Origin of the sequence: Mucilaginibacter myungsuensis (assembly GCF_015222005.1) — a bacterium.
GTDB classification, from domain to species: Bacteria; Bacteroidota; Bacteroidia; order Sphingobacteriales; family Sphingobacteriaceae; genus Mucilaginibacter; species Mucilaginibacter myungsuensis.
The window spans coordinates 115,344-173,014 of record NZ_JADFFL010000008.1; the positions used below are offsets into that span (position 1 = coordinate 115,344).

A 57,671-nucleotide genomic window follows, 5' to 3' on the forward strand; every position below is an offset into this window, starting at 1 on the left:
CGACAACAGGCAAGAGATCCCCGACGGTAGCCGCGACTCGCTGAGCCGCCGTTTTACCAAACAGGTGTTGGACGCAGGGGATGATATTACCAACAGGCCGATCGTCCCGAACAGCAGGCTGAATAATTACAGTATTGCCGCCCTGCATCAGAGGATACAGCATTACCGCGTTTACAGCACATCCGAATTTAAAGTGAAAGATGGCACCATTAACTTGATGCTGGGCGGTCAGCAGAGTGTGCGCCGCGAGTATAATCACCCTACGGTGACGAGTCAGCCGGGTTTGTATGTGGTTTTGAATACGCTGAACTACGATCTGAAATATAATCTGGCCCCGATCCACGGCATCGAAAGCACCATCGGATCGAACGGGATGTATCAGCACAACAGCAGCCGCAACGGTACCGATTTCCCGATACCGGACCATCAATTGTTCGATGCAGGTGCTTACCTTTTCGCCAAGCGGACCATGGGTAAATTCGATGTGTCGGGCGGCGTAAGGTATGATAACCGCAACATCAGTTGGAACGACTTTTATGTAGGCACTAACCCGCAAACGGGTTTTGGCCAAAAGGTGAACGCGGGTACGGCCGGTGCCGATCTGCAATTCCCGGCGTTCAGTAATCGTTACACCGGCATATCCGGTAGTGTGGGCGCTACTTATAATATTAACGAACGGTTGTTGTTGAAGGCTAACATTTCCCGGGGTTACCGTGCCCCCAATATTACCGAGGTGGGTTCCAACGGACTGGATCCCGGTGCGCACATTGTTTATTTAGGCAACCGTAACTTTAACCCCGAGTTTAACCTGCAACAGGATGTCGGCGTGATGGCTTATCTGAAAGATGCCGACATTAGCCTGGAGGTTTTTAATAACCAGATCGATAATTTTATTTATCAGTCACGGCTGACCGATGCCAACGGCGATCCGGTAGTGATCGTTCCGGGTAACTTGACCTATCAATACCAGCAATCCGCCGCACGCTTATATGGTGGCGAACTGACCGTTAACCTGCACCCCACCAAAATGCCCTGGCTAAATTTTAATAACAGCGTGGCCCTGGTGATCGGCTTAAATAAAAACCAACAATTACTGGACCGCTACGGCGACCAAGCTAAGTATCTGCCATTTATCCCACCGTTGCACGCAAGGTCTGAAATAAAGCTGACCGCGCCTAAGCGGATGATCGGGTTGAACAAACCATTCTTTAAAGTAGAAGCCGATATGTACGATGCTCAAACCCGTTTTTACGCGCTGGACGATACCGAGACCTTTGCGGCAGGTTACACGCTGATCAATATGGCCGTTGGTGGGACGTTCAAAAACAAGGCAGGCAAGGGTTTATGCGACCTGCTGTTGCAGGCGCAGAACATGTTTGATGTGGCCTATCAATCTAACCTGAACAGGTTGAAGTATTTTGAGTACTACCGAGCATCGCCAACAGGCTACACCGGGATCTATAACATGGGCAGGAATATTGGCTTGAAGGCGATATTTTATTTTTGATCTGTTGTTTTTCTAAATCCCTCCTCGGGGAGGGGCGGGCAGATCGTGCGCAAATGCAGGGAGGGGTTAGTCGATATGCATCAACGTTAACCCCTCCCTGCCACTTCACTACCTATCGCGCCCCTCCCCAAGGAGGGATGCAGGAAGCCTACCGCTCTGCAACCTCTTTTAGCTTAGCCAAAGCGATCGGCCAGTCGTTCTCGAACATCTCTGCCCATTCTTCATCTATTCGCAGGTTGATGGTCAGCTCGGTAACTCCGTTATTTTCAGCAAAAACGTATTGCTCAATGCCCGGGGTTGCGTTTAAGTCCATAGCTACAACACCGCCCTTGTCTAATACGGCATTGTGTTGTAAGGTAATGGTATCATATAATTCGAATTCGGTCACCTTTGCCAGCATGCCCGAGCCGTCCGGGCCGCCAAAGCGGATCTCGGTGTCTTTTTTCCAGGTGCCTTCATAGTCAGATCCCGGCCAGGCGGCGCCTGTCCATTCTTTATAAGTTTCGCGGTCGAGCATGGTATCCCATACATTTTGTTTTGGCGCGTTGATGGTCGCGTGGAATTGCAGGTCTTTCATTTTGATCGGTTTTAATGGTGTCTGTCTGCTAAGCAGATAATACAAATATGCGTATTCGGTATTTGTGGAGTAGGGGTTGGTTAAGACAAATTTGGGGTCGGATCGCGACAGAGGGATATTGGTAGGATATCCATTTGTCTTCCGTTTGCGAGACAATTTGCATCTTCGCTATGCACACGCCGTTCTTTTCCTGATAAAAGAACCAAGATCAGAATAGTGCCAATGCTTCTACGCACAAGCCTTTACCCTGCAGGCGGTCAACGCCCGGGCGCGCACACGCCCAACGCATTTGACCACCTCACCCGAAGCCGTGCCACTGTCGGGAAAGGAAGAGCGTGGGAGCTATGGTGATATTAGCACCATCCTTCAATCTAAACCCGGTAGCAGCGGAAACCCCGGAGTATGTGAAGGACGAGTGTGGCGGCCGGCGAGGAGTTGCAGCGGATGACGGGACTGCGGCGACCATATAACCCGGACCTTTCGTTTTCAAAACCGCCTCAAAAGAAACATCTGAAATGGGGCATCTGAAATACTAAATAAATTATATTTGCCCTATATTGCATATAGGATGCCGATAAAAGGAAACCAGTTCAAGACGAATACTTTAAAGGGTGAGAATGAGCCGCGCGGCAGTAAACCGCGTAGCGGAGGGGAGCGCGCGCCGCGCACGGAGCGGTCGCGGATGGAGATGCCGTCGCTGACTTTTGAGAGCGGCAAGCTGATCAAGATACTGGGCTTGTTCTGCCTGGTGTCGTCGATATTTTTCCTGATCGCCTTTACATCATACCTGTTCACCTGGCAGGAAGACCAGAGCTACGTGGCCGAGGCCAACGGCGGTTGGAGCAATCTTTTTAAAACCACCAAGGAGTTGATGGACAGCGGTGTTAAAGACCCGGTGGTTGATAACTGGCTGGGCAAATTTGGCGCGTTGCTGGCTAACCAATTTATATACGAGTGGTTTGGCGTGGCATCGTTCATTTTTGTGGGGGTGTTCTTTATCATCGGCTATCGGTTGTTATTTAAGGTGAGGATATATTCTATCCTGAAGACCTTTGGTTACGCGTTTTTTGGACTGGTATTTATATCCCTGACCATTGGTTTTATCCACGCTTTTGTAAGTGACTACGCGCACTATCTGGAAGGGCAATTTGGCTTTTGGAGTAACCGGTTACTGGCGGCACAGATCGGTGAGTCGGGTGTAGGCTTTGGGTTGATATTCGTATTACTGACCTTTTTGGTGATCGCTTATAACATCGACTTTAAACTGCCCGAGCGTAAGCCTAAGGAAGTTGCTTTAGAGGATGACGAAGAAGATACCGACATCGTTCCGCGTAATGTAGAACTGGTGGACGAGGAGATATTTGAACCTGTAGAATGGAAAAAGAACGGTAAGCAACATGTGCCGATCCAAACCAATCAGGAACGTTTGCAGCAGCCTAATGTAAGTGTGCGCCCTGTAAATTTGGAGGTTGAAAAAGAGACCGTAGTGCCGCGTAGCACCAGTTTTGAGGTAGAGAACACCATGCGCCACGAGCCGGTGACCTTAACCCCCGACCCGGTGGTTGCAGATGACGAGCCGGTTGACGAGACCGAGATACCTTTAGAGGTAGAGACGGCCCGCCCAACGCCGGTGACCGCGATAGAAGAAAGCGACCCTAAAAAGGTTGCCAACGCGCTGGTTGAGCAGTTCGGTACTTTTGATCCTAAGCTGGACCTATCGAGCTATAAATACCCGCATGTTGATCTGTTAGAGAATTACGGATCTAACAAGATATCGGTAAACAGCGACGAGTTGGAGGCTAACAAAAACAAGATCGTTGAGACGCTGAACCACTACAACATTGAGATAGACAAGATCAAAGCCACCATTGGCCCAACGGTGACGCTGTACGAGATCATCCCCGCGCCAGGGGTGCGTATATCTAAGATCAAAAATCTGGAGGATGATATCGCACTGAGCTTAGCGGCCTTAGGTATCCGTATCATTGCGCCAATGCCGGGTAAGGGTACTATCGGTATCGAGGTGCCTAATCAACACCCGGAGATGGTGTCTATGCGGTCGGTGTTGGCTACAGAAAAATGGCAGAACAATACCATGGACCTGCCGATAGCCCTGGGTAAGACCATCAGCAACGAGGTATTTATTGCCGATCTGGCTAAGATGCCCCACTTACTTGTCGCGGGTGCTACAGGTCAGGGTAAATCGGTCGGTATCAATGCCATCCTGGTGTCTTTGCTTTACAAAAAGCACCCGGCCGAACTGAAGTTTGTGTTGGTGGATCCTAAAAAGGTGGAGCTGACCTTGTTCCGCAAGATAGAGCGCCACTTCTTAGCCAAACTGCCCGATGAAGCCGACGCGATCATCACCGATACCAAAAAGGTGGTGAATACGCTCAACTCGCTTTGTATAGAGATGGACCAGCGTTATGACCTGCTGAAAGATGCGGGCGTGCGTAACCTGAAAGAATACAATACCAAATTTGTTAACCGTAAACTTAACCCGACCGAGGGACACCGCTTTTTACCATTTATCGTGTTAGTTGTCGACGAGTTTGCCGATCTGATGATGACCGCCGGTAAAGAGGTGGAAACGCCAATAGCGCGTTTGGCCCAGCTGGCCCGTGCCATTGGTATCCACTTGGTGATCGCTACACAGCGCCCGTCGGTTAATATTATTACGGGTACCATTAAGGCTAACTTCCCGGCGCGTTTGGCGTTCAGGGTATTGTCTAAGATAGATTCGCGCACGATCCTTGACGCAGGTGGTGCAGATCAACTGATCGGTCGCGGTGATATGTTGCTGGCTACGGGCAGCGACCTTATCCGTATCCAGTGCGCATTTGTTGATACCCCTGAGGTAGAAAAAATAGCCGATTATATTGGCGAGCAACGCGGTTACCCATCGGCTTTACTATTGCCTGAATTTGTGGGCGAAGGAGAAGCCAGCAGCAGCGCTAAAGAGTACGACCCGGATAATCGCGACCCAATGTTTGAGGATGCCGCCCGTTTGATCGTTTTGCATCAGCAAGGATCTACCTCGCTTATTCAACGGAAACTGAAACTGGGTTATAACCGTGCAGGCCGCATTATAGATCAGTTGGAAGCGGCCGGTATTGTCGGGCCGTTCGAGGGTAGCAAAGCACGTGATGTTTTGTATCCTGATGAATATAGTTTGGAAAGACATTTAGAGGAATTGGCGAAGGGGGGAGCGTAGCCTCTTCCTAACCTCCCTTCACAACTAACGTCATTGCGAGGAACGAAGCAATCTCTACACTTTAAGGTCGGATAAGCAAAGCCGCCCTGCTAACGTAGAGATTGCTTCGTTCCTCGCAATGACGTGCTTAGTAGTTAAACCTATCCAAACAAAACCCATCCAACAAACATTAACCATTCAAATGAAAAAGATCAGCATATATATATTCCTCTTGTTCGTAGGCATTAACCAGACATCGGCCCAAAAACAAGATCCAAAGGCCATGGCAACCGGTAAGGATGATAAAGCCAAAGCTATCCTAAAACAGGTGAGTGCCAAATACCGCAGCTACGGCTCTATCATGACGGATTTTACTTTTACCATAGAAATACCGCAAAGCCCTAAGCATACCCAGGCCGGTACGTTGATCACAGCCACTAAAACAGGTAAATATAAAGTGACCTTGTACGACCCGGCTAACAAGACTGACATTGCGCAAGAGATCTACAACGACGGCAAGATCCAGTGGACCTATACTAAACGTGATAAGGAAGTACAGATAGACAACGTAAGCAAAAGCCCCGACGCAATGAACCCGGCCACGCTTTTCACCATGTACGAGAAAGGTTACAAATACCTTTACACCGGCGAGCAAAAGATGAATGGCAAAATTTATCAGGCGGTAGAACTGAGTCCGGAGGATGAAAAAAGTTCTTTCTTTAAGATCAAGTTGTTTATTGATAAAGCCAAACAACAGTTATACAACGCCGTGATCTTCGACCGTAACGGTAGCCATTATACTTATACGCTTACCAAGGTCGTCCCCAACGTAAAGATCGGCGACGCTACCTTTGTTTTTGATAAAGTGGCACATCCGGGTGTAGGGGTGAATGATCTGAGGTAGTTTTGGATGTATAAATGTGAGGATGATCTGCTATCTTTAGAATGTATGCAGCGTTTCGACACCCTCCACTGGCTCAACATCGTCCGCAAGATCCTGCTTTCTTTACCCGGCGTAGAAGAATACAGCCTGCACAACACGCCCGGCTTCCGTGTCAAGAAGAAATTGTTAGCTCGCGTACGCGAGGATGGCGTGTCGGTAGCCATCCATAGCGATAATCGCGACGTTTGGATGCAGGCTGAGCCCGAAGTGTTCTTCATCGAACCGCATTATTTCAAATACTCCTACGTATTGCTGAACTTGCAAACCACATCCGAAGAAACCCTTAGCAATGTTTTGACCCAAGCATGGAAGGAATGTGCGCCGAAGCGGATGCTGCAAGTGTATATTGAAGAACATCCGCGGTAAGATAGATCATAGCGGTCCATTCTAAAATTCGTGTAATTCGCATCGATCAAAGAAAATTCGTGTTTAACTAAATTTAACACGCTATCACGATCGGGAGTCCCCTGCATTTTGCCTCAAACTCTTACCTTTATCCCATGACCAAAGCCATTGTATTCGACCTCGGTGCTGTGCTGATCGACTGGAATCCGCACCATCTGTATAAACAACTCTTCGCCAGTGAGGATGAGATGAAATACTTCCTCAGCAATATTACCACCATGGATTGGAACGAGGAACAGGACATGGGCCGTTCGTTACAGGAAGGTACCGATATTTTGGTAGCCCAACATCCTGAACATGAAGCCAACATCCGCGCTTATTACGGCCGTTGGGAAGAAATGCTGGGCGGCGTTATCGAGGGAACTGAAAAAATCTTTCAGCAACTGAAAGCAAGCGGCAAATACGAAATGCTGGCCCTCAGCAATTGGTCGGCCGAGACGTTTGTGATCGCTCAGGAGCGTTACGAAGTATTGAACCAGTTTGATGGCGTGGTGGTATCTGGCATTGAAAAAACACGCAAACCCTTTCCTGAGTTTTATCAGATCATGTTGGACCGTTATCAGCTTAAACCCGAAGAATGTTTATTCATCGACGACAACTTGCGCAATGTGAAAGCGGCTGAGGCGATGGGAATACCGTCGATACTTTTTGTGGGAGCTGAGGAGTTGGGGGGGGAGTTGAGGGAGAGAGGGATATTGTAAATACTGGCTTCAGTTTGTAACTGAAGCCTATGGATAAATGAAAGTCTGTGACTTTCGACAGTCGAAGACTGTCAACATCGCGAGGCTTCAGTTACAAATTGAAGCCAGTATTAGGGACAAATTGGGGATATTAAAAATCCTTATTCAGCAATTTCTCCAACTCCGCAAAGCTGATGTTGGCTTTTACGCGGCCTTGTTTGGCGTAGGATATCTCGCCGGTCTCTTCGGATATGATGATGGCGGTGGCATCGTTTGCTTCGGTGACGCCAATGCCGGCACGGTGGCGCAAGCCAAATTGGGCAGGCAGATCGGTCTTGTCGGTTAAGGGTAAAATGCAACTGGCTGATTTGATCTTGTTGCCGGCTATGATCACAGCCCCGTCGTGCAGCGGACTATGTTTTTGAAAGATGCTCTCTAACAGGCGTTTGCTGATCTTGGCCTCCATCATTTCGCAACTGTTCTGGTAAAGTTGCTCATCGTAATATTTTACAAAAACGATCAATGCGCCGGTATTGGTGGCCTTCATGCTTTTGGCCGCGTCGATGATCGGTTTAATGCGGGCGTAGTTATTTTTCTCTACCTCTTTTTTGCCAAAGAAGTAACGCCACCACTCGCGGTTGCGTTGCAGCGATGCATTTTTACCCACCAGTAACAGGAAGCGGCGTATCTCTTGCTGAAAAACGATCAATATAGCTATCCCACCAACTTTAATGAAGTTGCCAAGCATAAAAGCGGTAAGGGTAAGATATTTCTCAACCGCGAAGTAAAGCACACAAAGTACCAATCCGCCGATAAAGATATTGGCAGCAATGGTCCCTTTGATCAAATTATAAAGCTGATAAATAAGAAAAGCCACCAGCAGTACATCTACCACCGACAGGAAATTGAACTTTGGGAAATTGAGGTCCATCATCAGCATGCTACGAAGTTAATTGAAATAGCTTAAAGCGAAAAGACCAAAGCAGAAAGCTTTTAGGAATACCGAAGCTTGGTCGGCGATGAACTTTTTGCCCGCGCAACACTTAGCTTTAGAATGGCTTTGTCATAGCCAGCTAATTTTAGAGTATACCCCTAAACATTTAAGGAAAAATATCCGTTCCTTTATAATAGAAAGGGCTACCATGAGAGGTTTTGGATTTTCTAAGTTCACTCCCCGCCAAATAGAAAAAGGCGGATTCGATGAATTATTGAAATTATTTTTAGAATTGCTTAACTACACCTCCGGCGATGCAGGCGAAGCTTTGGCCTGGATGAACGAATTGGATAAGCAATACAACATCACCAACGACGAGTACGGCATGGGTGATTTTATAGACGAACTGAAGCAAAAAGGCTATCTGAACGAGGATAACCAGAGCGGGGAGTTCGCGATCACGGCCAAGACCGAGCAAAGCATCCGCAGTTCGGCTTTGGAAGAGATCTTTGGTAAGTTGAAAAAGTCGGGGCGAGGTAACCACCGCTCGCCAAAATCGGGACAGGGCGACGAGCGTAACAGCGAACGCCGCGAGTTCCAGTTCGGTGACAGTTTGGACCAGATCGATATGACCCAATCGATCCACAACGCGCAGGTCAACCACGGCATCGGCGATTTTATGATGACCGAGCGCGATCTGGAAGTGGAGGAAATGGACTTTAAGACCCTTACCTCTACTGTGCTAATGATCGATATATCGCACTCTATGATCCTGTACGGCGAGGACCGTATCACCCCTGCCAAAAAAGTTGCTATGGCTTTGGCCGAACTGATCCGTACCAAATATCCTAAAGACACTTTGGACATCGTAGTTTTCGGTAACGATGCCTGGCCGATCACGTTAAAAGACCTGCCTTATCTGCAAGTAGGCCCGTACCACACCAATACTTATGCCGGTCTGGAACTGGCGACCGACATCCTACGCCGTCGCAAGACCAGCAACAAGCAGATCTTTATGATCACGGACGGTAAGCCGACCTGCTTAAAAGAAGGCACGAAATATTACAAGAACAGCATCGGCCTTGACCGTAAAGTGGTGAATAAAACACTCACCATGGCCGCGCAATGCAAACGCCTAAAAATACCGATCACCACTTTTATGATCGCCAAGGACCCTTACCTGCAACAGTTCGTCCGCAAGTTTACGGAGACCAATGGCGGTAAAGCTTTTTATAGCTCTTTGAATGGATTGGGTGAATATATTTTTGAGGATTATATCCGTAATAGAAGAAAAACTGTTAGATAGTCCGATAGTCGGGAAGACCGAAAGTCCGAAAGACGGAGAATAGTTTCGAAGTTAGAAGGACTGGAAAACATCATCAGTTAAACCTATAATAATAAAAGCTTCCGGACTTTCCGACTTACGCGGACTTCCGGACTAATCAAGAACAATGAGCAAATTACTATCTATAAAAACATTAGGCGAGTTAAAGGCTACCGGTTACAAAAGCCGTAGCGTTAAAGAAGAGTTACGTGATAACCTGACCATCCAATTACAAAAGAAAGAGGGTGGCTTTGAGGGCATCGTTGGTTACGAGGATACGGTTATCCCGGATCTGCAGACGGCTATTTTATCGCGCCACAACATCTTATTATTAGGTCTGCGCGGGCAGGCTAAAACCCGTATAGCCCGTTTGCTGGTGAACTTACTGGATGAGTATGTGCCCTACATTGAGGGTTCAGAATTATTTGATGACCCTTTGGCGCCGATATCCTGGTATGGTTCCAGCCAAATAGAGATACATGGCGATAAAACGCCTATCGGCTGGATACACCGCAGCGAGCGCTATACCGAAAAACTGGCCACGCCGGATGTTACCGTTGCCGACCTGATCGGTGATGTGGACCCGATCAAGGCAGCCACATTGAAACTGACCTACTCTGATGAACGCGTACTGCATTTCGGTCTGATCCCGCGCGCGCACCGTGGTATATTCGTGATCAACGAATTACCCGATCTACAGGCACGTATTCAAGTTTCGCTGTTCAATATCCTGCAAGAGAAGGATATCCAGATCCGTGGTTTTAAACTGCGCCTGCCACTGGATATCCAATTTGTGTTCACCGCCAACCCTGAAGATTATACCAACCGTGGTTCTATCGTTACCCCATTAAAGGACCGTATCGAAAGTCAGATATTGACGCACTACCCGCGCTCGGTAGAGATATCGCGCAAGATCACCCAACAGGAGGCATCGCTGACCGAATCGCAAAAAGCCAACATAGAAGCTGATGGATTAGTAAAAGACCTGGTAGAGCAGATCGCGTTCGAGGCACGTAACTCGGAGTACATCGATAAAAAATCCGGCGTGTCTGCCCGTTTGACCATATCATCATACGAGAACCTGATCAGTAATGCCGAACGCCGTATGCTGATCAACGGCGAGAAGAATACTTTTGTCCGCATTTCAGATTTCCTTGGTGTCATCCCGGCCATCACCGGTAAAATAGAGTTGGTTTACGAGGGTGAGTTAGAAGGTCCGGCTAAGGTTGCCAATATCTTATTAGGCAAGGCCATCAAGACCTTAATGCTGCAATACTTCCCTGATCCGGAGAAAGCTAAAAAATCTAAAAAGGCAAACCCTTACGGCGCGGTTACCGCCTGGTTCGGCGATGCTAACAATTTAGCTTTGGTTGATGGATTGCCGGCCCGTGAATATAAAGAAGCTTTGAACTCTGTAAATGGATTAAAGGATGTTGTAAAGAGCTTCCACCCTAAACTGAGCGAAAATCAACAGTTGTTATTAATGGAATTTATCCTACACGGCCTGGCCGAGTTCTCGCAACTGAACAAAGGTTTCCTGGATAACGGTTTCGCTTTCTCGGATATGTTTGACAGTTTATTTAACTTGCAACCCGATGACGATGACGACCTGGATCTGGATAATGACAGATATTAGTCGTAAAATATAAAACACCCCGTCATTGCGAGGAACGAAGCGATCATTACGATCAGAGGTCGGATTAGCAAACCCGCTCTGCTTACGTAGAGATCGCTTCGTTCCTCGCAATGACGTTTAAAACTAATGCATGCATAGCCTCTTCATCCAACTCTTAGTTGGTGCAGTCCTTTTACTGATCGATGCCTACCTTTTCCACGGGTTGAAGGCGGCATTTGTAAAACGAAAATTCGTCCACAGCAAGCTATTCCCGATCATTTACTGGACTTTCAGCATCGGCATACAGGTGGCCTTGCTCTGTTGTATTTACGTAAAACTGGGGGTCGGTATCAGGGCCATGTTCATGGTGTTGTATTTTATCACGCAAACAAGTAAACTTTGCTTCCTGCCGTTTCTGGTTATCGACGATATTCGCAGGCTGATCATCAGGGCAAGGACCAAGAAAGAGCCGCAACCTGTTGTAGAAACTACAACGTCCGAACCCGCCAAACCGCTCGAGCAAACCCCGATCAGCCGCTCATCTTTCCTGATGCAGGCGGGCATTATGGCTACCGCGGTGCCGATCGTGGGGATGGGAGCGGGGTTAATGAATAAATTGGGCTGTTTTGATTATCGCATCAAAAGGGTGAACTTGTACCTGCCCAACCTGCCCAAAAAATTTGATGGCTTGCGCTTGGGGCAGATATCTGATATACATACGGGTAGCCTGCGTCGTAAAGACCGGGTGCGCATCCGCGGCGGGGTAGAAATGCTGCAACGCGAGAAGGCCGACCTGATCTTCTTTACCGGCGACCTGGTAAATGACGTTGCCACCGATGTTAAGCATGTTTACGATATCTTTCAAGATATCAAAGCACCGTTAGGTGTATTTTCCATTTTGGGTAACCATGATTACGGCGACTACTCGCAATTGACCGGCGAACCGCGCCGCAAGAACCGCGAGGATATGAAGACCATCCACAAAAATTATGGCTGGGACCTGATGCTGAACGAGAACCGCCGCCTGAAAGTAGACGGCGAAGAGATCGGCATCCTTGGGATGGAGAACTGGGGGATGCTAAGCCGCTTCCCTAAATACGGCAACATGGAGCAGACCGTCAAAAACACCGATGATCTGCCTGTAAAATTGCTCCTTTCCCACGACCCATCACATTGGCGCGCCGAGGTGGTAGCTAAATATCCGCAAATAGATATGGTATTTGCCGGACATACTCATGGCATGCAGTTCGGTGTGCGTACCGATGATTTCCAATGGAGCCCCGTTGAATATCTGTATTCCGAATGGGCAGGTCTGTACCGCGAGAAACAACAGCAGATCTATGTGAATGTGGGTTATGGTTATGTAGGTTTCCCGGGCAGGGTTGGAATTTTGCCGGAGATCACGATATTTACATTACGGTCGGGCGAGGATCCAGCACTTAAAGCATAAACCACCAACCCGCCGACCATACATTTTACCATCTGTTGATGAAGAAACTTTTCAGGCCGGTTCTCGACTTTCTGCTTTTCAGCAACGTGTTTATGGCGTTGTGCGCGGTGGCGCAGGCATTGGTCACTTTCCATCTGATCGGGTCAAGACCTGTGTACGCTGTCCTTGGGTTGCTTTTCGTAGCCACGCTTGCCGAGTACAATTTTGCTATCCTATTGGTAAAACCCGGAGCGCAACCGCTAAAGTCCCCCTTCCGCAGGGTGAGGTGGTTCTATAGCCATCATAGGCTGATGATCACTTTTACCATTGTATCGGTGCTGCTGATGATCCCGCTGTTCTTCATGATATCCATGCAGTCGCGCCTACTGCTATTGTTCTTGGGAGCGTTATGTGTGGGTTACAGCATGCCGATATTCACCATTGGCGAGCACAAATTTGGCTTGCGCCATGTGCCTGGGTTGAAGCCATTCTTGATCACCATTGTCTGGACATTTAGCTGTGTGCTGTTCCCGGTGTTAGAATCACAGGATCTGCACCTCACCAGCATCAACATGCGCGATACCATGATCCTGATCGCCAAGCGGTCACTATTGATCGGCGCGCTGACTGTACCATTCGATATCCGGGATCTGTTCCATGATAAGAAGCACGGCTTAAAGACAGTCGCTGTAGCCTGGGGCGAAAAGGGGGCTTACTTGTTCTGTCAAGCTTTGTTAGCAGGCTACCTCATCTTACTCTTCATGTTCCGCGATAATGGCTTTACGATAGATTTTTGGGCGCTTGCCGTTACGGTCGTTCTAATGGGCTGGCTTATCTTCCGCTCTAAATGGGAAAAGAATGAGTACTACTATTTCTTTTACATGGATGGCGTGCTGATCCTACAATATGTGATGTTGGTCGCCTTCAATTTCATCTTTAAATAACGTTGGCATCCAACTACGATAACGCCGCCTGGTTTTACCGCCGCTTGTCGAGGTTGGTTTATGGCGACACGCTGATCAACGCTCAAACTCATTTTCTTGACCATATTCCACTTAACTCCCGCATACTTATCGCCGGCGGCGGCGATGGGGAATTGATCGAAGCGCTGAGCAAATTACACCCATCTGGCCTGCACATCACTTATGTGGAGTTATCTACTAAGATGATGGCGATAGCCAAGCGAAAGAACGCCGCCAATAACACGGTCATCTATCTGAACCAACCTATTGAAGATGCCGGTTTGACAGAGCCGTTCGATGTGGTGATTACCGCTTTCTTATTGGACAGCCTATCCCCGATAATTTTTGATAAAGTATTTGCTACCCTTGATGGACTGCTCAAACCCGAAAGCATTTGGCTCAATACCGACTTTCAACTAACGGGCAAATGGTGGCAAAACCCGCTGCTTAAAAGCATGTATTATTTTTTCAGGCTGATGGGCTGTGTGGATGTAACGGAGTTGCCGCCTATAGCTGAGCGGTTTACTTCGATGGGGTATGTTGCAGATGCAGAGCGGGCTTTTTTTGGGGAATTTGTGTTGGCGTCGGTGTATAAGAGAAAGACCTTATGAGAGTTTTATTAACCACAAAGGGCACGGAGGTTTTCACAAAGGACACAAAGCCTTTATGGTCAATAAAAGGTCTTTGTGTCCTTTGTGGCTTCTCTCTTTGTGCCCTTTGTGGTTAGATCTCCGACACTTAATTACGCCTCGGTTTCTTCCAAACCGAACAGTGCCATTTCATCAGCACTCGGTCCGTAAGGGCCGGGGATGGCCACATCAAGCAGACGTAAGAACACGCCTAACTGTGCACGGTGGTGGATCATCTGCCCCATAGACATGTGTATCACGCCGGCTTTGCTATCGGTAAAATAGATCATCTCGCCATTGCGCATGGTCCAAGGGATATCCAGGAACTCTTCGGTCGCTTTCTCTAACTCAACTAAAGACTTGGCTACGTTAGCGTCGAATAGTTCCAATGCGTCGGCTACATTTGCTACCGGGCGTTCGGTGAAGCCTTGGGCAAAGTCCAGTTCGTTGGTAGTGAGGGTCATGTGTATCCAGCCGCCAATATCGGCCAAGTGACTCACCAGGCGGGCAATGGTCATGCTTTTAGGGTGTGGCTGCCAGGCAAAGTCTTCGTCTTTAACGGTCGCCAACATTTTGCGGGTTTCGGCAGCTTCTTCGATCAGGTTCTTTTTTAAAAATGCTAAGAGTTTCATAATGTGTAATGTTTTGTTGTTTGACTTTATGATACAAAGGAACCACCCCCTAATGACAGCCCTATGTCAGCAGGGAAAACTGAATTGAAAATAATTTTGGCTGGCGGGTCTTATTAACAAAATTTAACACCGGGCTGGTCTTTAAAAAACATACTTTCGGCGTATGGAATTCTGTCAAGTACAGCATCCTTAACCTACTTATGCACCACAAACCTAAAAACACTTACGCCTATAACTTTCGCCGGCTCCTGATCTTGCTGATCAGTTTTTTCCTTTTGCAAGCATCGGCCTATGCCCAGGACAGCAAAGCGATCATTCGTCGTATCGATTCACTGGCAGCTTTAGGTCTGCCTAAGTCGGCCCTGACCGAGACCGAGAGGTTAGAGCGAGCGGCCGACGTTGAAAAAGATGTGACGTTACAGCTTGCGGCGGCCATTTACCGAATGCGTTTTATGAGCCTGACCGAAGAGTCCCCTCTCCCTGCTATAGTTGATCGACTGAAGCAAAAGCTCAGGGATGCCAGGTTTCCGGTCAAGCAGATATTACATTCGATGTTAGGCAATATTTACTGGAAATATTGCCAACAAAAGCGGCCATCGTTGTATAGCTATCCTGATCTTAACCCTGCCGGAACAGATATTACAAAGTGGGGACACCGAAATTTTTACGACGAGATGGGCAAAGAGTTCGCCTTGTCGTTGACCGATCAGACAATTGCACAAAGGACACCGGTAGATAAGTTTGCAGACCTGTTGGAAGGCGATAGCGCTACCCGCTATCTAAGGCCTACACTGTATGACCTGTTGGTTGCACGTGCACTGGATCTTTACCTGATGGATAACGGTTATTTCCCCCGGCCGTTAAAGCCATTTGATACTACTGACGACCGTTTTTGGGCCGATAGCAAAGGCTTTACCGCTTTTACCATCCCAACTACAGACACCAACTCCAATGTTTATAAAGGCTTTGTACTTTTGCAGCAAGCTACGGCCTTTCATATGGTTCAAAACCATCCCGAAGCTATTGCCGATCTTGATCTGAAAAGACTTGTTTTTCTTAAACAGCATACGCGGCATCCTAATAAGCCTCAACTATACCTAAAAGGCTTGGAAATTATAGCCGCTAAGACCGATCTGAGGTCAAGTGCTGATGCTTTGCAGCTGATGGGTAAATTTTATGCTGATAATGGCGATCTCACCAAAGCTGTGAGTTGTTACTATGCGGCGATAAAGCGTTTTCCCAATAGCCTTGCAGCTAAGAACGCTGCAGGCTATTTGAACATTATTAAGCGCTTATGGATGCAGATAGAGACCGAAAACCCCAACGTATCGGGTAAACCACTATTGGGGGCTATCAGTTATACTAATATTAAGGCGGTAACTTTAAGCTATTATAAATTAACACCAGAGCAGCTTAGTGTTTATAATAAACTTGCGCCCGATGAGTCATGGTCATTTTATAAACAACCGCAGTACCTTAAACAAAAGTACATTCAGGGTATCAAGAGTCTGCGGGAGCAAACTATTGAGTTGCCCGACCTTCAAGATTACAAGACACACCGCACCGAATTTAAGATCGACCCCTTGGAAAAGGGGCACTATATTATAGCAGCCAGATATATCAGTGCTCAGGACACTGGGTACCCGTCGCTGTTCGAATTGCACATTACCGATATTAATTACCTGGTGCGCGAGTTGCCCGATAGTAAAATAGGTATTGTTGTCGCCCACCGTCTTACCGGCAAACCCATGGCCGGTGCGACCGTCATTGCCGATAGCGTTAAGCGGTACACTGCCGATAAGAACGGTATGGTCACTTTAGATGTTGATCATCGAAACTACTCGATAAAGATATTGGCCGGTAGCGACAGTGTTATTTCGGCCAAAAAATATACTTATGGTGCCCGTTTATCAAATTTGCAAAAACGGGAAGTAAGGACAGTCTTTTTCACCGATCGTGATCTGTATCGCCCGGGCCAGACCGTATATTTTAGCGGCCTCTACTCGCAAACACAGGGCGGGAATACAAGTGTAATACCCGGCCAACGGCTATCGGTAAAGATAAAAAAGAACTACATTACAGTAATAGATTCTATCCCGGTGGTCACTAACGAGTTCGGTACTTTTTACGGTTCGTTCGTTATACCCACTAACATCAACGGTAATATCATTTTCAGCACAGATCAAAACAACGAAAGGGATATAAGGGTAGAGGAATATAAACGCCCCACTTTCGAGGTAGAGTTGGATCCTATTACCAAAACCTACAGGCCTGCTGACAGCATCCGGATCACCGGTACGGTACGGGCGTTTGCCGGGCATGGTATATCGCAAGCAAGAGTAGCCATAAATGTAGGTTGGCAATTAAAAGCCAAAACCTTTAGCCTGGATCAAAAACTCAAAAACATCCTCTTTGATCAAAGAGCATTTCAACTGAATGACACTGTGGTCACCGACGGGCGCGGCCGGTTTACCTACAAATTTATGGCTGAGCGGGGTAACGGTTTTGATCAGGGAGATGTAAGCTACATTTACAACGTTATAGCCAGTGCCACCGATGGTAACAACGAAACCCGGAAAGGAACGGCAAGTGTAGTGGCGGCCGATAATAATGTGACCTTGCTGCCCGAAAGGAGACAACGCAACGTTTATTTTAAGGGCGATACTACTATATTCAAGATCCTGCTTGCCGATCTGAGCGGCATGCCAGTTAAAGGTAAGTTAAATGCTACCATTTACGCGCTGCAAAAGCCGCCAGAAAGGCCTAAGGAAAAATTTTGGTATTATGATCACGCTGATACATTTTTGATCGATAGCCTGCCATATCAAAAAAACTTCCCCGGTTACACGTATCGCTCGCAAAACAGAACTTTAGTGCAGCGAATAGACCGTGCGGTGGGTACCGCCGCCGCTGTTGCCGATACATTGCATTCGGCCGAGCTTGACCTGAGCGTGCTTGATCGGTTAGGGTCAGGAAAATATCGGCTCGTAGTTAAGGGTGAAACATTGGCAGGAGATACCGCTACCTATACTACCGATGTGATATGGTACAACGGACCGACCGTGCCGACCGATCTTTACTGGATAGCTGCTATACCATCTAAAGACCCGGTCGCTAATTATCAACGGTATTACGTAGGCAACGTTAAAAAAAGCTATGTATTGATCGAAGTTTACGATGGCCCTGTACTGCGATCGGCCGAGTGGCGTCATCTACCTGCCGGTAAGCAGCAGGTGATAGATATCCCGACAAGTTACCAGGGCCGCGGGCTATCAGTACAGTTTATGATGATGTATGATAACAGGGTAGATTATGTTTACTTTCCGGCCCATAAACCCTTACCTGAAAAATTGGACATCAGGTTCACCACATTTCGCAATAAGTTACAGCCGGGCGAAAAAGAGCAATGGAAATTTCAGTTGCGCGCTAAGGATAACAAAATAGTACCGGCACAAATGGTAGCTACACTGTATGATAGCGCTCTTGACGGGCTTAGGCAGTCGTGGGACCGTAACTCCTGGTTGGTCAAGAATGCGGAGGCCGAAAGGTTGCCCCAATATTTTGCGTGGGAACGATCGGGCGATAACAATCATACAACGGGTAGCTATCTGAGTACTTTTACCCAGCCTTTTTATGGCTTTAGTCGCGATCACGAACGATTTAAAATGTTCAGCTACAATTATCACGATAATAGGCCTGCTGCAATTACCCCAAAAACCATTAAGGTAAATGGTAAAGAAGTGGCACTACCGGCATATGCTTTAAGGGAAGGTTATATAGAGGATAGTAACGATATCTTTAACGATCCGGCCTTGCAAGATTCGTATACCATGCACGAGACCGCGGTCTATAACAACTACGTTACCCGACGCGAACTTAGTACCCCGCCGGGAGAACGTTTCAAAACGGACGCTTTAACCTATTCGACAAATGAGGTAACGCTTAGATATATCAACCCGCGCATCAATTTTAACGAGACCGCTTTCTTTTATCCGGAGTTACGAACCAATAAGGACGGGCAGATCAGCATCAATTTTACCATGCCGCAAAGTTTGACCCAATGGCGATTCAAAGCTTTTGCGCATACCAGGGATCTGGCTACGGTATACGTCGAGCAAAATATCGTTACCCAAAAACAACTGAGCGTTAGCGCGGGCATGCCGAGGTTCTTCCGCTCGGGTGATACCATTACGGTGGCGGCAAGGGTGGCTAATTTAACATCGGCTAAATTGAAGGGCCGCGTGCAGATGCAATTCTTCAACGGTCTGAACGATCAGCCTATCGGTATTTTCGCTGATCCAAAAGCTTCGGAGCACCCGTTCGAATTGGAGAGCCAGAGCAACCGCTCGTTAAATTTTAAGCTGATCATTCCTGATGGCTTGGATGCGCTGACGTATCGCATATCGGCCGAGTCGGGCGATTTTACCGATGCCGAAGAAAATACCTTGCCGGTGTTATCCAAACAAGTGTTGGTCACTACATCCCTACCTATGATGGTGCGCCCGGGCGAACGTAAAAGCTTCACCATGGATGCCCTCGCCGCTAAACACAGCCCGACGCTGAAAAGCAGGACACTTACGCTGGAGTACACCACAAACACAGCGTGGAGCGCCATCCAAGCATTGCCAACCTTGACCGACGCTGCTGATGATAGCCCGGAGCAAATGTTCGGTCGCTACGTTGGTAATGGTATGGCTGCACACCTTATTAGTAAACAACCGGTTATCAAACAAATTTTCGATCGTTGGCGGTCGGCCGGTAGCAACGCGTCACTATCCAATTTGGAAAAGAACAAAGAACTTAAGACCGCCCTGCTTGAAGAAAGCCCTTGGCTGCGCGATGCCCAAACAGAGACCGGGCAGAAGAAGCGGCTGGCTTTATTGTTCGATGTTAACCAAATGAGTTACGACAGGCAGAGTACCCTCAACAAACTGGCCGCCAAGCAACTGGCCGATGGCGGTTTTGCCTGGTTCGGCGGGAATGTGGCCGATAGCTATATCACACGGTATATTTTGGCTGGTATAGGTCAACTTAACAAGGCCGGCGCTACCGATGAGGCCAATAAGCAAGCATTGAAGACCATTGCCGACAAAGCCATAAAATATTCGGATACACTGTTGGTTCGCGGTATTAAAGATAAGCGTAAGACCATAGATGGCGTTAGCCCTGACGAGCTTTACGCCTGGTATGTCCGGAGTTATTTTGCAGACGTACCGATGGGGCCGGAACAAAAGACCATTCTGGCCGAACGCCTAAAGTTGGCCGACCGCCAATGGCTCGGTAAAAGTAAATACGAACAAGGACTGATCGCCCTCACCATGCTCCGTAACGGCAAACCTGAAGTTACCCAAAAGATCGTTCGCTCGTTAATGGAGGCCGCTCAGACAAGTGCCGACATGGGGATGTATTGGGTCGACAACCGGGCGGGCTACTATTGGTATCAGGCACCTATCGAAACGCAGTGTTTGATGATCGAATTGTTCAGTGAGGTTGGCGGGTATGATAAAGCGATAGATGAAATGAAACTGTGGCTGATCCGCAACAAGCAGGTGAATAGCTGGCGCAGTACCAAGGCTACCGCCGCGGCTTGTTTTGCCTTGCTGATCAATCGCACTACGGCACTGAACACCCAAGCCGATAGCAAGATCAGCATAGGCGGGGCCGAGTTGACCGCATTGAAGCCTGATATAAAGGCGGAAGCCGGAACTGGTTATCTTAAAACTACCTGGACCGACGGCCAGATCAAACCGGCTATGGCTAAGGTCGACATCAGCAACCCGGGTAAGTCCGTTGGTTTGGGCGCGCTGTACTGGCAATACCTGGAGGATGCCGATAAAGTAAAAGCGTCGCAAAGCGGGTTGCAGTTAGAGCGCAAGTATTTCATCGTCACAAAAGATGGGCCGGTGGTCGTGGATGCTAAACACCAGCCTAAACCCGGCGATCTGCTAAAGGTAGTGTTGTATGTTAAAACCGATCGCGATATGGAGTATATCCATGTGAAAGATAACCGCCCGGCCGGGACCGACCCTGTGGATGTGCTGTCGGCTTATAAATATCAGGGCGGCCTTTATTATTATATGGTCACCCGCGATCTGTCGACCAATTTTTATATCAGCAGGTTAACAAAAGGCAACCACGTTTTTGAGTACGAGGTAAGGGCTGCGCAACCGGGCAATTACTCTGCCGGTTTAAGCACTATCCAAAGTATGTACGCGCCTGAATTTAATGCCACAGTGGGTGGTCAGAGGGTGAATGTGGTGGCAAAATAATTTAGGTAGCCACAGGTGGATGTGATACCTTTGGGTATATGCATCCACCTGAATTTGACCGCCAGGCTATTTTAGCCGACAATATCGTCCGCCTGATCCCGCTTAAAGAAGATGACTTTGACACCCTCTATGCCGTCGCGTCCGACCCATTGATCTGGGAGCAGCACCCCAATAAGGACCGCTACCAACGCGAGGTGTTCCAAACGTTTTTTCAAGGAGCAATAGAGTCCAAAGGAGCTTATTTGATCATCCATAAAGAGACCGATAAAGTGATCGGCAGTACCCGCTTTTACGATACCGAAGAGGAGAATGCCATCGCCATCGGCTACACCTTTTACGCCCGAGAATATTGGGGAGGTAAGTACAACCCATCGGCCAAGAAATTGATGATGGACCATGCACTGAAGTATTTCGGTGCTGTCATCTTCCATATCGGCAGCACCAACTTCCGCTCGCAAAAAGCGATCGAGCGCTTAGGAGCTAAAAAGATAGGCGAACAGTCGATAGCCTATTACGGTGAGATGGCTAAGCAGAATTTTATTTACAGGATAGGAAAGGAAGGGTGGATGTAAGGTACCCGCTGCCTTAGAATGTTTTTGCTAAATCGAATTATTTTAAAAAAAAATGATAATTTAATTCGGAGAGATGATATATTAGCCCGTTGATATTATGCCGAAGATCCCTATCTTAGCGATACGGTCGGTGCTGTAGGTGGCCGGCCGCGAAACCTTTTATAAACTCCATGTTCGATATCAAAGCAAGTAAATTCATTCTCGCGGGCCTTGTTGCGGCGGCCTGTTACTCTAATGCGTCGGCACAAACCGCTGCTAAGCCCGATGATAACCGTTTTACCAAAGTGGTGCTGGCCCAGCGTATAGAGGAGCCGATGCAGTTCCAGATCATGAAGGACGGCAAAGTATTGTACGCCGAGCGCAAAGGGAAACTGAAACTATATGACCCGGCTACAGGCAAGATCAGCATCGTGCACGATTTCCCCGTGAGTACCAAATACGTAAGCCAGACCGGCGAGGAGAGCGAGGCCGAGGACGGCTTTCAAGGCGTGATCCTGGACCCTGACTTTGATAAGAACCATTGGATGTATGTGTATTACTCGCCTATCGGTAAGGATTCGGTGAATCGGCTGGAGCGTTATACATGGTTGGGTAAAGGCCCCCTTAACACCGCTACCCGCAAAAAGATACTTGACGTACCTGTACAACGCTACGAGTGCTGCCACGTGGGCGGCGGTATGGTTTTCGATAAGGACCGTAACCTGTACCTGAGTACGGGAGATAATACCTTCTCCCGCGCGTCCGACGGTTTTTCGCCCCTAGATGAGCGCCCCGGCATGTATACCCAGGATTCGCAAAAAGGATCATCTAACACTAACGACCTGAGGGGCAAGATCCTGCGTATCCACCCAGAGCCTAACGGTACTTATACCATCCCGAAGGGTAACCTGTTCCCTAAAGGTACGCCCAAAACCCGCGCCGAGATCTACACCATGGGTAACCGCAACCCCTGGCGCTTAACTATCGACAGCAAAACGGGCTGGCTATACTGGGGCGAGGTTGGCCCCGATGGCAGTGTGGATGACTTTGAGAAGCGTGGCCCACAATCTTATGATGAATTTAATCAGGCCAAAAAGCCGGGCAATTATGGCTGGCCATATTTTATAGGTAACAATTTTCCTTATCACCATTACAATTTCGTTACCAAAGACCCTGGGCCGTTGTTTGATTCTGCTAAGCCTGTCAACACATCGCCTAACAGCAGCGGTCTGGAAGAATTGCCGCCAACTACTGCGCCCTTTATCTGGTACTCTAAACAAGCCAGTAAGGAGTTCCCGCTGATGGGCGGGGGCGGTAACAGCGCCGTGGGTGGACCGATATTCCACGCTTCGGACTTTAAGAACGCGCCGCGCGTATTCCCGTCGTACTTTGAGGGTAAATGGTTCATTACCGATTGGGTGCGCGGCTGGATAAACCTGGTGACCATGGACGATCAGGGCACCTACCAAAGCATGGAGCGCTTTCTGCCTAACCTGCAGTTGCATGGCCCTATCGATATGAAATTTGGCCCCAACGGCGACCTCTACGTATTAGAGTATGGCAATGGCTACTTCAAGGATAATCCCGAAGCCGAACTGATCCGCATAGAGTACAATGGTGGCAACCGCAAGCCACAGGTACAGGCCTCGGCCGATAAGATAGCAGGCGCATTGCCGCTAACCGTGGCCCTATCATCAAAAGGGACCAGCGATGCGGATGAAGGCGATAAACTAAGATATGTTTGGAAGATCACCAAGAACGGTGCGCCATTCAAAACCATTGCCCAGGCCGACCCAAGCGTCAGCTTTACAACAGCAGGCATCTATAAAGCGCTGCTGACCGTGACCGACGCTAAAGGTGCGAAGAATAGCAAGTCGGTAGAGATCAAGGCGGGCAACCAGCCGCCGGTGGTGAAGATCAATATCACCGCCGGTAACTCGCAATTCTTTTTCCCGGGAGCAGTGGTTGGCTACAGTGTGGATGTGGCCGACAAAGAGGACGGCAGTCTGGCCGGTGGCAAGATCCCGGCGACCAAGGTCTCTGTGAGTGCCAATTACCTGTCCGAAGGTTACAATATGACGGCCATTGCCTCTAAGCAAGGCAGCGTAGATGCGGGTGCGCAGTTATCAGGCGCGCAAGCGCTGATCGCTAAGAGCGATTGTAAAGCCTGCCATGCTGTTAACGAGAAGATCTTAGGTCCGTCGTTCACCCAAGTGGGCGAGAAGTATAAAGGCGACGCTAAAGCGCCTGAAGCATTGTTGAAGAAAATATTAGGCGGCGGCCAGGGCGTTTGGGGCGATGCCCAGATGCCTGCCCACCCGACCATGGCTGAGAGTGACGTAAAGTCGATCGTGAAATACATTTTAAGTTTGGGTTACCCGGCGCGCCATGCTAAGTCGTTGCCGGTGAGCGGCAGCTATAATACTACCGTGCCCGAGGGCGAAAATACCGATGGCAGCTTTATCATCCGCGCGGCTTATACCGATAAAGGCGCCAAGCTATCATCGGTACAAAGCGGTGAGCAAACGCTGGTGCTGGATGCGCCGCAATTGCTGGTGTCGAAACTATCCGATAAGAAAAACGTGGACCAGGATTGGGACATTACTTACGCTACCATTAAAGACGGCGGCTGGCTTAAATTTGCCAATGTGGACCTGACCGGCGTTAAGCAAATGGAGTTGGTGACCGCCCGAGGTAACGGTCAGCCTGCTGATGTGACCCTGCAGGTGCGTGCCGGGTCGCCGACAGGTAAAGTGCTAGGCAAATATACGGGTAAGTATCCGGGGCAGCCGATCAAGCTGGATGTGGCTGATGCAGCGGGTGTTAACGATCTTTATTTTGTGCTGAATGGCCGTGCCGTAAGGGTGAATAAAATAAAATTAGCTAATTAAAAATATTTACTAAATTTATTAGTAAATATCAAAACTATGTTTTATATTTGTATCATACAATTTTAGACGATGAGCAACGCAAACGCAGATAAACTTAAAGCATTACAGCTTACGCTTGATAAGCTGGAAAAATCATACGGCAAAGGTACGATCATGAAATTGGGTGATACCGAGATCGAGCCTATCGAGGTAATATCCACCGGATCTTTAGGGCTTGATATCGCTTTAGGAGTAGGGGGTTTGCCTAAAGGCCGTGTGATCGAGATCTATGGCCCGGAATCTTCGGGTAAAACTACTTTGGCTATCCATGCTATCGCCGAGTCGCAAAAGAATGGTGGCATCGCGGCTTTTATAGATGCGGAACACGCGTTCGATCGTTTTTACGCTAAAAAATTAGGCGTGGATGTAGAGAACCTGCTGATCTCTCAACCGGATAACGGTGAGCAAGCTTTAGAGATAGCTGACAACTTGATCCGCTCTGGCGCTATAGATATTTTGGTTATCGACTCGGTTGCGGCCTTGGTGCCTAAGGGCGAGATCGAAGGCGAGATGGGTGATTCTAAAATGGGTCTGCACGCACGTTTAATGTCTCAAGCTTTACGTAAGTTGACCGGTACCATCAGCAAAACAGGATGCTGCTGTATCTTTATTAACCAGTTGCGCGATAAGATCGGTGTGATGTTCGGTAACCCGGAAACTACTACCGGTGGTAACGCCTTGAAATTTTACGCTTCGGTACGTTTGGATGTACGCCGTATATCACAAATTAAAGATAGCGACGAAGTTTCTGGTAACCGCGTTAAGGTGAAGATCGTGAAGAACAAAGTTGCGCCGCCGTTCCGCTTGGCCGAGTTCGATATCATGTTCGGCGAGGGTATCTCTAAAGCCGGCGAGATCATCGACCTGGGTGTTGAGCATGGTGTGATCAAAAAATCAGGCTCTTGGTTCAGCTACGGCGAAACCCGCTTAGGCCAGGGCCGCGATGCGGTGAAACAACTGATCCAGGACAACCCCGAACTGATGGAAGAGCTGGAGGTCAAGATCAAATCCCTGATCAGCGGCGACAGCCTGGAAGAAGCATAGTTATAGTTTTTGTTATCAAATATATGGCAAGCCCCGAATCAGCAATGGTTCGGGGCTTTGTTGGCGAAAACCTTCTCTACCTATCATGAAATGTTCAATATCTTCAAGAAAAGAGCTCCCGAATTTATAAGCCACCGGTATAAAGATCTGGTGATCGATCTCCCTTCTCATTGGCAATATGAACTTGAAGAAGGCGATCTGGAAGCTTGCTTCGATCCAAATTCTCAAAGTACGTTACGGTTATATATCATCAAAGCTGTCGCTCCTTTACATTCAAGTTCAGAGCAAAATATAGCTGATCTAACGAGTGGCCTGCCTTATATTATAACATCAGACGATCTTGTCTTAACTAAGTTCATCTCGGAGGATATCAAAGAGGGCAATAGTGAGCTGACCATCTTAACTTGGCGGTTAATAGATGTTAAAAGCATAGAGAAAATTGCTGCCATTATTACCTATACAGTTTTATCGGATAGAATAAATTCAACTTCAGAGAAGGAAGCGGTCCAAATGATAGAAAGGTCTTTGCAGACAGCAAAGTTTATTGACTAAATTCCCCGCCCCGTCAAGTGTCCACGCTTGACTGAACCATTATTATGAGCGTCTTCGCTCACGTAGTAAGCTTGGACGCTTGACTTGGCAAAGAATATCGATCTCAACCTTTTTCCTAATTTCCGGTTTACCATCATATGTAGTATCTTCATTCAACCAGAATCTCAGATCAATATGCAGTTCCTAAACCTGACGATATTATTTATGCTTTGGGTGAGTCCGACGGTTGACGATACTCGTATCGTAAAGTGGAAAGAAGACAGACCATTGACCTGGGCAGATTTTAAAGGCGGGCCCGACTATAGAGCGGGGGCAGGTTCGGTTATTGTTTGGGATACACGTTACAATTACAGAGTCGAGCGCCGTGATACGTCCTATATTCTAACTTTTACTTTGGATAATGTGATGTACACTGACATCTCTTGGGTAATGAGGGATCAGATGGGGGACTATTTATTAGGCCATGAACAAACGCATTTTGATATCAACGAGCTCTTTACGCGCAAATTAGCAGCTGCATTTAAGGATGCAGTTTTCACCAGCAATTACAAGGCAGAAATGGATACCATATTTCGTCAAAACAGGGCCGATTGTGGTGCTATGGAATCAAAATATGATAAAGAAACTTCACATGCGGGGAATCACAATATGCAGTACCGGTGGCAACTGTTCGTTTTTTTAGAATTGCAAAAACTACCTAAAAACTATTGACCTTCCTTTACCGCATAAACCAATGCATATACCCGCAACTGCTGCAAACAAAACAGGTAGCGGTGCTATCGGTCCATTCCAGGTTAAGTATAGTTCGGGTTGGTGAGTGCAGCTGTTCCTTTCGGGTGTGGAAGGTTTCGTTCTTGCAAAACACGCAGATCAGTTGCTTATCGTCTATCTCGTAGCGTTTCGGTTCGTCGGCAGTGAATAGTCCCATCGGTTTAAAGTTTAATAGGTAGATTCAGATGAGATGGGTTTGTTACAGTCTGCAACAAAAAACGCCTTGCATCTCATCAATACAAAGCGTCCTTGGAAATTCTATGATCAACGGGTCAACCGGTCTGCCCTGCCAATAAAAAGAGTACCGCCATGCGGATAGCCACGCCATTCTCTACCTGATCCAGAATGATCGAGTGCTCTCCATCGGCCACATCAGAACTGATCTCGACACCGCGGTTGATCGGTCCCGGGTGCATAATGGTGATCTTTTTATCTAAAGAATCCAGGATCGGTTTGGTCAAACCATAAAGCATGGTATATTCTCGGATAGACGGGAAATACTTAATATCCTGACGCTCTAACTGTATGCGCAGCATATTGGCTACATCGCACCAGTTAAGGGCCTTGCGCAGGTCGTGCTCTACTATAACGCCCAGTTCTTTGATATATTTAGGGATCAGTGTGGTCGGTCCGCAAACCATTACCTCGGCCCCCAGCATTTTAAGGCAAAGAATGTTGGATAGGGCAACGCGCGAGTGCAGTATATCACCAACGATCACCACTTTCTTGCCGGCCACATCGCCGTATTGCTCACGGATAGAGAAAGCATCCAGTAAAGCTTGGGTAGGGTGCTCATGAGCGCCGTCGCCGGCGTTCACGATCTGGGCCTTTACGTGTTTAGACAAGAACACACCGGCACCGGCGTAAGGGTGGCGCATTACCACCATATCCACTTTCATGGCCAGGATATTGTTCACGGTATCGATCAGCGTTTCGCCCTTGCTTACCGATGATGACGATGCCGCAAAGTTTACCACATCGGCCGACAAACGTTTTTCGGCCAACTCGAATGAAAGTCGCGTTCGCGTAGAGTTCTCGAAGAAAATATTAGCAATGGTGACATCGCGCAGCGACGGCACTTTTTTGATCGGCCTATTCAATACAGACTTGAAGTTATCAGCGGTCTCAAATATTAACTGAAGATCGGCTACGTTCAGATCTTTAATACCAAGTAGATGTCGTGTACTTAAACCCATTATTTGATCTTGGATCTGTAATTAATTTTTATCACTTAACAAAACAACCTTATCCTCGCCATCGGTTTCCTTCCAGGAAACCACCACTTTTTGCGACGCGATAGAATCCACCTCTATACCGGTATAATCGGCAGTGATCGGGATATGGCGCGAGTAGCGGCGATCAACAAGGGTCAAAAACTCTACCTTCTCCGGGCGGCCAAAGGCCATCAGGGCATCCATGGCCGAGCGTACGGTACGGCCGGTCCACAGCACGTCATCCATCAAGATCACTTTTTTGCCCTCGATAATGAAATCGATCTTGGTCTGGTTGGGTGTCAACTGTTCGCGGCGGCGGAAATCGTCACGGTAAAACGTGATATCCAGGTCGCCCTGCAAAATGGTCTGTCCGGGAATGATATTGCGGAGTTCTTCGGCAATGCGGCGGGCCAAATAAATGCCCCGCGGCTGAATGCCAATAATGGCCGACTGTGAAAAGTCGTTATGATTCTCAATTAACTGGCGGCACAGGCGTTGGATCGTGATCTGAAATTTCTGTCCGTCGAGCAGTGTAGGATCAAGCATCGTTGGGTTGGATTTGGGCAAAGTTAAAAATTTGTCCGGTTTTTAGCTATTTATTCTGCAAACACAGCTTGTAAATTTGCTAAACCCGCTTTTTTTCACTATATTAGCTTTCCCTGATCGCTACACTTTCCTAATACAAAATTTCATGGATCAACCTAAACACCATGTCTATGCCGTACGCGCTTTTTTTAAGGTCGCGCTCATTATCGAGCTTATCGCGGTAGTTTTTTTGATGCCTATCAGATCCGCAATGGCACAAACCGATACCGGCAAGGTCAAGTCGTTATTATCCGCTATCGATAAACACAATACTAAGTTCGGGGCCGAAAAACTTTACATCACTTTTGATAAACCTTACTACGCAGTAGGCGATACCATTTGGTTTAAAACATATCTGCTAAATGCTGCCACTAAAGCGGCATCGCTAAACAGCAATAAGATCTATGTGGAACTGCTGAACGACAGCAGCCAGGTACGCGAGCGACTGGTGATCCCCGTAACCGCAGGCTTAGGTAACGGCGACTTTAAGCTGGAGACCAACATGGCCGAAGGTGCCTACACCATCCGTGCTTACACTAACTGGATGCAGAATTTTGGCGAAGAGCAGTTCTTTCACCACCGTTTTTACATCGGGAAACCTACCGAGCGCTCATGGGTTATCAGCGAGCAACACCAGATCATCCATACTGAGCAGAACCGTCAGGTAAAAATGGCTATGCAAATACGCAACCCCGGCGGCCGACCGGTAGTTGGCGAAGCGGTGACCCTGCGGTTACTGGACGGCCGCAAAGGCATCAGTAAGGCTGATGTGGTGACCGGGGTGGATGGGTCGTTAACAGCCGACCTGCAATTACCGGTCGGGGCAAATAGCCGTAACCTAAGTTTGCTGCTGATCAGTAAGCAACAGGCCAAACAGATCAAGTTCCCATTCTATACCCGCACGGGTAACGATATCGACCTGCAATTTATGCCCGAGGGCGGGAATTTGGTTACCGGTCTGTATAATAAGGTCGCCTTTAAGGCTGTCGGTGAGGATGGCTTAGGTGTTGACGCTGAGGGGACTATCCTGAACAATAAAGGCGAGGAGGTAAGCACATTTAAAAGCTTGCATAAAGGCATGGGCAACTTTGCATTGGTGCCGGCCATTGGCGAGACCTATACCGCTAAGCTGAATTTGCCCAACGGACAAAGCATGCTCTACAATTTGCCAGTCGCCAAAACATCAGGTATTGCAATGCGGGTGGATGGCACAACAAATAAGGATACCGTACGCCTTTACATTAGCGGTACCGCTGATAAAGCAAACGCCGAATACGTGCTGATAGCCCAGGGTAAAGGCAATACCTATTTCGGCACATCTTTCAAGCTCACTAACGGGGCATTCAACACACGCATCCCTGCTAATAAGTTCCCTACCGGGATATTGAACCTGATGGTGACCGACATTGACCGGCAGCCGCTGCTTAGCCGTAACGTGTTTATCGACCGGGGCGATGGCATCAGCCTGGCAGTAACGCCCGACAAAGCTGCTTACGTGGTTAATGACAGCATTGCGCTGAATATTGGGGCCACCAGCAAGATTGCCGGCGTAGTGCAGGGCAATTTCACGGTATCCATAACTGATGATGCTTTGATCGATCCTGCTAAGCGTACGCAACACTTGGGTAGCTACATGCTGCTATCGTCGGAGTTGAAAGGTAATATCGAAGATCCCGCCTGGTATTTTAGTGCAGGCCAGCCAATGGCGGCCAAAGCTTTAGATAACTTACTGTTGACCCAGGGCTGGATCGGTTTTGATGCCAACAAGGTATTCGCCAAAAAACAAACAGAGCCGATCTTTTGGGCTGAGAGCGATAATACGGTAGAAGGCGAGTTGCGCAACTTTTTCAATAAGCCGGCCACTAACCGTAAGGTTACGCTAATGAATTACCGTAAAGATATTTTTGTTTTAGATACCGTTAGCGATAATGCGGGGCGTTTTAAATTTACGGGATTGCCAACGAGTGACACTGTGGCTTATTTTGTAAAGATCCATAACGCAAGAGGCAAAGAGGCTGCCGTTGGCATCAACGTTAAGGAGTTTACACCTGCGCCATTGCCTGCTCCGGATAGCGTACGTATGATGCCTTGGTTCGCCAATACCGATACTACGTTAATGCGCTACCTGAAAGCAAGCGAGAAACGACTGGCTGCCAAAATTGGTCCTGTAAATGCTAAGGGTGATCTGTTAAAGCAAGTAAACATTAAAAGCTTGCGAAAAGCCCGTTTACAGGGCGAGCGTGGAGAGGATGTATATTTTGCAGATCTGGATATAGACGATAAGATATTGACCAAACAAGGCAATATCTCCTTGTTTGAATATTTGAAGCGTAATATACCCGAGTTTCATAAGCGATTACCAAAAGGCGGCGGCGCAAGGGACTTTTGGTATATGAAAGCTGCTATCCTCGGCAACATAATTATCGATAGTGTACCGGTAACGAGATATTATACTGCAGTACCTTTTATTACCGATTTTTTTCAGCAAATGTTAGAGAATATTCCCGCCGCATCTGTCAAAAACATGGTTGTTTATCATAAACCTACACTTAACGGTAAGGATTGGTATTCTTTGATGTACATCAAAACAAGACTGGGCAACGGGCCTGTCCTAAAAGAAACCCCCGGTATTTACATTTATCGCCCACTGCCACTATATATGCCGCGCGAGTTTTACAAGCCAAAGTACCTGGCCGGTGCGGAGCCATCAACAGAAATTCGCTCCACGCTGCATTGGGAACCTAACTTGGTCACTAATGAGCAGGGCCAGGCAAAGCTATCTTTTTATGCAGCCGATAAGCCCGGAATTTACACCGTCACGATAGAAGGCACCGATATGCAGGGGCATTTCGGTGCAACTACCCGAAAGATAGTGGTCGGTCCGGGTAATAAAGGCAAATAAAAGATCAACCTAACACATCATCAATATGAAACAGACCATCGGCATCCATCTGAAAAGATCATTGGCATCGTTACTGTTCATTGCATCGGCGGTAGCGATGAAAGCGCAGTCCACTACCGACACCGTAGCGCTGAAGAACATGCTATCGAAGGTGGAGAAATATAGCAACACCTATAATTCTGAGAAGGTTTACCTGCATTTTGATAAGCCTTACTACGCTGTTGGTGACACAGCGTGGTTTAAATCGTATGTGTTGAACGGTGATGCAAAGGGGCAGTCGGCCAAAAGTGCTAAGTTATATGTGGAATTGATCGGTGCCGATAATTTGGTGGTCACCCGGTTGGTTCTGCCCATTTTTGATGGTTTGGGGCAAGGGTATTTGGCTTTGGATGATAAGACCGTTGGCGAGGGGAATTACACCATCCGTGCCTACACCAACTGGCTGCAAAATTTTGGTGGCGACTATTTTTTCTATAAGCAACTATCCATAGGCAACCTCGGCGGAAACTCCTGGCTGCTTTCCGAACAACACAAGCGTGGCACCGGTGTCGACAGCGGCAAGATCGAACTGGCCATGCGCTTGAATACTGCTAAGGGTTTGCCCTTAGTGCAGCAAAAGGTAAGCATCAAAATGTTGGACGGCACTAAAACTATCCTAAAAAGTGAGACCAGTACCGATGTGCAGGGGACGATTATTAACAAACTTAGCTTGCCGCCAAAAGCCAATAGAAGTGCTTTGAGTATTTTGATAGAGGATCCGAACAATAAGTCGCAAAAGATCAGTTTCCCGTTCTATCCTTCGGGGGCAGGTGGCGATATCGACCTGCAATTTTTGCCCGAGGGCGGCAGCCTGGTCGCGGGCTTATACAGCAAAGTTGGTTTTAAAGCCATTGGCGAAGACGGTCTGAGCCGCGATGTTAAAGGTGCGGTCTATGATAGTAAAGGTGAAGAAGTAGCCAGCCTGCAAACCGTAGCGAAGGGTTTGGGTAGCTTGATGATGGTGCCGAAAGCCGGTGAAACCTACACGGCCAAGATCATGGTCGATGGTAAAGAGAAGACCTACAAACTCCCGGTAGCTAAGCCGCAAGGGATAGCTTTACGGGTTGACGGCGTTAACCATGCCGATGAGGTTTACGTGTACCTGTCGTCGGCTGTGCCCGATGATAAAAAGTACACTTTGGTGGCCCGCTCGCGCGATAAGGTTTATATGGGTTCGGGCTTTACGTTGAATGCCGAGGGGTACTTTAACACGCGTATCAAAAAAAGGCTGTTCCCGACGGGGATCATCAGTTTGATGGTCGTTGACCCGAACAATAAGCCCATTGCGCAACGCAACGTTTTCATCGACCATCATGATGCTTTGCAGGTAAGTGTATCGCCGTCTAAAGCAGTGTATGCCACTGCCGATAGCGTCGGCCTTAGTTTTAAGGTTACAGATGCGGTTGCGTCGCCGGTGCAAGGAAGTTTTTCTGTCTCGGTCACAGACGATGCGCAGGTAAAGGATAGCGTTCAGCACGATAACATCCAAAGCCATTTGTTGCTGGCATCGGAGTTAAAAGGAAGCATCGAGGATCCGGCCTGGTATTTTACTAAAGGTGATGAAAAGCGGAAAGTGCGCACATTGGACAATTTGCTAATTACGCAGGGCTGGCAGGGTTTTGATCTTGAGAATGCGGTAAAACCTATAACTGATGCCAAATTTAAGGCCGAGCCGCAGATCAGTATAAATGGTAAGCTGACCAATTTTTTCGGCAAGCCGGCGGTCAATAAAAAGGTAATAGCGATGACCGCTAATATGGGTTTATCTTTGTTGGATACCATAAGTGATACTGACGGCCGTTTTAAATTTGATGACCTGCCTTTGTCTGATTCGGCCACGTATGTGATCAAAGTACACGAGCCAAACGGTAAGTCGGCGGCCGTGGGTATAGAAGTTGATGAGTTTGAGCCGACAAGATTGCCGCTGCCCAAATTACCAACTATCACCCCATGGAACTTAAATTCTGATAATACACTACTTGGATATTTCAGTAATGCTCGAAAGCTCAATGCGATCAGTACGCTACCTATTGCACAGGGTACCTTGTTAAAAGACGTTACAATTAAAGAAAAGAAAGTAGCGATATCGGGGGTTAATGGTGAGGTGTTTTTCCCTGACTGGGATATCGACGTAAAAGAACTGATCAAAGAGCCAAGGATAAGTTTGTTGCGGTTTTTAGAAAAAAATTATGCCCTGGCAACCAAGCCCGTTGATGGTCAAACATGGTTTTTTGTACGCAGTGCTCGTTTATATAATATTGTTATAGATGGGATCGAAGTATCCAGATTTTTATCAAATATGGGACCAGAGAGTTTGTACAAAAACTTTAGGGCTTATCTTGAACATTATTATACCGATGACATTAAGCATGTTTACAGCTACAATTATATGGTATGGGTAAAAACAGATGGAATTTTAAGGCTTGAGCAACGATCCGTATTGGTGCTCGATACCAGGTCGGGGGCCGGGCCGATGCTCAAGGACCATTATGGACTATATGTCTACCGCCCGCTACCAATGCAGTTACCAAAGCAGTTTTACAGTCCTAAATATAATTTGAAGCCCACCACGCCCGACCTGCGCTCCACCATTTATTGGGAGCCTAATTTGGTTACCGATGAGCAAGGCGATGCCAAGGTATCTTTTTATGCAGCGGACAGACCAGGTTCTTACACCGTTAATATTGAAGGAACGGATATGCAGGGCCATTTTGGGGTGAGCAAACACAAAGTGATCGTAGCGGGTCCCTCACCTAATAAAATTAAACCATAAGTGCCTGCAAACGTCTTAATAGTCTCTACCTGAACAAATATGATCATCTGCCTTAAAAACGCCTGTTTTATTCTCCTTGCATTGATCTTGCCATCGGTATTGTCGGCCCAAACCTTGCCCGACACAGGAGTGGTGCGTAAGCTTTTATTACCGGCCAACAAATATCTGGATACCTATAGTCCCGAAAAGGTGTATCTCCATTTGGATAAACCCTATTACGCCGTAGGCGACACGGCATGGGTAAAGGCATATGTGACCAAGGCCAATGGCACACCCGCAAAAAGCATTAAGCTTTATGTGGAAGTACTGAACAGCGAAGCACAACTTGTGCAGCGCTATGTGTTGCCTGTTTTTGACGGCTTGGCACAAGGTTTTGTACCGCTGACCGAAAAACAGGTACCTCAGGGTAAATATACCATCCGCGCATACACCAACTGGCAGCAAAATTTTGGTGCCACAAGCTTTTTTTACAAACAACTGAGCGTTGGTAAATTGGGTAGCAATACATGGCTGGTAGCAGAGCAGCACAAGCGCGAGGGTACCGATAGCAACCGTATAACGTTGGCTATGCGTTTTAATGACGCCAAGGGTGCGCCCATAGTTCTGCAGCCGTTGAGCGTAAAGGTGATGGAAGGTAAGAAAGCCATCCTAAGCAGCAATATGACCACCGGGGTAGACGGTATGCTTAGCGGGAAACTCACGCTGCCCGCTAAGGCTAACAAACGTGATCTGAGCGTATTGGTAGAGGACACCAGAGATAAGTCCAAAAGCCTGAGCTTCCCTTTCTATCCCTCAGGCACAGGTGGCGATATCGACCTGCAATTTATGCCCGAAGGCGGATCGTTGATAGCGGGCGTTTATAATAAGGTAGGTTTTAAAGCGATAGGAGAGGATGGCTTAAGTCGTGAGGTGCAGGGTACTATTGTGGATGACACAGATGAGGTGTCGGGTACTTTACAAAGCACGCATAAAGGAATGGGGAGCTTTGTGCTGGTCCCCCAGCCGGGACGCAGCTATATGGCGAAAGTGATGGTGGACGGTAAGGAGAAGCTGTATAAATTGCCACCGGCTAAGGCTAATGGTTTGACCTTGCGTGTAGAAGGCGTTAATCATCCCGGCGAGTTATATGTTTATATATCATCGGTGGGGATAGAGAATAAAAACTTTGTGTTGCTGGCCCGCTCGGCAGGAGCGGTGTATTTTGGCTCGGCCTTCGCGCTGAACGAGGAAGGGTATTTTAACACCAGGATAGCCGACAGTAAATTCCCTACCGGAATAGTCAGTTTAGCGGTGATGAGTTTGGATGGTAAGCCCGTTGCCCAGCGCAATATATTTGTTAACCATTACGACGGATTGAAGATAGATGCGATGCCGCAGACAGCGTACGCCACCGGGGATAGCGTGACATTAAACATGCTGGTTAAAAGCAACGTAGGGAAAGGTGCGCAAGGCAGTTTCTCGGTATCGGTGACAGATGATGCGCAGATAAAAGAAGTGGGGACAGATAGCGATATACAAAGCCATTTGCTGCTTGCATCCGAAGTGGCTGGACATATTGATGATGCTGCCTGGTACTTTACACCCGGCGATGAAAAGCTGAAAGCAAAAGCGTTGGATGACCTGCTATTGACCCAAGGCTGGCAGGGTTTTGATCTGGCCGAAATAAGCAAGCCCCTTGCTATGCCGCTTTACAAAGCCGAAGTGGATAATACGGTAAGTGGTAAACTGACCAATCTCGTCAAAAAGCCGGTAAGGAATGCCAAGGTGATCTTAATGATGAAGAGTAAGACCGAGAACGCCGTGTTAGATACCGTTAGCGATGATGAGGGGCGTTTTCGGTTTTCGGATCTGCCGCTGGCCGATTCTGCAGTGTACCTCATCAAGCTGCATAATAAGAATAACAAGACCCTGGCGGCCGGCATAACCGTCGACGATTTCACTCCCACCAGCGCAGGGTTGGTTAATAGAACAAGGATGGCGCCTTGGAATGTGAATGCGGATAGCACCCTGCTTAATTACATGATCAAGGCTAACCAAAAGGTTGATCAAACATTTGTTCCGCCTTCCGGAACTTTATTGAAACAGGTAAACATTAAAGAAAAGCGTATTGTAAAATATGTAGGCGGCGAATTTGCGACCGAGTTATCTGTAATAGACGAAAAAGAGTTGATAGCAGCCAAAAAGATAAGCTTGATGGAGCTACTGGTTAAAAAATATCCCGGTTTCAGGCAGTCGAGTTTTTACCAGGCATCTGTATTTGCCCGGCCGGCAAGATACGCGCAAGAACAATTTGTGGTTGGATCGATGTTGATCAACGATATTATTGCTGATGGGCAAAGTGTATCGGACCCAACGTCAATGGTGTACGATGTATCGGACAGAGCTAACGGCATCAATAGTGGTTCGGACGCAAAGCCGGGCGAAATGGATTTAAGCCAAAAGATCTCTAAAACCACCATGTACGATAACATCAACACCTTTTTAATGAACATTGGTGCAGAGGATGTTAAGAATGTAGCCTTATACCGGGGTACGCAAATGTATTTTGTGATAGAGACCCGAGGCAAGCATGGGGCATATACCCGCACCTCCCTTGGTACTTACGCCCATCGGCCATTACCCGTACAGATGCCTAAACAATTCTATAGCCCTAAATATGATGTCAAGAACCCGCTACCAGATCTGCGGTCGACCATACATTGGGATCCTAATGTGATATCTGATGCCGATGGCAATACACAGATCAAATTCCGCGCGGCAGGCAAGCCTGGCACTTATACCGTCAGTATTGAAGGTACCGACATGGAAGGCCATTACGGCGTGAGTAAGCAAAAGATAACGATAGTTGCAGGCAGTAGTGGGAAGTAGGGACGGACAGTCTGTATCCAACGGTATCGAAGGGGGTAATAATCTTTCAGCAGCCGCTGAGTGCTAATGTTGAAAACTCCACCATATGTTAAAAAAAGCTCAGCGGCATCAGCGATATTAGAAGAAAATCAACGATCGCTTTTTCGTAATATTGACTTAATGAACACCGACCATCTGGAAGAATTGATAGCCGCCGGCGATACCGCCGCATTGACTGCTCTGTTGCAGGGTAACCGCGCCCTTGCGTCGGCGCCGACCAGCCATGGTGTTTCTCCGTTAATGCTGTCGTGCTATTATAAAAAGCCGGAAGCGTCGGCCGTGCTGTTAAAGTTCGTTGACGAGGTGAACCTTTTTGAGGCCGCCGCGGTAGGCAAATTTGATGTGGTTGCTTATATTGTAGGTACTCATCCCGATTCGGTAAATGACTTTGCCCCCGATGGTTTTACACCGCTTGGGCTGGCCTGCTATTTTGGTCAGGCAGAGGTAGCACGTTACCTGGTGCTGAAAGGGGCTGAAGTGAACCTGCCATCTAACAATGGTTTCAATGTGTTCCCGTTGCATTCGGCGACGGCAGGTAATTTTACCGATATTGCCCGGATGCTGGTAGCAAATGGTGCCGAAGTGAATGTGGTGCAAAAGTCGGGCGTTACGCCGCTGCATTCGGCCGCGCAAAATGGCAATGCCGATATGCTGATCCTATTGTTAGAGAAAGGCGCTGATGTCGGCATCCGTATGGAAGGCGGCAAATTACCAGCCGATCTGGCGCGGGATAAGGGTTTTAACGAGATAGCAGAGATACTCTCTTAAATCCGAAAGTCCGGAAGACGGAAAGTCTGAAAGCAGGAGGGTTGCACGTAGAAATTCAGAAAGATATTTCGTTGATATAATGTTAAGATAGTACATTCGTATAAACCAAAAATACGCCGATGGTCTTCCGGTCCCGATAGCTATCGGGATGTGGTCTTTCGGGCTTTCCGACTAAAAATATGAAAACAGAACGCACCATCATGATGACCGGTAAGGAGTACCAGCATATTAAAGAACAGCTGGAAACCAATGCCGAATACGAATACCACACCGGGACCGAGTTTGAACCCGAGACCTTAACCCTCACCGATATCTATCTGGATACCGACCCTGATTTTACCCGCAACCCCGAGCAATTTGCCCGTATAGATGGCGATCTGAGCGTGCAGGTGAAAGTGGTTTATGAGGAGTAGGGAATAGAGTCAAGAGTATAGAGTCAGGAATCAAGACATTGGTGGTCGCCGAAACTGATCTCAACAAAAAAGCCGGACGTTGCCGGCTTCGCATATCTAAAAATAAGAAATGTTTTGGAACAAGGTTAAAACCTTGGCTTGCGGTTACCGCCGCCGTTGTTGGTAGGGCGCGGGCCTTTGTCTTCGGCCACGTTAACACGGATGATGTTATCATAGTAACGTTGTCCGTTCATGTACTTAATGGCTTCTTTGGCTTCTTCCTCGTTAACCATTTCAACAAAACCAAAGCCTTTGCTTTGCTTTGTTTGGTGGTCTTTAATAATTCGAAGCGACTTTACCGGTCCGAAATCACTAAAAACCTCCGTTAATTCGCCCTCGCCTACTTGCAGGGGCAGTCCTGAAATAAATACCTTCATTAAATCCTCTTGGTTGTTTTTTTGATGCCACAAAGGTACAAAAAATAAGGCCGTAATTTGTAGTAGAACGGTCAGAATTGTTATAGTGGGTCATGGCTAATATTTCATGGTTCATGGCGAAGAAAGTACGGCAAAGATCAAGGCTATTAACTATGAGCTATTAACCATAAACCACTCTCTATCCCCCGAAAACCGTCTTCCAAAGTTCGGCAACTTCTTTACGGACCGAGCGCGGGCATTTATCCTCGAACTGAAGAGAGGGTTGCGCGTCATCCGTATTTTTCACTACCGGGTGCCCCGGATGGGTCACAGTGAAATAGTTGGCAATGTCTACCTGTTTGTCGCGGCTTCGCTGATGTACTAATCGGCCAAAGCGGTTAAGTTTCTTATAAAATGCGGTCATAAATGTTGCATTTAGTTAAGTGTGGGTAACCCCTAGGTTACTCAAATAAAATAACGCATAGTTAAATTAATTGTTAAGTACGATAAGTGACTTTTTCCCAACAAGATACAAACAGAAAATTCGGGCATATCAACACATTGTCAACAATGCATGTTGATAAAACAATTTGATAGTTAGCACTTTAAAAATATGGCTTGAGATGGCCTTTTGAACGGGAATATGCGTTGGGAGGGTTGCAAAGCTAATGTATTTAACTAAGGCGCAAGGGTTAATTTGAAATAATTAACATCTATCACGCTACCCTCCCCTAAGCCGGAGTGGGTAACGCAGGTATCTGTTACAACATCAAAAAACGGCGTAAATTGAGCAATTAGCGTCAGATCTTAATGATCTTGCTGCCGGGTTTACGGTGGTCATCATCATTATGCGGTTTGGGTATCGCTTTTACAATGCCGATAAGCGTATGAGCAATGGCCCCCATTGCACCGATGCCGAATTTTACAAAAGGTTTCATTACGCTCAGGTCTATCTCGCTTTTTTTGTTGAGGTTAGATCTGCCTTGATTAAGTTGTTTGATATGTTGGTTAGCCATGGTGTTACAATATTGATGTAAGATAACAAGCGCTTCGATGCGCTATTTGTTTCGATGAATTTAACGTAGGGCGTGCAATAGTAGTATCTTCGTTCATTAAACACATCCTATGGAATATCCTATCTTCAATAATTTCAGTGAAATCGTTACTAAAGAAATGACACCCGGTTATTTCTCTAAGCTGATCCATACCGATACCAACACCGTCAATTTTTTAGAGGTAAAGGCAGGCAGCGTGTCGGCACTGCATCGTCACCCGCATACACAGATGGCTTTTGTGGTAGAAGGCATATTTGAAATGACCGTAGAAGGCGAGATCCGCCAATTAGATAGCGGCCAATTTGTAATGATCCCATCCAATGCCCTGCATGGCGGCACAGCTATTACCGATTGTAAGCTGATAGATGTATTCAGTCCGGTGAGAGAGGATTACTTGTAGGGCTTCGCCGTCATTTTGCTACGCATCATTAGGCCATTACGCTTCGCTGTCATTGGTTATTGGTAATTAGTTAAAAACAAGCGCTTCGATGCGCAATTTTGACTAATCACTAATCACTAATCACTGACGACTGATCAAACCACCTCCACCAGCGCGTAGATCTTCTCCTTCAACTCATCAGGTTTAAAGGGTTTGGATACATAGTCGTTCATGCCGGCTTCGTACACTTGCTCCTTGATGTCGAACAAGGCTGACGCGGTGAGCGCGATGATGGGGATATTAGATTTTTTTGGATCGGCCATTTTGCGGATCTCCATGGCGGCGTCAAAGCCGTTCATGATAGGCATCTGCAGGTCCATCAGTACAATATGGAAGTTGCCGTATTGTACAAGCTCCACGGCGTTCTCGCCGTTATCTGCAAAGGTTGGCACGATATTCCACTTACTGAACAGTTTTTTCATTAGCATCACGTTCACCGGGTTGTCCTCTGCGATCAGCACTTGTAAACCTACTGATGGGGTAGACGAGGCTACGTAAATAGACCCTTTTTCCTCGGGCGCTTGCGGACTGCTTTCCACCACAGGTTCAACCACTTTTTCGGTAGATACAGGGAATTCCATATTGAACGAGAACTCCGATCCTGTGCCTACCTTACTGGTTACATGCATTTGGATGTTCTGCAATTCCAGCAGGCGTTTTACAATGGCCAAACCAAGGCCGGTACCACCGTACTGGCGGGTAGTGGTAAGCGACTCCTGAGTGAAAGGTTCAAATATCGCTTCAAGGTGCTCGTCCTCAATACCTATACCTGTATCCTTCACCATAAAATTAACACTCAAAGTATTATGGCGGTCGCCCAGTTGTGATACCCTTACGGTTACATTACCTGTAGAGGTGAACTTGATAGCGTTGCTTACCAGATTATAAATGATCTGGGTAATACGGGTCGGGTCGCCAAAGATCACTTTTGTGCGCAGGCGTTTGTCTACATCGAGGTAAAACTTCAATCCTTTTTCTTCGGCTTTAATGATCTGACCGCCGCAAATGCTGTTCATCAATTCGACCAGGTTAAAGCGGATCTTTTCGAACTCCACCCGGCCCGACTCGATCTTGTTAAAGTCCAGCACGTCGTTAACGATAGACAGCAGGTTGTTGGCCGAGAACTTCAGGATCTCCAGGTTATCCAGCTGGTCGGCCCTTGGGTCGTTCATCTGTAACAAGTTGCTCATGCCGATAACCGCGTTAAGCGGTGTGCGTATCTCATGCGACATGGTCGACAAGAACTCGGACTTAGCTTGAGATGATTTTTCGGCCTTCTCCATCGATGCCTGATAGGCGGCATTCAGTGCGCTTTGTTCGGCGGTGGTTTGGTTCAGCTCGCGGATGTTTTTAACAAAGGCGTTGTAAAAGTGACTGTGGATGTAGATGATCATGATGAAGTTAGCCATGATCGTAATGATCTTGGTCGACTCCTCTACATCTTCGGGCTTCATTGCCACAATATAGCTGTTGCCGTATGCGTAAACCATAAATCCCAGTACGGGTACCACATTGGCCAGCGAGTAAAGCAGGCCCCACTTTTGCCCCAGCATGTAATAGCTGAACAACACCGAAAGGATGATCACCTGTATGGTAATGATCTCGACCTTTTGAATGATCAGGAAAACATCTATAAGATTAATGATCAGGGCAACCGTAAGTAGGATGTGCGATATCGGTTTCCAATCTGGTTTCCAGGTGAGGTATTTAAACATCGCCACCACCATGACCAGCAAAAATATGGACATGGAGGTGAAGATCTGTTGGTGCTGGATAAAAACGTTGCCGGCGATGGCACAAAGGGCCACAAACGCCAAAAACAGGCCGTAATACAACAACTTGATGCGGGCCTGATCCAGCATAGATTGCTCCTGAGACAGGATGTTCCAGACGGACAGGTTGAAGAAGTCGTACTTTTGTTTCATTGAGGGGCCTTGGCGAGTGGTAAATATAAATAATATTTAACCGCTTTAATACACAAAGCCCCTGCAATTAGTTTGCCAATCGGTTCAAATTTTCTGTTAAGCTTTTGATCTTGGCTTCGGCGTCGTCCTTTTTCTTTTGCTCGTTGGCTACAACTTCAGGCTTAGCGTTCTGCACAAAGCGCTCGTTACCCAGTTTACCCATAACCGACTTTAAGAACCCTTGCTGATACCCGATCTCTTTGGTCAGTCGTTCTATCTCGGCTGCAACGTCAATGGTCTCGCCCAGAGGGATATAGAACTCATCGGTGCCAACTAAAAAGCTCGACGCGCCTTCAACCGTATCAGACACTAAGGTCAGCTCGCCAATATTGCCCAGCTTACAAATAATAGGCTGATACTTATTGAAATCGATGCCCGAATTTGCCTTGATCATCAGGTCCAAGCTTTCTTTCGGCGACAGTTGTTTACTGTTACGTGTATTGCGGATATCGGCAATGATCTGCTTAACCACCTCAAGTTCCGAGGTCAATTGGGTATTCATTTGCCCCGACTGCGGCATTTGCGCTACTATACATTTGTCGCTCTCCGCGCGTTGGCCGAATAATTCATCGTTCCACAATTCCTCTGTCAGGAATGGCATGAACGGGTGCAAGATCTTCAATACGTCCTCAAAAAACTTAATGGTTTGCGTGTAGGTAGTACGGTCTATCGGTTGCAGGTAGACCGGCTTGATCATCTCCAGGTACCATGCACAGAAATCGTCCCAAACCAATTTGTAAGTACCCATCAAGGCATCCGACAAACGGTAGTTGGCAAAATCATCCTCGATACCTTTCAAAGCCTCACTAAAGCGGTTGCCGAACCACTCGATAGCGATACCGTTAGGGTTGCTCAGGCTGTCATCAACCTCCCAACCTTTGATCAGCTTAAAGGCGTTCCATATCTTGTTGGCAAAGCCGGCACCCTGCTCGCAATATTTCTCGTCGAACATCAGGTCGTTACCGGCAGGTGAACTTAATAGCATACCTACACGTACACCGTCGGCACCGTATTTCTCGATCAGGCCCAGCGGATCGGGCGAGTTACCTAATGATTTGGACATTTTACGGCCCAATTTATCTCGCACGATACCGGTCAGGTAAACATTCTTAAAAGGCACCTGTCCGCGGAACTCGTGACCGGCCATGATCATACGCGCTACCCAAAAGAACAGGATCTCCGGCGCGGTCACCAGGTCGTTAGTAGGGTAGTAGTAATTGATGTCGGCATTGTTAGGGTCTTTAAAACCATCAAATACCGATATCGGCCACAACCATGATGAGAACCAAGTATCCAGAACGTCCTCGTCTTGACGTAGGTCTTGAGTGGTGAGTGCCGGGTTCTGAGTTTTCTCGATCGCCAAAGGCAAAGCTTCCCCTGCTGTCTTTGCAATTACGAACTGACCATTGGGTAAATACCAGGCCGGGATCTGTTGCCCCCACCAAAGTTGGCGGCTGATACACCAATCCTTCACGTTCTCCATCCAATGGCGGTAGGTATTGATGAACTTATCAGGGATCAGTTTAATATCGCCTTCCAGAACGTAGTCCAGCGCCGGTTTGGCCATCTCTTCCATCTTGCAGAACCACTGCATAGAAAGCTTTGGCTCGATGGCAGCATCAGTACGCTCGCTAAAACCTATCTGTGATTTGTAATCTTCTACTTTTTCTAACGACCCAGCGGTCTCTAACAAAGTTGCTATCTTTTTACGGGCGATGAAACGGTCCTCGCCGATCAGGATCTGAGCGTTCTCGTTCAGGGTACCGTCGTCATTCAGGATGTCGATAACCGGCAGGTTATGTTTTTGACCAAGTTCATAGTCATTCAGATCGTGTGCCGGGGTCACCTTTAAACAACCTGTACCAAAATCCATGGTCACATACTCATCCAGGATCACCGGAATCTCACGACCGATCAAGGGGATTGTTACCGACTTGCCATGCAAATGGGTATAACGCTCATCATTAGGATTGATACAGATCGCTGCATCAGCCATGATGGTCTCAGGACGGGTAGTAGCGATAGTCAGGTGGCTATCGCCACCAACTACCTTATATTGTATGTAGTAAAGTTTCTGATTTACTTCCTTACGGATAACCTCCTCGTCACTAACAGCTGTCTTACCGGCAGGATCCCAGTTAACCATGCGTACGCCACGATAGATCAGGCCTTTGTTATACAAATGTATAAAGGTCTCGATAACGGCATCGCTCAAGTCATCGTCCATGGTAAAGCGGGTACGGTCCCAATCGCAGGATGCACCCAATTTTTTTAATTGCTCCAGGATGATGCCGCCGTATTTTTCTTTCCATTCCCAGGCATAGCTCAGGAACTCCGGACGGGTAAGGTCTTTTTTGCTGATACCGCGTTCTTTCAACATCGCAACTACCTTAGCTTCGGTAGCGATAGAGGCGTGGTCGGTACCCGGCACCCAGCAGGCATTTTTACCCTGCATACGGGCGCGACGTATCAATACATCCTGAATAGTGTTATTCAGCATGTGGCCCATGTGCAATACCCCGGTGACGTTTGGCGGAGGGATCACAATGGTGTATGGCTCCCGTTCATCGGGCACCGACCTGAAAAATCCATTGTCTAACCAATACTTATACCACTTGTCCTCTGCTTCTTTAGGCTGATACGTTTTAGAAATACTCATAAGTGTACAAATTTACGGAATTTGCACGTAAGGTTAAAGTAGGAAAAAGCGCAAATGCAGGGAGGGGTTAGTCACAATGCAAAGCTGACCAACCCCTCCCCGCCATTTTAACACAACGCCACAACACCCTTTCCCAAAGAGGGAATTTTAAGGTATCACCTACAAAAATATCGGCTTATCCAACTTCATCGATATCCTATAAGCCGCATTCATCAAACCTACGTGGCTGTAAGCCTGAGGGAAGTTGCCCCATTGGCTACCATCTTTCTCGTCCACGTCTTCGCTAAAGAGTAACAGGTGGTTAGAGAATTGCAGTAAGTTCTCAAATTCGCGTACGGCATCATCTATACGTCCGACGGCCGCCAGGGCTTCTACATACCAAAAAGCACAGATGAGGAAGGTGGTTTTGGGCTTGCCAAAATCATCGGTGTATAGGTATCGATAGAACAGACCGTTCTCTGCTTTTAGCTCTCTTTCTACCGCGATCAGGTGGTCCTTGGCCCGGTCAGATGCCGGGTCGAGGTAGTGCATCATGATCAGCTGCAGGGTACTGGCGTCCAGATTTTGGCTGCCGGCTGAATTGGTGTACACCTTTCTGATAGGATCATAACAGCTCTCGATATGCGCTGCTGCCCGTTCTTTAAGTGATATGGCGCGGGAAACTAAGCCATCATCGCCGATGGTCCTTGCCATTTTCTCTGCCGCCGATGCGCCCGCCCATTGAAACAGGTTGCTGTAACAGTGTATATTGGCAAAGTTGCGGAACTCCCATATACCGGCATCCTTTTCGTCGATGGTCATTTCTATCTTATTCAGCAGATAGTTGATCCATTTATCCGAATCTTTGCGTTCGGCAAAAGTGAAACGGTGGTCGATGTATAACGGCAATACCGATATCATCACCTGTCCGTAAATGTCGTTCTGGATATGCTCTGATGCCTGGTTACCTATGCGGACAGGCTTGTTGCCCATATATCCGTCAAGGTCATCATGGATAAATTCTTCCAGATCTTTTTTACCGGTGATGCTATAAAGCGGCTGATAACGCAACTCGTCAGAGAAAGAAATATTGGTGACATAATTAAAATACTTTTCCATCTCTTCAAAATGGCCGATATGGCTAAGCGAGGTGATCACATAAAAAGTATCGCGCAACCAGCAGTAACGATAATCCCAATTGCGCCCACTACCCGGTGATTCGGGCAAACTGGTGGTACTTGCGGCTATAATAGCCCCGGTATCTTCGTACTGGTGTATCTTTAAAGCCAGAGCCGAACGGATCACCACATTTTGGTGAAATTGCGCAATGGTAGAGTGCTTGATCCAAGTGCGCCAGTACTGGGTGGTCTCGCGCAGAAAGCGCACAACGGTGCTCGCCAGCGGTGCTTCTAACGGTTCGCCGTAGGTCATCACCAGGTATTTGGTCTCGTTCAGTACAAAAGATTGCTCTTCAAAAACGTAGCTGATGGGGATATTGGTGGTCAGTCGCATACGTTCCTCGCCGCCCAAAAATTGAATATGGTTGCTGCCGCGATTAACGGTCAGTTGTTCGCGGCCGTAATCGCTCACCGGCTTGCATTTCACCCTAATGCGCGGCGATCCCTCTAACGGCTCTATCTGGCGGATCAGCATCAAGGGCTTATAGTAGCGGTCGTGCTCACGAAAACGAGGGGCAAAGTCGGTTACCCGGTATTTGGTATCGCCGCTGGTTATCTCGGTCACCAGTACGTTGGTGTTTTCCAGATAACGTTGATCCGATAAGTATTCTCCGTCAGGCAGGATAGAGAATTCGCCGCCTTTTTGCTTGTCAAGCAGTTGACCAAAAATAAAAGTGCTATCGAATCGCGGCCAGCAAAGCCAGTCGATATTGGTGTTTTTATTTACGTGGGCAATGTAGGCACAGTTGCCTATGATGCCTGTTTGGTAGGTATGTCTTGTGGTAGATGTCATGTAAAAAAAGTTTTAAGGTAGCTTAACTACTTACTATTAAAGACTAATTAAGCCTAATGGTTTTCTTTGGATGGTCAATTACACTTTGTAGGAATGAACGCATCATATATGGCGTTTGCAAATTGTATTTGGCGGCCGATATTTCCATCCCGATCTTAATGGTGTAAGCCCCCGGCACTTTAGCTAAGGCCGTGAACATGTCCTCGTCGGTACGGTCGTCGCCGGCGCAAAGGATAAAATCGTACTTTTTATGACGGACAAGGTTGCTAACCGCGATGCCTTTATTGATACCCTTCTCGCGCACCTCGATCACCTTATTACCGTTCAAAACCTCAAGCCCCATCAGTGGGGTCAGTTTGATGAGTTCCTCATACAATTCTTTGGCCCGGGATGTTCCCTCGAAACTATCGGTATTACGGTAATGCCATGCCAGCGAAAATTTCTTTTGCTCCATGAAAGATCCGGGGGCTTTAAGCGTATAAGTGTTCATCACCCGCTCTATTTTGGCCCGCCAGCTATCCAGATCCAGTTTGGCAGTGCTTATCCAATCACCATCGGGTAGTTTAATGGTAGCGCCGTGTTCGGCTATCAAACCCAATGGCAGGTGCCCCAGCCAAAGGTCCAGCGTTTTGCTATCGCGGCCGCTGACCAGATAGACCTCATTCTCGGGGTCGGTAGCGATATCTTCCAGTATCGACAGCAACTCAATATCGGGCCTTGCCATTACCGGTTCTTTGGCAAAGGGAGCAAGGGTGCCATCATAGTCCAGCAGGAGCAGGCGTTTAGATGTCGCAGCGTAATTCTCCAAAATGCGCGAGCGGGTAAAAGCATCCATAAAAGTAACTTCAGTACCCGATTGGTTCTTTTTAACTGCCGTTAAACTCTTGGTAAGGTCGGTGGCCCAACTGTTAACGTCATACCCGGCTACGCAAGCCTGCATCGCTTCCATGCGACGGGCTTGTGCCTCTACCGGCATTTCCAGTCCGGTCTTAATGGCTTCGGCTATCTCGGTAATATCGTTAGGGTTGATGAGCAGCGCGTCGGTCAGTTCGCGGGCAGCACCGGCCAGCTCGCTTAGGATCAGTACGCCCTTTTTATCGGTACGGGTGGCCACAAATTCTTTAGCTACCAGGTTCATACCGTCGCGCAATGGGGTGATCAGCGCCAGATCGCAGCTGCCGTAAAGGGCAACCATCTCATCAAAAGGGATCTTATTGTAATGGTACAGCACCGGCTGCCAGGCAATATCACCCAGCGAGCTGTTCATATTGCCAATATATTCATCGATCGCTTTTTTCTGCTCAGCGTATTTGGTGATCTCGTCCCTCGATGGCACGATCACCAACACAAATACCACCTTGCCAATATAATCCGGATTATCCAGCAAGAATTTATGATAGCCCTTTAAGCGATTATCCACCCCCTTGGTATAGTCTAACCTGTCGACCGAGAAGATCAGTTTTTTATCGCCTTTCAGTTCCAAATAGTTGTTCTTATGGCGTCGCACCTCGGGGCTTTCGGCCGCTTTATGGAAAAGATCCACATCAATACTGATCGGGAAGGCATCGGCCTTAACCCGCCTGCCGTTATACAGAAAGGACTGCCCCTCATGCTCTACCTTCAGTACTTGCTCTACGCAATCTAAAAAGTGCGAGGCGTAGTCCATGGTATGGAAACCCACCAGATCTGCACCGGCCATGCCCGAAAGCAGGGCCTGTTGCCATTGCTTAGGGATGGTGCGGAACAACTCGTACGATGGGAAAGGGATATGGAGGAATAACCCGATGCTCAGATCAGGGAATTTTTCGCGCAGCATACCGGCCAGTGGCAGTACGTGGTAGTCGTGTATCCAAACCATGTCATCTTTACGGATCTGTGGGATCACAGCATCAGCAAATGAGCGGTTGACGCGCATGTAGGTCTCAAAATCCTCGTCGTTATACTCGGCGAAGGATGGGAAGTAATGGAACAGTGGCCAAAGCAGCGAGTTAGAAAAACCATTGTAATATAGGTTGTAATCGTCTTTATTAATGAAGACCGGCAGATAGTCGTACTCGCTTTGTGCGTTGGCCTCGGCGTGTGCTTTTTGCCAAACTTCGGGGCTGCAATCAGGGAACCCGGCCCAGATCTGCTCGCTGAAGGCTTCTTTGCCCCCGCTTTTTAGATACGAACTGATGGCGGATACCAATCCGCCCGACGACTTTTTAATGTCGTAACCATTGTTTTCGGTTTCCTCGATGCTTACGGGTAACCTGTTTGATATAATGAAAAGCCTGTTGCTCATGCTTGTTGAAATTGAAAATGAGCGCACGCCAATAAGCGATAGCGCTAAAGGAAAAAATTAGGGGGATGGCCCGGAAAAATAAAAGGCCGCCACGACCGATGGTTGCCCGGCTTAAACAGCGTCGACAACATTCGGGAATGTTAAATTTTAACAGAAAAAAATGCCTGTAGTTTTACTAAAAGGGTGTTAATCTGAATAAATAGGCATAATAATGAGGTAACGCGCCTACTAATACCGTGCGGTGATGCTGCCTTACCAAGGATGATATGCGGCAAATGGCATCGCCAAAATTTAAAGTGATGTAAAACGGGGCAACATCATTGCACCTAAAACCCGGCAACGCGAACTTACTGCGGTACTTTGCTTTTTTAGGGCTGCGGGCTTCGCCGCTCGAAGTGCTAAATGTTGGCTGTTTGGTTTTTGCCACCGCGTTCGCCGCGGGTGGGTGGCTATCTAAAGGGAAGTAGTTGAAGATCTGTGCATTTCCCGTAGCTTCGGTTCGTGATGACCGTAAACCCGTCATCAAACAGATGAGGGTGAAACACAGGGATATGTACAGACTTTTTTTTAGCATAGGCGCTTGCGGTATTGGCAAGATACAAAATGTTTTTGCCGATATGAGCCTTATAGCAACAGAATAACCGTTTTGTTGACGGTTATTTTACATTTTGGCATCGTTTGCGTAAAAAATAGTAGCTTTTGGTATCACATTTTGTCGGCTACAATGATAACTTGCAGTGTAAACCAATTAGCTGACCACCATTTTATCATGATCAATTTCCTCGCCTTTAAACGGCCTGTAATTCGCTTTGTCCTGTCGTTGACATTAATTTCTACAGCGGTATCCGCTCAGGATGTAAAACCCATAGCCCCCGCCGTTTTACCCGGCCAGGGACTTAAACAATACGACTTTTTTTATGCCGGCGAGGCTCCCACCCGCAATATGTACATTGTGCGTGGTGGAAAGATCGCGTGGAAATACATAGACAGCACGGGTCGTGGCGAGATCAGCGATGCCATTTTGATGGCCAATGGTAATATCCTCTTCGCGCATCAATACGGCATTACGCTGATCAATAGCGACAAAAAAGTGCTGTGGCAATATAACGCTCCTGAAGGTGCCGAAACCCATACCGCGCAACTGATCGGTACGGATAGGGTCGTGTTCGTTCAGAACGGTAACCCGGCCAAAGTGCTGGTGATCAACATTAAGACCGACTCGGTAGAGAAGCAATTTAACATCCCTTTCAAAAGCGGTACCCACGGACAGATACGCCACGCGCGGTTGACGGCGCAAGGCACACTGATGATCGCCCACATGGATCTGGGTAAGGTGAACGAGTATGATACCGATGGCAATATCCTGCTATCTTTAGATGTGCCGAGCGTATGGTCGGCCGTGCCGTTAAAAAGTGGCAATATATTGGTGGCCAGCAACCAAAACTTTGTTAAAGAGATCACCCGCAATGGGTACGCCGTTTGGGAAGTGCAGTTAAAAGATATCCCGGGCTACAAATTGACCGATCCGCAAATAGCGCAAAAACTACCGAACGGTAATTTTCTCATCAATAACTGGTTTAACTCGTGGGAGAAGAAACTGGACAAGACCAACCCGCCCGTGCAGGCTATAGAGCTAACCCCCGGCCGTAAAGTAGTTTGGGCCTTACGCTCATGGGAGTTAGGCCCGTCGACCACTATCCAATTGCTGAACGACCCGAACAACATCACCGAAAAAGCCTTTTTTGGCGAGTTTAAGTAAGTTTTTAAAACCATGCCCTTACCCTGCGGTTAGTTGGGCATGGAACGCTTTAAAAACAAAGTTGCTTTAATTACCGGTAGCAGCCAGGGCATAGGTGCGGCATGCGCCATTAGATTGGCCGAAGAAGGTGCCGACCTGATCATCCACGGCCGCGAAATGGACGAGGACGTTAAACAGTTGATGGAGCAGATCCGCCACTGGGGCCGCAAAGTGGAGTTTATCCCCGCTGATCTTAACCTATCCGGCAGTGCCGAAAAACTGGTGAGCGATGCTGTGGCCGTTTTTGGTAAACTCGACATCCTGATCAATAATGCCGGTATGGAGATCCGTGCCGATTTTATTGATGTGACCGAAGCCGACTACGACATGGTGATGAACGTGAACCTGAAAAGCGTTTTCTTTGGCATACAGGCTTACGTAAAATACTGCCGATCTATAGGCAGCCCGGGTGTGATCGTGAACATGAGTTCGGTACACGAAGAGATCGTGTTCCCGCATTTCGCGGCCTATTGCGTAAGCAAAGGCGGATTAAAGATGCTGACCCGCAACCTGGCATCAGAGTTAGCTCCTTTCCATATCCGGGTGAACAATGTGGCCCCGGGTGCTATCGCCACGCCTATCAATGAAAAGCTGTTGAGCGATAAAGAACAACTGCAAAAAGTACTACAGAACATCCCCCTCAAAAAAATGGGTAAACCCGAAGACGTTGCCGCTCTGGTAGCCTTCCTGGCCAGTGATGAAGCCGGTTACATCACCGGATCTACCCATTACGTGGATGGCGGGTTGACGTATCATTATGAGGAGCAATAGGGGAAGGAATGCGAAGCGCGGAAATTCATCCCGATAACTATCGGGAGCGGATGGACCTTTACTTTTGCTTCCCGTTCAACTTAATTATCCTTGACCTGATGTAAGTCCCTGCCAGACTGAGGTCTTTAGCAGCCCATCCGCCTTTAACGCTTGCGCCGGGCATTAATATAGCGGTGGTCTCTTTTTTGTCGACGATGCTCCAGTCCGTCCAACTTAATTGGTTCTTCTCCATCCAGTTGAGCCATTTGTTGGTTTTGTCGATGTCGAATACGCCGTTGCCGTTAGATTCGCCTACACCCCATTCCGTCACAAATAGCGGGAGTTTGGCGGCGATGGCTGCATCGCCACGTTTCCTTAATTCATCCTGATGATAAGGGTCCGATGCGTAAAAATGGAAAGAGTAAGCAATGTTATCAAAACCTTTGATACGGTCGGCCGCTACCACATCCACATGCTGATCCCAACTTGGCGATCCTACTACAATGATGTTGTTCTTGTCGTGCTTGCGGATCTCGGGTATAACAGTTACGGCGTATTGCTTTACGATCTGCCAGCTGATCTCTTCAGGTTCGTTCCATATCTCATAGATCACATTTGGTATGCCGACATATTTCTTAGCCATCCGCCCAAAGAACGCGCGCGACTTTTCTACATTCTTGTTGGCATGATGGTCGTGCCAGTCAATGATCACATAGATGCCTTGCTTAATAGCAGCATCCACCATTGCTATCGCTAACTGTTGCTGACTTGGGTCTTGAATATATCCGCCGTTCTCTTCCACCGCCATAGATACGCGGATCAAACTGATGTTAAAGTCTTTCACCAGCCAGTTCACCACTTCGGGCGTGTAAAATTTCTTACCTTCCCAAATGCTCCAGAACAAACTTACGCCCCGCAATTGCGGCGGCCGGCCATTTTTATCTACGATGCGCCCGTCTGACACCTTTAATTGACCGTGTTTGCTGACCGGTGTTGCCGATTGCGCGGATACAGTTAGCGTGGTCACGACTATTAATAGCAAAGCGATAGTTAAATTTTTGAACATGAGCCGGAGATAAGATGGATATCAATATAAATGTAAGCATTAGGCAGCTCGTTAACATGGGGCATTCTTTTTTTATATCAGTATATTGCCTAACCATTATCAGCCTATGACATCTAACTTCCAACGCATCGTATTAGCCATGATCTGTCTGTTGGTCACTATCGGTAGCAGTACAAACGCTCAAGACCTTTACGCCACCCAACGCCAGGGCTGGCTCAAAAAAGCCGAAGCACTAAAGCCTGCCCTTACCGAGACCGTCAAGCATCCTAAAGGCATCGTCAAGTTAGAAAAAGACCCGGCAGCTTTTCAAGGTTGGAAGGCCGTTCCCGCTGGCGGTATCGAGCAGTTGTATAACGCATCGTTCGATAAGCGTAACAGTGGCATCGTGGTAGATTTTGGTGAACACCTGACCGGCTATTGTACTTTCAGCCTCAAGACCCGCCGCGCGGATATGGATGCGCCGTTACGGTTGAAACTGACCTTCGGCGAGATACCATCTGAGTTGGCCACGCCTTTCGATCCTTATCCGGGTAGCCTAAGCCGTGCCTGGTTGCAGGACGAGACGGTTACGGTTTCGGTGTTGCCTGCTACGATCATCATCCCTCGGCGGGTAGCTTTCCGGTATGTGAAGATAGAATGGCTTGGCGCGTCACGTGGTTTCGAGTTCGGGTTTTCGGATATACAATTTAAGGCTGTCACGTCGGTAACGGTTACGCCGCCTGCTTTAGCTGCATCAACGCCTGATATCATTAAGGACATTGACCGCGTTGGCCTTACCACACTTAAAGAGTGCATGCAGACCGTTTACGAGGATGGCCCCAAACGCGACCGCCGCCTGTGGATCGGCGACCTGTACCTAGAGGCGTTGGCCAATACATACTCGTTCAAGAACGACTCGCTTACCAAACGCTGCCTGTATCTGCTGGCCGCCCTATCCAACCCCGACGGTATCCTGAACTCTAACGTATTTGAAGCCCCCGAACCCCACGCGCAAAAAAGCCGATTGCTGGATTACTGTTATCTTTATAACGTCGCCCTAAAAGAATACGTTATCGCCACGGGCGATAAGCAGACCGGCCTTGACCTTTGGCCTGTTGCCAAAAAGCAATTGGACATTGCCCGCCAGTACGCAGGAGCCGATGGCATGATGGACTATGTGAAAGCCGGCAAAGAATGGTGGGTCTTCTTCGACTGGAAGGACGGGCTTGATAAGCAAGCACCCCTGCAAGGAAGCACCATTTATGCCCTTAACCAAACTTATCAACTGGCTAAACTTTTAGGTAAGGAAAATGAAATTGCAGATGTCCCTGCGCTGTCCAAAAAGCTTAAAGACGCTGCCCGTAAAAACCTGTATGATAAAACCAGCGGGTTGTTCGTCAGCGGCACCAACAAGCAAGCATCCTACGGCGGACAGGCCTGGATGGTGCTAAGCGGCGTAGCCACTAAAGCCGAAGCACAAAAAGCCCTAAGAACGATCGTCACCCACAAAGATGCTGTTAAACCGGGCGGCCCTTACATGTACCACTACTTTGTAGCCGCCCTGATAGAAACCGGCATGCATGCCGAAGCCAAAACCGCCTTGACCGATTATTGGGGTGGCATGGTCAACAAAGGGGCCGACACCTTTTGGGAAGTTTACGACCCTGCAGATGAACTGCGGTCACCGTATAATTTTTATCCTATGAATAGCTATTGCCATGCGTGGAGCTGTACGCCGGTATATTTCATCAGGAAATATCCGGAGATATTTCAGCGGTAACTACTCTTCCAATGTTGGCGAGTGCCTGTAAATGCCGTGGATACTCGTTAATACATTGCAAATATCTCCGTAGTAGCATGCTTACTAACTATTCCTGATCTTTTCGGTTTAAGCTTTTGGACGTGGATCGATCGATCCCGGCTCAACAGCACAAAAGCATCCAGCGTATTCCCGTCTCACGTGCCTTTTTAAACCGCTGTCTCAACGCAATTATCATTTATTATTAAAACGCTGATATTCATCACTTTTTTAACCGAGCCTTATCACCCGTTGCCTGTTGGCCCGGCCATACCTTTGGCCTAACAATGATCCAACAAAACATCATGAAAAACTCCGTCAAAATGGCGATGCTGCTTTTAGCCGCTGTCATTTGCTTAGCCGCTACCCAAACTTTAATGGCGCAAACAACGTACAAACTGGCTCCCGGCCAGGATGTATCTATCAAATTAACGGGGACGTCAAATATTCACGACTGGGCTATGTTATCCACCACTATGGAAAGCACAGGCGATTTCGGCACCAAAGGCAACGCGCTTACATCGCTGAAAAACTTCACCTTTCAGGTTGCTGTAAAAAGTTTGAAAAGCGAACACGCTTCTTTAGACAAACGCATGTACGCTGACGTAAAAGAAGCTAAATACCCCACTATCAATTACAAACTTACTTCGGCTACTATCCGGCCTGCCGCCGGGGGTAAGTTCCTCATCGCATCTAAAGGTGATCTGACGATCGCCGGATCTACCCAGCCCATCAGTATGGATGTACTGGCAACAGTGAACGACAGCGGCAGCATTACTTGCACGGGAACTAAAAAGATACAACTGACCGACTACGGCATTAAACCGCCAAGCTATGTAATGGGCACCATGAAGGTGCGCAACGATCTGACCATTCAATTCAATTTAACCTATAAAAAATAAGCACCATGAAAATTAAACATTTACTGATCGCTTTGGCGATAATACCCATTGGTGCAAAGGCGCAGGAGATACAATACTTTCGCCACTACGATCAGCGGGGCATCAACGTTTTCCATACCGGCAAGCAGGATACCGTTCCGTTCACCGGGTTGAAGGTGAAGGTCGGCGGCAACTTTGCTATGGCTTTTCAAATGCTGCGCCAGCAAAATACTGCCTTACCCGCCACCCGCACGGGTTTTACCGGCAATGTTAACAGCCTGATCCCGTTGATAGACGGCTTTAACCTGCCTATGGCTAACCTGAATATCGACGCGCAACTGTCCGACGGTATCCGGTTGAACCTGACATCATACCTGTCTGCCCGCCATCACGAGGATACTTGGGTAAAGGGGGGCTATATCCAGTTTGATAAGCTGACCTTTTTGCACAGCGACTTTGTGGATGAGCTGATGAAAAGCTTTACCATCAAGATCGGTCAGAACGATATAGACTACGGCGATCAGCACTTTAGGCGCTCGGACGGTGGCAATATCATCTACAACCCCTTTGTAGAGAACTATATTATGGACGCTTTCACTACCGAGATCGGTGCCGAGATATACTACCATCATAAGTCGGGCTTTTACGCTATGGGCGGTATTACCAACGGCGAGCTGAACCCAACGGTTGTAGCGCCATCAAAAATAGACTCGGCAACAGGCGTAGTGAACAAATACCCGCCTGCATTCCACGGCAAATTAGGTTTTGATAAGCAACTGAACAGCAATACCCGTTTTAGGGTGTCCGGCTCATTTTACACCGTTAACAGCGCTAACAGCAGCACGCTTTACGGCGGCGACCGTACCGGGTCGCGTTACTACTATATCATGTCCAATCAAAACATCGCCAACGGGACAACCACCAGCAGCGCGGTAGATTATAACGCTTTTTCGGGGCGGCTTAATCCCGGCTTTAGTCAGGAAGTGCATGCCCTGATGGGTAACTTATTTCTGAAACACAAAGGGATCGAGTTTTTCGGGACTGTGGAAAGGGCTCAGGGCCGAACAATTACCGAAAAGACCGACCGCAAGGCCATGCAATACGCTGCCGACCTGCTTTACAGGTTCCCGGCAAATAAAGAGAATTTTTGGGTAGGTGGACGGTATAATACTGTCACCGCCGCTATTGTAGGTGTCCCAAATGATGTCCGGGTAGATAGGGTGGTAGCATCGGCTGGCTGGTTTTTGACCAAAAATATTATGATGAAAGCCGAGTACGTGAACCAGGTTTACAATAATTACCCCACCAACAATATCCTGAATGGTGGCAAATTTAACGGACTGATGCTGGAGGCAGCCATCGGCTTTTAATGATGACGCTTAGCCACATCATACTGATGCTATGGATAGCATTATCCGCACCTGCACAAACCAGATGGGTTGTGCAGGAAAACAGTAGCCTGAGCGTGCACGGTCGCACTAACGTTAACAAGTTCACCTGCGATATCCCGACCACCGTTAAGGATACCATCACGCTAACCAAAACCGCCGATGGCGTTAAACTGGATGGCAGTATTAGCCCGGCAACTTTAAGCTTTGATTGCCACAAAGCCATGATGACCCGAGACCTGCAAAAAACGCTGAAAGCAAAGCAATATCCCAACCTGCATATCCGCTTTTTGAACCTAAGCACAATGCCCGAACTTTCCACAAGCCCGGCCGCAATTACCGGCGACGTAGAGCTGGAAATTGCCGGCACCAAAAAGATATACAGCATCAATTACCAAATAGCAACCGACGACAACAAAATGATCCACCTATCCGGATCGCAAGAGATCTGCTTCTCTGACCTTAAACTCATCCCACCACAAAAAATGGGCGGTATGATCAAAACGAAGGATCAGTTAGTGATCAATTTTCATTTGAAGATGCGGGCAATATGACGTTCTGGTGCTCGCTGCCGCAAGCGTTTTGGCTTGCGGTCGGCCATGCAGGTCCGATATCGATGGTTGTCAGTTGCAACCTTATCATAAGTGCAGGAGGCTTACGATAGAGCCTCAAAATTTTAACTCACCCGCTCACCTGCACCCAACCTTCGCATCCGTA

Annotated in this window: 45 protein-coding genes (2 of these 45 cut by a window edge); 29 read left to right on the top strand and 16 right to left on the bottom strand. The window is 47.8% G+C overall.

Annotation, left to right across the window (positions count from 1 at the left end; translation table 11 throughout):
• Window positions 1-1,507, top strand: partial view of a TonB-dependent receptor gene (locus tag IRJ16_RS18430; protein ID WP_194113115.1) — the 3' portion only. 950 nt of this gene lie to the left of the window's left edge; only the last 1,507 of its 2,457 coding nucleotides appear in the window; the start codon falls outside the window, past its left edge; its stop codon occupies window positions 1,505-1,507.
• A gap of 148 nt (window positions 1,508-1,655) precedes the next feature.
• On the opposite strand, the gene IRJ16_RS18435 is transcribed toward IRJ16_RS18430, so the two are convergent.
• On the bottom strand, window positions 1,656-2,084 hold the full coding sequence (locus IRJ16_RS18435) for an SRPBCC family protein (protein ID WP_194113116.1): 429 nt from the start codon (window positions 2,082-2,084) through the stop codon (window positions 1,656-1,658).
• A 222-nt stretch (window positions 2,085-2,306) separates the two neighbouring features.
• On the opposite strand from IRJ16_RS18435, the gene IRJ16_RS23055 reads away from it, so the two are divergent.
• The 5 genes from IRJ16_RS23055 (at window position 2,307) to IRJ16_RS18455 (ending at window position 7,326) form a co-directional block, all read left to right on the top strand.
• Window positions 2,307-2,435: a hypothetical protein gene (locus tag IRJ16_RS23055; protein ID WP_262893679.1), complete on the top strand. Its 129-nt coding sequence runs from the start codon at window positions 2,307-2,309 to the stop codon at window positions 2,433-2,435.
• A gap of 217 nt (window positions 2,436-2,652) precedes the next feature.
• Complete coding sequence (locus tag IRJ16_RS18440; RefSeq protein ID WP_194113117.1) at window positions 2,653-5,298, top strand: FtsK/SpoIIIE family DNA translocase; 2,646 nt, start codon at window positions 2,653-2,655, stop codon at window positions 5,296-5,298.
• Between the two features lie 181 nt (window positions 5,299-5,479).
• A complete protein-coding gene (locus IRJ16_RS18445) occupies window positions 5,480-6,181 on the top strand; it encodes a LolA family protein (protein WP_194113118.1) in 702 nt (233 codons plus the stop codon).
• 45 nt (window positions 6,182-6,226) lie between these two features.
• Entirely contained in the window at window positions 6,227-6,586 is a 360-nt protein-coding gene (locus IRJ16_RS18450; RefSeq protein ID WP_194113119.1) for an MmcQ/YjbR family DNA-binding protein, read from the top strand.
• Window positions 6,587-6,720: 134 nt separating this feature from the next.
• Window positions 6,721-7,326: an HAD family hydrolase gene (locus IRJ16_RS18455; RefSeq protein WP_194113120.1), complete on the top strand. Its 606-nt coding sequence runs from the start codon at window positions 6,721-6,723 to the stop codon at window positions 7,324-7,326.
• Window positions 7,327-7,456: 130 nt separating this feature from the next.
• Here IRJ16_RS18455 and cdaA read toward each other — a convergent pair whose 3' ends face one another.
• Window positions 7,457-8,245, bottom strand: coding sequence for a diadenylate cyclase CdaA (cdaA, locus tag IRJ16_RS18460; protein WP_194113121.1), 789 nt, complete (start codon window positions 8,243-8,245; stop codon window positions 7,457-7,459).
• A gap of 202 nt (window positions 8,246-8,447) precedes the next feature.
• On the opposite strand from cdaA, the gene IRJ16_RS18465 reads away from it, so the two are divergent.
• From IRJ16_RS18465 to IRJ16_RS18485, 5 genes are all read left to right on the top strand, one after another.
• On the top strand, window positions 8,448-9,545 hold the full coding sequence (locus tag IRJ16_RS18465) for a vWA domain-containing protein (protein ID WP_194113122.1): 1,098 nt from the start codon (window positions 8,448-8,450) through the stop codon (window positions 9,543-9,545).
• Window positions 9,546-9,690: 145 nt separating this feature from the next.
• A complete protein-coding gene (locus tag IRJ16_RS18470) occupies window positions 9,691-11,199 on the top strand; it encodes a sigma 54-interacting transcriptional regulator (RefSeq protein ID WP_194113123.1) in 1,509 nt (502 codons plus the stop codon).
• A gap of 130 nt (window positions 11,200-11,329) precedes the next feature.
• Window positions 11,330-12,628: a metallophosphoesterase gene (locus tag IRJ16_RS18475; RefSeq protein ID WP_194113124.1), complete on the top strand. Its 1,299-nt coding sequence runs from the start codon at window positions 11,330-11,332 to the stop codon at window positions 12,626-12,628.
• A gap of 38 nt (window positions 12,629-12,666) precedes the next feature.
• Window positions 12,667-13,551 (top strand): UbiA prenyltransferase family protein, encoded by an 885-nt coding sequence (locus IRJ16_RS18480; protein WP_194113125.1) that lies wholly within the window; start codon window positions 12,667-12,669, stop codon window positions 13,549-13,551.
• 2 nt (window positions 13,552-13,553) lie between these two features.
• Window positions 13,554-14,180: a class I SAM-dependent methyltransferase gene (locus IRJ16_RS18485; protein ID WP_194113126.1), complete on the top strand. Its 627-nt coding sequence runs from the start codon at window positions 13,554-13,556 to the stop codon at window positions 14,178-14,180.
• Between the two features lie 131 nt (window positions 14,181-14,311).
• Here IRJ16_RS18485 and IRJ16_RS18490 read toward each other — a convergent pair whose 3' ends face one another.
• Window positions 14,312-14,830 (bottom strand): DinB family protein, encoded by a 519-nt coding sequence (locus tag IRJ16_RS18490; protein WP_194113127.1) that lies wholly within the window; start codon window positions 14,828-14,830, stop codon window positions 14,312-14,314.
• A 200-nt stretch (window positions 14,831-15,030) separates the two neighbouring features.
• Here IRJ16_RS18490 and IRJ16_RS18495 point away from each other — a divergent pair, with 200 nt between their 5' ends.
• From IRJ16_RS18495 to IRJ16_RS18520, 6 genes are all read left to right on the top strand, one after another.
• A complete protein-coding gene (locus IRJ16_RS18495) occupies window positions 15,031-21,099 on the top strand; it encodes an alpha-2-macroglobulin family protein (protein WP_194113128.1) in 6,069 nt (2,022 codons plus the stop codon).
• 38 nt (window positions 21,100-21,137) lie between these two features.
• Window positions 21,138-21,671, top strand: coding sequence for a GNAT family N-acetyltransferase (locus IRJ16_RS18500; protein WP_194113129.1), 534 nt, complete (start codon window positions 21,138-21,140; stop codon window positions 21,669-21,671).
• 170 nt (window positions 21,672-21,841) lie between these two features.
• Window positions 21,842-24,541, top strand: coding sequence for a PQQ-dependent sugar dehydrogenase (locus tag IRJ16_RS18505; protein ID WP_194113130.1), 2,700 nt, complete (start codon window positions 21,842-21,844; stop codon window positions 24,539-24,541).
• A 69-nt stretch (window positions 24,542-24,610) separates the two neighbouring features.
• Complete coding sequence (recA, locus tag IRJ16_RS18510; protein WP_194113131.1) at window positions 24,611-25,624, top strand: recombinase RecA; 1,014 nt, start codon at window positions 24,611-24,613, stop codon at window positions 25,622-25,624.
• 9 nt (window positions 25,625-25,633) lie between these two features.
• On the top strand, window positions 25,634-26,176 hold the full coding sequence (locus tag IRJ16_RS18515; RefSeq protein ID WP_194113132.1) for a hypothetical protein: 543 nt from the start codon (window positions 25,634-25,636) through the stop codon (window positions 26,174-26,176).
• 174 nt (window positions 26,177-26,350) lie between these two features.
• Window positions 26,351-26,887: a DUF922 domain-containing protein gene (locus IRJ16_RS18520; protein WP_194113133.1), complete on the top strand. Its 537-nt coding sequence runs from the start codon at window positions 26,351-26,353 to the stop codon at window positions 26,885-26,887.
• Between the two features lie 7 nt (window positions 26,888-26,894).
• Here IRJ16_RS18520 and IRJ16_RS18525 read toward each other — a convergent pair whose 3' ends face one another.
• The 3 genes from IRJ16_RS18525 to pyrR all read right to left on the bottom strand — a co-directional run bounded on the left by IRJ16_RS18525 (window position 26,895) and on the right by pyrR (window position 28,707).
• Window positions 26,895-27,104, bottom strand: coding sequence for a DNA-binding protein (locus IRJ16_RS18525; RefSeq protein WP_194113134.1), 210 nt, complete (start codon window positions 27,102-27,104; stop codon window positions 26,895-26,897).
• 115 nt (window positions 27,105-27,219) lie between these two features.
• A complete protein-coding gene (locus IRJ16_RS18530; RefSeq protein WP_194113135.1) occupies window positions 27,220-28,143 on the bottom strand; it encodes an aspartate carbamoyltransferase catalytic subunit in 924 nt (307 codons plus the stop codon).
• Between the two features lie 21 nt (window positions 28,144-28,164).
• The gene (gene pyrR, locus IRJ16_RS18535; RefSeq protein ID WP_194113136.1) at window positions 28,165-28,707 is read right to left on the bottom strand and encodes a bifunctional pyr operon transcriptional regulator/uracil phosphoribosyltransferase PyrR; all 543 of its coding nucleotides are present in this window, start codon (window positions 28,705-28,707) and stop codon (window positions 28,165-28,167) included.
• Between the two features lie 145 nt (window positions 28,708-28,852).
• Between pyrR and IRJ16_RS18540 the strand changes: the two genes are divergently transcribed.
• The 5 genes from IRJ16_RS18540 (at window position 28,853) to IRJ16_RS18560 (ending at window position 38,548) form a co-directional block, all read left to right on the top strand.
• Window positions 28,853-31,648, top strand: coding sequence for a hypothetical protein (locus IRJ16_RS18540; protein WP_194113137.1), 2,796 nt, complete (start codon window positions 28,853-28,855; stop codon window positions 31,646-31,648).
• A 25-nt stretch (window positions 31,649-31,673) separates the two neighbouring features.
• Window positions 31,674-34,460 (top strand): hypothetical protein, encoded by a 2,787-nt coding sequence (locus IRJ16_RS18545; protein WP_194113138.1) that lies wholly within the window; start codon window positions 31,674-31,676, stop codon window positions 34,458-34,460.
• A 39-nt stretch (window positions 34,461-34,499) separates the two neighbouring features.
• Entirely contained in the window at window positions 34,500-37,328 is a 2,829-nt protein-coding gene (locus IRJ16_RS18550; RefSeq protein ID WP_194113139.1) for a hypothetical protein, read from the top strand.
• Window positions 37,329-37,487: 159 nt separating this feature from the next.
• Entirely contained in the window at window positions 37,488-38,135 is a 648-nt protein-coding gene (locus tag IRJ16_RS18555; RefSeq protein ID WP_194113140.1) for an ankyrin repeat domain-containing protein, read from the top strand.
• Window positions 38,136-38,314: 179 nt separating this feature from the next.
• Window positions 38,315-38,548, top strand: coding sequence for a hypothetical protein (locus IRJ16_RS18560; RefSeq protein WP_194113141.1), 234 nt, complete (start codon window positions 38,315-38,317; stop codon window positions 38,546-38,548).
• Between the two features lie 125 nt (window positions 38,549-38,673).
• Here the strand turns inward: IRJ16_RS18560 and IRJ16_RS18565 are convergent, their stop codons facing one another.
• The 3 genes from IRJ16_RS18565 to IRJ16_RS18575 all read right to left on the bottom strand — a co-directional run bounded on the left by IRJ16_RS18565 (window position 38,674) and on the right by IRJ16_RS18575 (window position 39,959).
• Window positions 38,674-38,964 carry an RNA recognition motif domain-containing protein gene (locus tag IRJ16_RS18565; protein WP_194113142.1) on the bottom strand — a complete coding sequence of 97 codons (291 nt, stop codon included), beginning with the start codon at window positions 38,962-38,964 and terminating at the stop codon, window positions 38,674-38,676.
• Window positions 38,965-39,142: 178 nt separating this feature from the next.
• Window positions 39,143-39,367, bottom strand: a complete 225-nt coding sequence (locus IRJ16_RS18570; protein WP_194113143.1) for a hypothetical protein — start codon at window positions 39,365-39,367, stop codon at window positions 39,143-39,145.
• A 376-nt stretch (window positions 39,368-39,743) separates the two neighbouring features.
• Window positions 39,744-39,959, bottom strand: a complete 216-nt coding sequence (locus IRJ16_RS18575) for a hypothetical protein (RefSeq protein WP_194113144.1) — start codon at window positions 39,957-39,959, stop codon at window positions 39,744-39,746.
• Window positions 39,960-40,068: 109 nt separating this feature from the next.
• Here IRJ16_RS18575 and IRJ16_RS18580 point away from each other — a divergent pair, with 109 nt between their 5' ends.
• Window positions 40,069-40,398, top strand: a complete 330-nt coding sequence (locus tag IRJ16_RS18580) for a cupin domain-containing protein (protein WP_194113145.1) — start codon at window positions 40,069-40,071, stop codon at window positions 40,396-40,398.
• A gap of 134 nt (window positions 40,399-40,532) precedes the next feature.
• Here the strand turns inward: IRJ16_RS18580 and IRJ16_RS18585 are convergent, their stop codons facing one another.
• From IRJ16_RS18585 to IRJ16_RS18605, 5 genes are all read right to left on the bottom strand, one after another.
• On the bottom strand, window positions 40,533-42,362 hold the full coding sequence (locus IRJ16_RS18585) for an ATP-binding protein (RefSeq protein WP_194113146.1): 1,830 nt from the start codon (window positions 42,360-42,362) through the stop codon (window positions 40,533-40,535).
• Window positions 42,363-42,429: 67 nt separating this feature from the next.
• Complete coding sequence (locus IRJ16_RS18590; protein WP_194113147.1) at window positions 42,430-45,060, bottom strand: valine--tRNA ligase; 2,631 nt, start codon at window positions 45,058-45,060, stop codon at window positions 42,430-42,432.
• 159 nt (window positions 45,061-45,219) lie between these two features.
• Window positions 45,220-47,010: a glycoside hydrolase family 15 protein gene (locus IRJ16_RS18595; protein ID WP_194113148.1), complete on the bottom strand. Its 1,791-nt coding sequence runs from the start codon at window positions 47,008-47,010 to the stop codon at window positions 45,220-45,222.
• Between the two features lie 43 nt (window positions 47,011-47,053).
• Entirely contained in the window at window positions 47,054-49,294 is a 2,241-nt protein-coding gene (locus IRJ16_RS18600) for a bifunctional alpha,alpha-trehalose-phosphate synthase (UDP-forming)/trehalose-phosphatase (protein ID WP_194113149.1), read from the bottom strand.
• Between the two features lie 175 nt (window positions 49,295-49,469).
• Window positions 49,470-49,868, bottom strand: a complete 399-nt coding sequence (locus IRJ16_RS18605; protein WP_194113150.1) for a hypothetical protein — start codon at window positions 49,866-49,868, stop codon at window positions 49,470-49,472.
• A 195-nt stretch (window positions 49,869-50,063) separates the two neighbouring features.
• Between IRJ16_RS18605 and IRJ16_RS18610 the strand changes: the two genes are divergently transcribed.
• Together IRJ16_RS18610 and IRJ16_RS18615 are read left to right on the top strand one after the other, a co-directional pair.
• Window positions 50,064-51,053, top strand: a complete 990-nt coding sequence (locus IRJ16_RS18610) for a beta-propeller domain-containing protein (protein WP_194113151.1) — start codon at window positions 50,064-50,066, stop codon at window positions 51,051-51,053.
• A gap of 39 nt (window positions 51,054-51,092) precedes the next feature.
• Window positions 51,093-51,863: an SDR family NAD(P)-dependent oxidoreductase gene (locus IRJ16_RS18615; protein ID WP_194113152.1), complete on the top strand. Its 771-nt coding sequence runs from the start codon at window positions 51,093-51,095 to the stop codon at window positions 51,861-51,863.
• 58 nt (window positions 51,864-51,921) lie between these two features.
• Here IRJ16_RS18615 and IRJ16_RS18620 read toward each other — a convergent pair whose 3' ends face one another.
• Window positions 51,922-52,908, bottom strand: coding sequence for a glycoside hydrolase family 5 protein (locus IRJ16_RS18620; protein WP_194113153.1), 987 nt, complete (start codon window positions 52,906-52,908; stop codon window positions 51,922-51,924).
• Between the two features lie 106 nt (window positions 52,909-53,014).
• On the opposite strand from IRJ16_RS18620, the gene IRJ16_RS18625 reads away from it, so the two are divergent.
• The 4 genes from IRJ16_RS18625 to IRJ16_RS18640 all read left to right on the top strand — a co-directional run bounded on the left by IRJ16_RS18625 (window position 53,015) and on the right by IRJ16_RS18640 (window position 57,508).
• Complete coding sequence (locus tag IRJ16_RS18625; protein ID WP_194113154.1) at window positions 53,015-54,667, top strand: alpha-L-rhamnosidase-related protein; 1,653 nt, start codon at window positions 53,015-53,017, stop codon at window positions 54,665-54,667.
• 323 nt (window positions 54,668-54,990) lie between these two features.
• Complete coding sequence (locus IRJ16_RS18630; RefSeq protein WP_194113155.1) at window positions 54,991-55,587, top strand: YceI family protein; 597 nt, start codon at window positions 54,991-54,993, stop codon at window positions 55,585-55,587.
• 5 nt (window positions 55,588-55,592) lie between these two features.
• A complete protein-coding gene (locus IRJ16_RS18635; protein ID WP_194113156.1) occupies window positions 55,593-56,936 on the top strand; it encodes a hypothetical protein in 1,344 nt (447 codons plus the stop codon).
• Between the two features lie 26 nt (window positions 56,937-56,962).
• Window positions 56,963-57,508 (top strand): YceI family protein, encoded by a 546-nt coding sequence (locus IRJ16_RS18640; protein ID WP_194113157.1) that lies wholly within the window; start codon window positions 56,963-56,965, stop codon window positions 57,506-57,508.
• Window positions 57,509-57,643: 135 nt separating this feature from the next.
• Here the strand turns inward: IRJ16_RS18640 and IRJ16_RS18645 are convergent, their stop codons facing one another.
• Window positions 57,644-57,671, bottom strand: the end of a protein-coding gene (locus IRJ16_RS18645; RefSeq protein ID WP_194113158.1) for an alpha/beta hydrolase. Its footprint extends 962 nt past the window's final position; the window shows 28 of its 990 coding nt (coding positions 963-990); its start codon lies off the right edge, out of view — the gene reads right to left on this strand; it ends in the stop codon at window positions 57,644-57,646.

Bases quoted from the DNA above. Each gene is read 5' to 3' on its own strand.
- IRJ16_RS18595 (WP_194113148.1), bottom strand. From the start codon at position 47,010: ATGACATCTACCACAAGACATACCTACCAAACAGGCATCATAGGCAAC.
- IRJ16_RS18435 (WP_194113116.1), bottom strand. From the start codon at position 2,084: ATGAAAGACCTGCAATTCCACGCGACCATCAACGCGCCAAAACAAAAT.
- IRJ16_RS18550 (WP_194113139.1), top strand. From the start codon at position 34,500: ATGATCATCTGCCTTAAAAACGCCTGTTTTATTCTCCTTGCATTGATC.
- IRJ16_RS18540 (WP_194113137.1), top strand. From the start codon at position 28,853: ATGGATCAACCTAAACACCATGTCTATGCCGTACGCGCTTTTTTTAAG.
- IRJ16_RS18625 (WP_194113154.1), top strand. From the start codon at position 53,015: ATGACATCTAACTTCCAACGCATCGTATTAGCCATGATCTGTCTGTTG.
- IRJ16_RS18590 (WP_194113147.1), bottom strand. From the start codon at position 45,060: ATGAGTATTTCTAAAACGTATCAGCCTAAAGAAGCAGAGGACAAGTGG.
- IRJ16_RS18445 (WP_194113118.1), top strand. From the start codon at position 5,480: ATGAAAAAGATCAGCATATATATATTCCTCTTGTTCGTAGGCATTAAC.
- IRJ16_RS18565 (WP_194113142.1), bottom strand. From the start codon at position 38,964: ATGAAGGTATTTATTTCAGGACTGCCCCTGCAAGTAGGCGAGGGCGAA.
- IRJ16_RS23055 (WP_262893679.1), top strand. From the start codon at position 2,307: ATGCTTCTACGCACAAGCCTTTACCCTGCAGGCGGTCAACGCCCGGGC.
- recA (WP_194113131.1), top strand. From the start codon at position 24,611: ATGAGCAACGCAAACGCAGATAAACTTAAAGCATTACAGCTTACGCTT.
- IRJ16_RS18560 (WP_194113141.1), top strand. From the start codon at position 38,315: ATGAAAACAGAACGCACCATCATGATGACCGGTAAGGAGTACCAGCAT.
- IRJ16_RS18495 (WP_194113128.1), top strand. From the start codon at position 15,031: ATGCACCACAAACCTAAAAACACTTACGCCTATAACTTTCGCCGGCTC.
- IRJ16_RS18580 (WP_194113145.1), top strand. From the start codon at position 40,069: ATGGAATATCCTATCTTCAATAATTTCAGTGAAATCGTTACTAAAGAA.
- IRJ16_RS18455 (WP_194113120.1), top strand. From the start codon at position 6,721: ATGACCAAAGCCATTGTATTCGACCTCGGTGCTGTGCTGATCGACTGG.
- IRJ16_RS18640 (WP_194113157.1), top strand. From the start codon at position 56,963: ATGCTATGGATAGCATTATCCGCACCTGCACAAACCAGATGGGTTGTG.
- IRJ16_RS18480 (WP_194113125.1), top strand. From the start codon at position 12,667: ATGAAGAAACTTTTCAGGCCGGTTCTCGACTTTCTGCTTTTCAGCAAC.
- IRJ16_RS18570 (WP_194113143.1), bottom strand. From the start codon at position 39,367: ATGACCGCATTTTATAAGAAACTTAACCGCTTTGGCCGATTAGTACAT.
- pyrR (WP_194113136.1), bottom strand. From the start codon at position 28,707: ATGCTTGATCCTACACTGCTCGACGGACAGAAATTTCAGATCACGATC.
- IRJ16_RS18620 (WP_194113153.1), bottom strand. From the start codon at position 52,908: ATGTTCAAAAATTTAACTATCGCTTTGCTATTAATAGTCGTGACCACG.
- IRJ16_RS18470 (WP_194113123.1), top strand. From the start codon at position 9,691: ATGAGCAAATTACTATCTATAAAAACATTAGGCGAGTTAAAGGCTACC.
- IRJ16_RS18605 (WP_194113150.1), bottom strand. From the start codon at position 49,868: ATGCTAAAAAAAAGTCTGTACATATCCCTGTGTTTCACCCTCATCTGT.
- IRJ16_RS18545 (WP_194113138.1), top strand. From the start codon at position 31,674: ATGAAACAGACCATCGGCATCCATCTGAAAAGATCATTGGCATCGTTA.
- IRJ16_RS18585 (WP_194113146.1), bottom strand. From the start codon at position 42,362: ATGAAACAAAAGTACGACTTCTTCAACCTGTCCGTCTGGAACATCCTG.
- IRJ16_RS18520 (WP_194113133.1), top strand. From the start codon at position 26,351: ATGCAGTTCCTAAACCTGACGATATTATTTATGCTTTGGGTGAGTCCG.
- IRJ16_RS18630 (WP_194113155.1), top strand. From the start codon at position 54,991: ATGAAAAACTCCGTCAAAATGGCGATGCTGCTTTTAGCCGCTGTCATT.
- IRJ16_RS18490 (WP_194113127.1), bottom strand. From the start codon at position 14,830: ATGAAACTCTTAGCATTTTTAAAAAAGAACCTGATCGAAGAAGCTGCC.
- IRJ16_RS18505 (WP_194113130.1), top strand. From the start codon at position 21,842: ATGTTCGATATCAAAGCAAGTAAATTCATTCTCGCGGGCCTTGTTGCG.
- IRJ16_RS18530 (WP_194113135.1), bottom strand. From the start codon at position 28,143: ATGGGTTTAAGTACACGACATCTACTTGGTATTAAAGATCTGAACGTA.
- IRJ16_RS18575 (WP_194113144.1), bottom strand. From the start codon at position 39,959: ATGGCTAACCAACATATCAAACAACTTAATCAAGGCAGATCTAACCTC.
- IRJ16_RS18635 (WP_194113156.1), top strand. From the start codon at position 55,593: ATGAAAATTAAACATTTACTGATCGCTTTGGCGATAATACCCATTGGT.
- IRJ16_RS18465 (WP_194113122.1), top strand. From the start codon at position 8,448: ATGAGAGGTTTTGGATTTTCTAAGTTCACTCCCCGCCAAATAGAAAAA.
- IRJ16_RS18615 (WP_194113152.1), top strand. From the start codon at position 51,093: ATGGAACGCTTTAAAAACAAAGTTGCTTTAATTACCGGTAGCAGCCAG.
- IRJ16_RS18450 (WP_194113119.1), top strand. From the start codon at position 6,227: ATGCAGCGTTTCGACACCCTCCACTGGCTCAACATCGTCCGCAAGATC.
- IRJ16_RS18555 (WP_194113140.1), top strand. From the start codon at position 37,488: ATGAACACCGACCATCTGGAAGAATTGATAGCCGCCGGCGATACCGCC.
- IRJ16_RS18600 (WP_194113149.1), bottom strand. From the start codon at position 49,294: ATGAGCAACAGGCTTTTCATTATATCAAACAGGTTACCCGTAAGCATC.
- IRJ16_RS18475 (WP_194113124.1), top strand. From the start codon at position 11,330: ATGCATAGCCTCTTCATCCAACTCTTAGTTGGTGCAGTCCTTTTACTG.
- IRJ16_RS18500 (WP_194113129.1), top strand. From the start codon at position 21,138: ATGCATCCACCTGAATTTGACCGCCAGGCTATTTTAGCCGACAATATC.
- IRJ16_RS18525 (WP_194113134.1), bottom strand. From the start codon at position 27,104: ATGGGACTATTCACTGCCGACGAACCGAAACGCTACGAGATAGACGAT.
- IRJ16_RS18440 (WP_194113117.1), top strand. From the start codon at position 2,653: ATGCCGATAAAAGGAAACCAGTTCAAGACGAATACTTTAAAGGGTGAG.
- IRJ16_RS18610 (WP_194113151.1), top strand. From the start codon at position 50,064: ATGATCAATTTCCTCGCCTTTAAACGGCCTGTAATTCGCTTTGTCCTG.
- cdaA (WP_194113121.1), bottom strand. From the start codon at position 8,245: ATGCTGATGATGGACCTCAATTTCCCAAAGTTCAATTTCCTGTCGGTG.